The sequence below is a fragment of the Legionella micdadei genome (genome assembly GCF_000953635.1).
Taxonomy (GTDB): Bacteria; Pseudomonadota; Gammaproteobacteria; order Legionellales; family Legionellaceae; genus Tatlockia; species Tatlockia micdadei.
This window is the reverse complement of record NZ_LN614830.1, coordinates 540,344-598,014: the sequence shown is the minus strand read 5'-3', so window position 1 is coordinate 598,014 and position 57,671 is coordinate 540,344. Positions and strand designations below refer to the sequence as shown.

The window sequence follows — 57,671 nt, the reverse complement described above, 5'->3', positions numbered from 1 at the left end:
GTTTACAGCGTGGACTACCAGGGTATCTAATCCTGTTTGCTCCCCACGCTTTCGTGCCTCAGTGTCAGTATTAGGCCAGGTAGCCGCCTTCGCCACTGGTGTTCCTTCCGATCTCTACGCATTTCACCGCTACACCGGAAATTCCACTACCCTCTCCTATACTCAAAGTCTCACAGTCTTATCTGACCACCCTAGGTTGAGCCCAGGAATTTCACAGATAACTTATAAAACCACCTACGCACCCTTTACGCCCAGTAATTCCGATTAACGCTCGCACCCTCCGTATTACCGCGGCTGCTGGCACGGAGTTAGCCGGTGCTTCTTCTGTGGGTAACGTCCAGATAATTAGCTCTTAACCTATCACCCCTCCTCCCCACTGAAAGTGCTTTACAACCCTCAGGCCTTCTTCACACACGCGGCATTGCTGGATCAGGGTTCCCCCCATTGTCCAATATTCCCCACTGCTGCCTCCCGTAGGAGTCTGGGCCGTGTCTCAGTCCCAGTGTGGCTGATCATCCTCTCAGACCAGCTACCGATCGTCGCCTTGGTAGGCCCTTACCCCACCAACTAGCTAATCGGACGCAGGCTAATCTTAAAGCGCCAGGCCTCGCGGTCCCCAGCTTTCCTCCTAAGAGCTCATCCGGTATTAGCATGAGTTTCCCCATGTTATCCCAAACTTTAAGGCATATTCCTACGCGTTACTCACCCGTTCGCCACTCGCCACCCATCTAGTAAACTAGACCGTGCTGCCGTTCGACTTGCATGTGTTAAGCATGCCGCCAGCGTTCAATCTGAGCCAGGATCAAACTCTTCAGTTCAATTCCTGTGCTAGTCTCACTAGCTTCTTTACTTCTTCATTCGGCACTTCATTCACTCAAAGCGCCCACACAGTTTGTCTTCTATCTTCTTAATGAACACACCCCGAAGGCGTGATGCGTATTCTACTCATCCCTATCTCCTTGTCAAACACTTTCTTTAATTTTTTAGAAAAATCTTTTCTTCTAACGAAAGTTCTTCTTCCAAGGGCTTTTTATCCAAACTCAATGATATGACTATATTTATGATAAGCGCTACTAACACAATAGATAGTGCCTGCGAAAAGGTTAAGTCCATTTCTAAAAGTTTGCCTACTGCAGGTTGTAATAGAGGCGCACTCATCATAAGAATCATATTGCATGTCGATAAAGCAGTGGCGCGAATAGTATCGGGCACTGCATCTTTTACCACAGCAAAAGATTGAATATAGCAGGATGAGAAAAAACCCATCAATAATAGTATAGGATACAATTGCCACAATGATAACTCAGGGACATATAATAGTATCGCAAAAAGGGCTGCAGTAAGACCGTTAAAGAATCCCATTAACATTCGTCTTTGCTTCCAACGCTCAATAAGCCAAGCAGTTAAAGGACCACCAATGCCAATGCCGATAAAAATCATTGACATCATGCCGCCAGCTGACTCTAAAGACAGCGGCTGGAATTTTTGCATGCAAAAGGGAACTCCCCATAACGTTACTACTACATTAACGATGGCAAACATTGCAAAACCGTAGTAACCAGCTAGCCAAACTTGCTTATTTGATAAAGTTTGTTTGAGTGCCGAACCCAAAGTTAAATGCTCTCCCTTATTTTTTTGCATAGAGGATGGTTGATTACGAATAACAAGCGTTATGATTATAGTGACTACCAAAGCGCAACAACCCGCTAAAATCATCGTTGCTCGCCAGCTATAATGGGTAATAATCAATGCCATCCCGATTTCTCCCCCCGCTACTCCAAGCATTGCTAGGGTTTCAGAAATCCCAATCAATAAAGCGAAGTACCGTGCTGAAAACCACGAAGAAGTAACATGTAGCATTCCCACAAAACCAAAAGCACTACCCGCCCCCATAATCAATCGGGCGATATAAGCTTGCCAATACGATTGACTGAAAGCCAAAGAAAAAATACCAAGCGAAAGTAAGCACGAAGCAAGAATTAAAATTTTGCGTGGTCCAAAGCGATCATAGGCAAGGCCAACAGGAATTTGCATCAACACATAAGAAATAAAAAAGGCACTAGACAATGCCCCCACTTCCGTACTTGTTAAATGGAAATCTTTTTTCCATTCGGTGGCCATTAATCCAGCCATTGTTTGAAGATAAAATTGAAACAATGCAAAACTGGTTGTTGTTATCCAGTTAAGCCAAGGTAAAAGCTTAGGCATAATACAGATTTCATTTAATCACATGCAGAGTGTGACGTATCTTATGTTTTCATTCTAAAAAATTCAAAAATTTATGGAAAAATGATCGTCTTAACTCATTCAATTTCTGACAATTTAATAAAACAATTATCTTGAAACGCGTGGGGCAGGAATCGGTAGACACTTAATGGAATGCATATTATCTCATTATCCGGCAGGAACACAGTTCTATATACTGACACGCGTATTTAATACCGATGCTAAAAATCTATATGGTAAACGATTAGGATTCGAGCCTATTGAAGAAAAAGAGGTTTCCGATTTGGGCTATGACGCACGGTACTGTGGCTTTAAGCATACAACTACTGTCGCTGAAGTTGAGGCTATTAAAGCACGACAGACTACTTTAGTACCTACAGGAGGGGTAGTAACGCCTTATAATGATTCCATCAGTGAAAGAGAAGAGTCAGCAAGACTAACTATGTAAGTGAAGTGCAACCGTGAGGAATGGCATCTACTGATTGTAACTATTGAAATTATCATCCATGATTTCTTGCAGAAAACCTAGCCATCCCTATTTTTTTTTGTTACTCTTCGCAATTCAACGATGGTGGCTCTATTGGTCCCCTCGCGACGATAGATTGTGAACCCCGTCAGGCCCGGAAGGGAGCAGCGGTAGCAATTGATGCGGGCGCCGGGGTGTGGCTTCTAGAGCTGCCGCCAATTTGTGAACGTCCAATGAGCTATCTGGCACTAGCGCGTAAATGGCGGCCACGTACCTTTTCCCAACTGGTTGGCCAAGAACATATAAATAAGGTTTTAATCAACTCGCTTAACCAACAGCGATTGCATCACGCCTACCTTTTTACTGGTACACGCGGGGTTGGTAAAACCAGCGTTGCCCGGCTTTTAGCTAAAGCATTGAATTGTGAACAAGGGATTAGTGCCGAGCCTTGCTTGCAATGCGATACCTGCCTAGCAATCGAACAAGGTCGCTTTATCGATTTAATTGAAATTGATGGCGCTTCAAGAACTCGCGTGGAAGATACCCGTGAGCTTTTAGAGAATGTCCAATATAGCCCAACGAGCGGACGATTTAAAATTTACTTAATAGACGAAGTGCACATGCTTTCGCAGCATAGTTTCAATGCGTTATTAAAAACGCTGGAAGAACCACCCTCTCATGTGAAATTTTTATTGGCAACTACTGATCCGCAAAAACTGCCTGTCACCGTTCTTTCACGTTGCCTGCAATTCAGCCTCAGGCATTTACCCGCAGAAATGATCAGCCAGCACTTGCAGTATATTCTAAAAGATGAGCAACTAACCTTCGAACTGGAAGCTGTAGAGATCTTAGCTAAAGCAGCGAAAGGAAGTATGCGAGACGCGTTGAGTTTGCTCGATCAGGCTATCGCCAGTACCGATAAACATCTCAAGGCGCAAGAAGTAAAGCTAATTTTAGGCTACACACAACAAGATTACGCAATACAAGTATTACAAGCCTTGGCAAAATTGGATGCACAAGAACTCATTCAGTTGAGTAGGCAAATCGCAAGTGAAGGTGGGCATTTTCGCTACGTATTGGATGAATTACTTGATTATCTCCATCAAATTACAATTGAGCAGACTCTCCCCAGCGATAACCCTTTGATCAGCAGCAAACCTGAAATAAAAACCCTGGCAAATCAATTTAGCCCTGAAGATGTCCAATTATTCTATCAAATTGGTATTAAAGGTACCGACGAAATGTATCTGGCACCGTCTTTAGCAATTGGATTTGAAATGACTTTATTGCGCATGTTGGCATTTAGACCAGCCTCTAAAGTAGATATTCCGCCACTCGCCTATGAGGCAGCAAAAAAATCAGCAGACTCAGCAAACTTCAACAAAACTGAGGAACGCGAATTAACACCTATTGGTTATGAAGAGCAGGCCGAAGAACTTCCTGCTTCATCTTTCAAGCCAGAAAAGCAGCCTATGATTAGCCCCGAGAACAATGATTGGGGAGCTCTATTAGTTCAGTTAAAATTAACTGGATTGGCCTTAACAGCAGCGGAAAATGCAGAATTTGTTACGAAATCAGGCCAAGAAGTCATCCTTCGCGTTGCCAAAGGACATCGTTCTTTATTTACGCCCGCAGTAGTAAACCGTATCGAGCAGGCGCTTGGCATCTATTATGGCGAATTGATTAAAATTAACCTTAGTACTGAAGATTCAATTCACTCATCTCCTGCTCAGCAAAAGCAAATTGCCCAGAATCAACAGCAACAAGAGGCTGAAATAAATTTGCAAAATGATCCTATTTTTCAACAGTTGCGGCAAGAATTTTCAGCTGAATTGGTCAAAAATTCTATTGTCCCTGTTAAAGATGAATTATAATTAACAAGTTAATTAAACGTGAGGTAACTATGGATATTAGTCAAAATCTGGGCAACTTGATGAAAGAGGCGCAAAAAATGCAGCAGCGTATGCAAGAAGCCCAAGAGCAATTAAGTAAATTAGTCGTAGAAGGTGAATCAGGTGGCGGAATGGTTAAGGTTAAAATGAATGGCCGTCACGATGTCGTTGAAATAAAAATTAATCCGACACTTATGGAAGAAGATGTTGAGATGATTGAAGATTTAACTGCAGCAGCCTTTAACGATGCAGTCCGCAAAGTTGAAAAAGCGTCTAAAGAAAAAATCAGTCAGTTGACCGCAGGCCTTAATATTCCAACTGATTTTATGAAGGATCAGGAAGATAAGGAATAAAAGAGCTAATGGATGCTTTAAGCCGTTTGGTGGATGCTTTCCGTTGCCTACCTGGAGTTGGCCCCAAATCTGCGCAGCGTATGGTGTTTCATCTTCTTCAACACCAACGCCAGCGTGGCTTGCATCTAGCCTCATGCCTCGAGCAAGCTATGCTGGCTATTCAGCATTGCAAGCGTTGCAATAATTATACTGAGCTAGATTTGTGCAAACTCTGCCAGGATCCCTCTCGTGATTTATCGACAATTTGTATTGTAGAAAATCCGGCTGATGTCACTGCAATTGAACAAAGCAATGCATTTAACGGCAGTTATTATGTATTAATGGGAAAAATTTCACCTCTTGATGGTCTTGGGCCTGAAGACATTGGCTTGCCTCAATTGCGCGATCTTATCATTCGCGAAGAGATAAAAGAGGTCATTTTAGCCTTAAGCCCTACTGTTGAAGGCCAAACTACAGTTCATTTCATTCATGAACTTTTGCGTGGACACCCATTACGCATTAGTCAGTTAGCACATGGAATTCCCTCTGGGGGGGAGCTGGAATTCTTAGATGCGAATACGATTAGCAGTGCATTACGAAATAGAGCCAAGATTAATGTTTAGTATTAAGCGTTTTAAATACCGCTATATACCCAAGAAACCTGAACATTCTATTTTTACCCTGTTGAAATATGTTGGGTATATTCTTTTTATAAGCCTAACTCTAGTGATGAGTAACGCACACGCTTCGTTTAATAAAAATCTGTGGCCTGAATGGGAAGTGAATAATCCTCTATCAAGAGCGAGTATTGACCACAGTGATTGGCAAGAATTCCTTAATCGTAGAGTCCTAACAAACCAAGAAAATATCAATTTAGTCGATTACAGCCATCTTACAGATGAGGATTACACGTTATTGCAGCGATATATTGAGAAAATGTCGAAAATCGATATCAATAATTATAACCGTAATGAACAATTAGCCTTTTGGATCAATCTTTACAATGCGCTTACTGTGCAAATCATAGCCGATTATTATCCTGTCGGGAGTGTTGAAGAAATCAACATTTCTCCCGGCTTATTTAGCATTGGGCCTTGGGGTAAAAAAGTAGTCACCATTAATGGCGTTTCCTTATCGCTTGATGAAATACAAAATCGCATCATTCGACCCATTTGGAATGATCAACGCACTTTGTATGCAATTAATAATGGCTCTATAGGCGCTGCCAATTTAAGCAAACAAGCTTATCGCGGCTCCACAATTGATGCAGCTCTCAATGAAGCTGCATTTAACTATGTCAACTCTCTTCGAGGCGCACAAGTCATCGAAGGTGCATTGGTTGTATCAAAAATTTATGATTGGTTTAATGAAGATTTTGGCGGCACAAAGAAAGATGTTATTACCCATTTGAAGCAATTCGCTAAAGAGCCATTGAGTAGTCAACTTAAACATATCAATGACATTGATAATTATGTCTATAATTGGCATTTGAATAGTACTGTCTCAAGCGAATAACACAATTCAGCTTACATTCGCTAGACCTCAATGTTAAGGGAAGAACATGCAAAATCACAAACCAGTTGTTTTGATCCTAGGGGCCACAGGCCAAATTGGTCAATTGGTTACAGCAGAACTTGCTAAAAATGACCAGATTATGTTGCGTCCTGCTGCGAGAAAGCAAGAGCAACTCGAAGCTCTGGCCAATCGTTATGGCAATTCCGTCTATATTGATCTTGACCAACCACAGACTTTTGCCCCGGCACTTCAAGGTGCGAATCGACTTTTTTTATTAACCGGTTATTCCGTTTCAATGGTGGCGCAATCTAAAACTATAATTGATGCAGCAAAAAAAGCTGGAGTTGAGTTCATCGTGCATTTAGGTGTTTTTAGCCAAGCTTGGGATTGCTCTACACCTCATTTTGCATGGCATCAACTAATTGAAAGCTATATAAAACATTTGGGATTTAAATGGACATTTCTTCATCCCAATTGCTTCTTTCAAAATCTTACTAACTTTTCTCTTCTAAAGAACAATAAATTTCGCTGGTATACATCAAAGCCCTGTGGCTGGATTGCTTTAGAAGATCTTGCGGAGGCAGCAGCAAAAATCCTTATTGAAGGCCCGGAGAAACATCATGCCAAAGATTACTGGTTCTCAACTGAGTCCTTGGAATTGCAAGAATTAATTAAAATCTTGAGCAATACAACCGGAAAACACATCACAGCCGATCTGCAACCACCCGATCAATTCCTTACCGATCAAAGTACCGATTTGGCCTCATTAGATCCTTACGCTTACAGCGTGGCTGAATCCTTTGCCCAAATTGAAGATGGGCGTATGGCTTTCATCGGAAATGTAAAAGATGACATGCAAATCCTATGTAACCGTAAAGGATTATCCTTTGAGCAGTGGGCAAAACAGCATAAGACAAAACTTATCCAATGTTTAGATTTTGTTGGGAATGGAAACATTAATTGGGGATAAGATTGCTTTGGGCATCACGAGCAACCTCGTTCTCTAATAGGAAAAAGCGCTGATTTCAAAATAGGAAATCAGCGCAAAGCTCAATTAATCGATAGCTAATGAACAGTCAATATCATTTGTTTTCAAATTATCCCACTATGTAGCTGAGGATTTCCGCATAAAAGCAGATTAACTATTGCTACTATCATCCGGAAGGACGCGAGTATGTTTGCCATACACAACTAGCACACGCTGTTTAATTTTCAATTTCAAATCTTCAGATTGCGCTACCGAAACAATTGTACCGTTATTCAGCTTGATCACATACACATAGCCTTGTCCTCCATCAATGTATTCGCTACCTGGAGCTACTCGACTATTATTGGGGCTTTTGCTGTGGAATTTAACAGGTTGCTTTGAAATAATTACTCCGGAAGCAACTTTTTTTAACTTTCCTACTTCTGCAACATCATATTCACTGGGTGTAATGCTTTTACAGGCGCTCAGCAATAAACAAAAAAACAGGCCGAATGACCAAATCAATTTAGGCATCTTTTTCTCCGTGACAGGTTATAGCTTCAGAAGCCTATTCTACAAATTACAATCCATTATTGCTATGAGCAAAATACCCGCATTATGTAATGCTTAAAAAAGAAAATCTATTCAAAATGGTGCATTTGTATTTAGAGAAATACTTTTCATTAAATCGCAAAACCACTATTAACCGGTGTATAATCTTGAATTTTTAAGAAGTTTGAAATTAAAATTTAATGAATGGATACAATTTCGCCTGAGATATTTCGATAATTTTGAAGTTTCTTTGGACCCAAGCCTCAATCATTTAGGATGGAGAATAAATCAATGCTATCGCATCAAAAATACCTGCTGCTTATTGATCATTCCCCTTGGGATAATCAACTTGCTGAGTATTTTGCCAAATTTGATTATAAAATTATTCAATTACAAAGTTTGTCTGAACTGGAAAAAGAAACCGAACAACCTGCCGCTGTACTAATTAACTGGATTCTTTGTAAAGGAGAAATTTCTATCATTGATGAACTGTACCATCGTTACCCTGCCCCTTTAATTGTCATAAGTGACCACAGTGATGAAGAAACCTGCGTTAAAATGTTGGAGGCCGGAGCAGACGATTTTCTAATTAAGCCTCTTCATCCTAGAGAATTGCATGCGCGGATCAGTGCTATCACCCGAAGAGTTCAGCGCTCAACTCAAGAAACAGATCAAGAAAAGGAAGTTTTGCTCTTTGCTGACTGGCGTCTATATCCAGCCTCGCGGCAAGTTTTCAGTAACGCCAATCAAGAATTGCAGCTCAGTGCGGGGGAATATGATTTGCTACTTGCCTTTATACGTCAACCGCAACGTGTTCTAGGTAGAGAATTTTTGCTCCAGGTGACCAAAAATAGCGACCTTAATCCTTTTGACCGACGAATCGATGTACAAATTAGCCGCTTAAGACAAAAAATTGAAACGGATGCCAAAAAACCTGCGCTGATTAAAACGATTCGAAACGGTGGTTATTTATTTACTGCTCGAGTGATTTCAACCAAAGAAAGTGAGACAGGGGAATCATTAGAGCACCTTCAATAGCCTTTCCTTAGCTGGCTGTCACTCTGAAGCTAATCTATTTCTCAATAGGTCTATTTAAAAACAATTTGATCTTATTTTGAATTTAAATTAAAATCTTGGCTGGATTTTAAACAGGATGAAATAAGGAATACGATTATGCAAGCGAGATTCGAGCAGAAAGGAAAAAAAAATAACAAAGGGAAGAGTTTTCTCAATTTTTTTAAGTCCAGGGAAAAAATGAATTCCTTCAAAAACTTGAAGGACTTTCCTGCAGAAACCACCGATGAAAAATTTGATGGGAATGTGCCCGGCACTCCCAACTCCGCGATTGAAATCAAAGATTCTGGATTAGAAGCAGAAAAACTGGATTTATCACCCTCAAAAAAGTCTTCAGAAGCGCTGAATAGTATTGATATTGACTCACTCATTTCGGTGGAAAAAGATCCTGTGCTTTGGCGAGCTACCCTGGTGTATGAAGTCATAGGGGAACAAAATGCTGAATCATTCAAAATTCGTAGCAATTATCCTTGGCATACGGTTCAGAGTCTCTTAACACTTGAGAATACCCGACTACAAATGGAGTTATATCAGGTTAAAGGCCAGCAAATTGTATTACTTAGACAAATTTTTAAAATTTTGGATTTCGGTTACCACAATTATTTAGATGAGACCGAGGACAAATTCGAACAGGCAAAACATTTACCAAAATACTTGCGCTCTTGTATTGAAACAGTAATGTCTGACTCTTTTTTTGATTCAGCTTCATTCATAGGCAGTTTATCGCATGACGACCAAATTAAAAGATATCTAGAAACAAGCAAATTTGTTGATGAACAACAGGAATTTCGTCTGCGTGCAGTGATTCAATTACAGCCTTTGCGTTTTCATCAAGCAGTTGAGTTTAACGATTTATCTTTAAGCGAGGTATTACCTTATTTATGCCCTCACCAAGACCTACCTGAATACGACACTCTACTTGCTAAACTTGAAGAAAGAACGATGAAATCAGGCTTTCTTGTCAAGCGTATCAAAGAGCACATCACGAAACTAAGATTGGCCATAGAAGCTGGAGAGATTCCTGTCGGCTATACAAGTTTACGCTCATTGCTCCCCAACAACGAAGCATTTCGAACGATATTGATGAGAGTACTCAGTGCCGAACTTCATCAAGGGTATTCTTTAGATAAATTTCCTAAATGTACAACTGAAGAACCTGATCTTTTTATTCCGAAAAACAGTACATTAGAAGCAACGCTTACCGATAAAATTGGTGATTTTTCGAGAATATATAAAAAGCTGCATGAAAAAAACACAAGTTCTCGGCTTTTTGAGTCAGCAGCTAAGAGCCTCGCTAGGGAGTTAAAATCAGAATTGCTTCGGGAACGAGGGTACCAACTTGAGTCAGAATCTTCACGTTTAGGTATTTAATAGTCGATTTAATTAGATGGTTTCTCAAGAAACCATCTAATTATAATGCACTCAAATTAACCGATATAGTTTCATAGGATTTTCACGATGCTTTAATGTCGCATTCCCAACAAATTCAGCTTTGATTTCGGGCAATTTGTTGATTGCATCTTCAGATATTAACACACTCGTATTATACGTTTTATTCAACTGCTCTATATGAGCTGCGGAATTAACTACATCCCCGACAATAGTATACTCTAAGCGCCTTTTGGTACCGATAGTACCTGTCACCGCATAACCAAAATGTAATCCAATTCCTAACTTCATGTCCGGTATATTCCCTTTTTTTACTTCCTCTTCCCGGCGTTTTATAATTGTCAGTGCCGCCTTTACTGCATTGGCAACGTCATTACCACTAGATATAGGCGCTCCAAAAACAGCCATAAATCCATCGCCTAGAAATTTATTGATAATACCTTTATTTTCATGAATTATTTCTACGGTATATTGAAAAAAATTATTAAGATACTTAACAACAGTTGATGGATCGTTTTGCTCAGTAAAATGAGTGAAATTTCTTATATCCAAAAACATAATGCATACAGGTATATATTCACTGGCATTTGCATCTTTTGATAATAATTTAGAGACAACTTCTGGAGAAACGTGTTGACCAAAAATACTTTCAATTCTGTCACGTTCCTTTTGTGCATCGAAAGCTTCTTGAAGCCGTTTTTTAATTTGAGAAGTAATAAATCCTGTCACCACACCTCCAATTAACAAAAGGGCCACCCGAGCAGCAAAAGTGTGCCGTTCTATTAAAAAACGATCAATTCCTGAAGTATCGGTAAAATGGAGAATATAATAAGAAACCGTGCCATACTCCAAGGCAGCGACTAACCCCGAAAAACGACATATCCATTCATTTAAAGTCAATGCACAAAGAATAATAAAAAGAAAATAAATCAACACAGGCGGCATTAGGAGTACATAAGCTGGTGTTTGGTAATTTGAAAAAAAAATAATGGCTAGAGTTGGATTACTTACTTCCACAAAAGCATTAAAATACCGCAGCTTGTTTGGCATCATTTTTTTGTGCTTGATGTAATGACAAGCGACCCTGCGCATAAACAAAAAATATAGAGAAACTGTAGCCAAATAACCTGGCAAAATCGCAACTGATGCTTTACCCATGATTTGATGATATTCTTCGGGGGATAAAGTGATGAATACTACCCACATTAAAGACAATATCGCGAAAATACTGGCTAAAATTGTCGTTCTTAACTTTTCGCTTTTTAGTATTTCTGCTTCAAGAGTTGTATGCATTGCTTTACTCTGCAAAACCTATTACTTTCATTTTAGACTAAGGTTATTCGAGAAAGAGGAGAAGACTACATTGAAACAGCCCTTTTTTTCTTATTTACTTTAATCATCTTCACCGTTTTAATTGTATTATCCCCCACCTTCAATATTTCGAACCGAAAATTTTCAATCTGTAGACAACAATCGGGAGGCGGAATATAGCCTAAATGCTCGATAATTAAGCCACTAAGGGTCCGGGGGCCAATCATCGGTAATTGCCAATTTAACAGCCGACTTAAATGGCGAAGAGTAATACTGGCATCAACAATTACCGAACCATCTTCCTGCTGCAAAATATCCTTACTTAAATCAGCGATATCCGTTGTAAATTCTCCTACCACTTCTTCAAGGATATCTTCCATAGTGACCAAACCTAGCAAGTCCCCATATTCATTGACTACAAAACAACTGCGTTTTTTCATTTTACGAAAATTCAAAATTTGCACATTTAAAGGTGTCGCTTCAGGGATGAAATAAGGCGCATCGGCAATTTTTAATAAATTTTCCATATCAAGGCATTCATCCAGTGCCAAACTAAGAACGCTACGCACATGAATCATACCAACCAAATTATCAATTGTGCCACGATAAAGCGGCAGGCGCGTGTGCTGTGCAGTTTCGAGTTGATCAAGTAACTCATGCCAGGGCTGTTCCAAATCAAGGCCGATAATATCGGTTTTGGGAACCATAATATCTTCAACTGTGGCTCGTTCAAGATCAATTAAACTAATCAACATACTTTTATGCTCAACCGGCAAAAGACCTCCTGCCTCATGCACTACAGAGCGTAATTCCTCTCCTGATAACGCTTCTTTTTGTACTTTATCGACTGAGATGCCAAATAGACGCAAAATTCCATTGGTTATCCAGCTAATGATTTGTACGATCGGCGCTAAGAGATTTTGCACCATTTTCAAGGGTAAAGACGAAGCAAATGCCACTTGTTGCGGATAAAGGGCGGCCAATGTTTTAGGGGTCATCTCAGAAAATACTAGAATTATTACGGTTAGCAGAAGTGTTGCGATAGCGACACCGACTTCTCCATATATTCGATGACCAATTAAAGTGGCTACCGTTGAAGCGACAATATTGGCTAACGTGTTACCAATGAGCACCACACTGAGTAATTTATCAGGGCGTGCAAGCATTTGGTTAACACGAATCGCCTGCTTATGGTTCTGCTTGACAAGATAGCGTAAACGATAGCGGTTTAAAGACATCATTCCAATTTCTGAGCCGGCAAAAAAGCCGGATAAGAGGATCAGAAAAATCAGAACGATTATCTGAATCATGAGAGAAAGTTGCACCGCCTATCTCCAAATGTTTAAGCGCTCACGCCGTTAGCGACGCAGGGTAAGTTACTATTTCTTCCTCTTTATTATTGTTAGTTAATTTGGAATTAATTGCTTCCATTAACAAAGCAGCATTCACCGCAATACAAGTTTCTTTTGATTTTCCAGGTTCGGGGTCATTATTAGTAAGCTGATATTTTGCATACCTTTTAGTTGTTGCAATCCCGCTAAAAAATGCATCCCTCACATAGTGATGCAATTCTCTGTCTCGAGTTTCTTCTTCTGAAGTATTACGTGTTTCTGGATTAACATCTCGTAAACATCGCCTTTTTGGGTAAGACAAATAATTATCAGATTCAACATAAGCAGTAATGATATTTTCAAATTTAAGTTTATAAACCTCATGTAAAGCAAGAATCCCTTCAACAACAATTACCTCAACCTCATTTGGATCAATGGTTTCTGTTTCAGGGAGTCTGTCTTTTACTAAAAAAGAGTAGGTCGGTCGTGCTATTGCTTTCCCTGCGATGAGCTGCTTCAAATGCTTATGAAAAAGCTCTAGATCAAAAGCGTCTGGGATATCCATATTCTCAGGATTAGCTACTTTCTCCCTGTCTTGTTTACGTTTGTAGTAATGATCCATTGAAATAACAATCGCTTTACGATTTTGAATGGTAAGCATATCAACAATCTCTTCAGCAATCTCAGTCTTCCCTGAGGCAGAGGCCCCGCCAATCATCACTACCGCCGCTAATGCCATCTCAATCTCACTTTAAATTACATGAATTTGAAAATGGCATGATAGCAAGTCTTGCTTTGTTGTACATAGTAAACATAGAAATAAAATGTCGCTTACTTAAGCTGGTGTCAATTCTACTCTACCCACCATTATGCTATAATGATAGTTTTGCATCTTGAGTAATCACCATGTTTGAGAATCTAACCGAGCGTTTAACCCGCGTATTTAAAAACTTAAGCGGCCAAGGGCGTCTGACTGAAGAAAACATGCAACAAATGCTGCGTGAAGTGCGTATATCATTGCTCGAAGCAGATGTTGCGCTTCCCGTGGTTAAAGACTTTATCGAACAGGTTAAACAAAAAGCCTTAGGGCAGGAAGTTTCTCTAAATTTAAAGGCAGATCAAGCCTTACTTAAGATTATTCATGACGAACTGGTTCATATCCTTGGTGATACCCGCGCTGAATTAGATTTCAAAACACAACCACCAGCAGTCTTCTTAATGGCCGGTTTACAAGGCTCAGGAAAAACCACCTCAGCAGCAAAACTAGCCCGTTATTTAAAAGAAACTGAAAATAAAAAAGTCATGTTGGTGAGTGTCGACGTTTACCGACCTGCCGCTATCGATCAACTTAGGGTATTAGCCAACCAACTTGGTGTGGCCTTTTTTGAAGCAGAAGCGCACGAACAACCTCTCGCTATTGCCCAAAAAGCCTTAGATAACGCTAAAAAACAATACATGGATGTTGTCATTCTGGATACTGCCGGCCGTCTCCACATTGATGCCGAAATGATGGCAGAAATCAAAGCATTGCACCAAGCAGTTAAACCAATAGAAACCCTTTTTGTCGTCGATAGCATGACTGGGCAAGATGCCGTTAATACTGCAAAAGCCTTCCACGAAGCACTACCTTTGACCGGGGTAATTCTCACGAAAACTGATGGCGATGCCCGAGGTGGAGCAGCCCTCTCTGTGCGGCAAATCACCGGAAAGCCTATCAAATTCTTAGGCTCTGGTGAAAAAATCGATGCCTTAGAGCCTTTTCATCCAGACCGAATTGCATCACGAATTTTGGGTATGGGTGACATTTTAACTTTAATTGAAGAAGTTGAGCGTAAAGCCGATAAAGCTGCTAGCGAAAAACTGGCGAAGAAACTTAAAAAGGGAAAAGGGTTTGATTTAGATGACTTTAAACAACAACTAGAGCAGATGAACCAAATGGGCGGCGTCAGCAGTATGCTCAGCAAACTCCCTGGCATGAGCCAATTGCCTCAACAAGCAATGGGGCAAATTAATGACAAAGCAATGGCAAGAACAATAGCAATCATCAACTCCATGACACCCAAAGAAAGACGTATTCCTAAAATCATTGCTGGATCTCGAAAAAAACGCATCGCTTTAGGCTCTGGAACCCAAATCCAAGATGTTAATCGTTTGCTGAAACAATATGAACAAATGCAAAAAATGATGAAAAAATTTACTAAGCCAGGAGGCATGAAACAAATGATGCGGGGGATTGGCGGTTTGACAGGTCTGAAAAATTTCCTTCCTGACGAACGTAAATAATTTAAATTAACCGAACTCTTTGTTCAGAAAATTCGCAAGCATTTAGCGACTTTTCACAACTCAAGGTCGGGTAACTTTCTTGTGTAAATCAAGGTGTTTACTTATTTTTAGTGAGAAATCCTGAAATAATTGAAAAACTGCTTCCAATGCCGGGTTTATTTTCGTAAAATACACGGCATTTTTTACGTAACCACTCTTATAAGTAGAGGAAAGCAATGGTCGTTATACGTTTATCACGGGCTGGCGCAAAAAAGCGTCCTTTTTACAACATGGTCGTGACTGATAGTCGCAAGCGTCGCGATGGTGGCTATATTGAGCGAATTGGCTATTTTAATCCGATCGCACGCGGCCAAGAGGTTCGCTTGCATTTAGAAATGGATAAATTAACTCATTGGCAAAGTCTTGGCGCACAACTGTCTGATCGTGTCAAGGCACTAGTCAAAGAATATAATAAGAAGACTGATACTAAGTAAGCGTGGATAATAGCACTGACTGGGTTGTTATCGGCCGTTTTGGCAGAGCTCACGGGATTAAAGGATATATTACTGTTCATTCCTTTACCGAGCCACGCGATAACATCCTGCGTTATACAGACTGGCATGCCTACATTGATAATCAATGGAGACCCTTTAAAGTACTGCACCTAGAAATCCATGATAAAGTGATTCTTGCGCAAATTGAGGGTTACCGTGAACGTGAGCAAGTAGCCCGTTTAACCAACGTCGAAATTGCTGTTAGTCGTACTCAACTTCCTGCGTTAGAACCAGGAGAGTACTATTGGCATGAACTTATTGGTATGGAAGTTATTAATCACCAGGGGCAAGTATTAGGTAATGTAATTGAAATGCTGCCTACTGGAGCCAATGATGTCCTCGTAGTACAGGGTGAAAAACGCCACTTAATCCCTTATCTGCCTGGACAATTTGTAATCGATGTAAATGCCAGCCGACGGCTTATTACCGTTGACTGGGATATGGATTTTTAGATCAATGTTACATCTTGGCATAATTAGCTTGATGCCTGAAATGTTTGCCAGTCTGAAATATGGCGTTGTCGGACGGGCAATAGAGCAAGGTATTGCAAATATTGATTATTGGAATCCACGGGATTGGGCAGCCCGGCCTTACCGTCAGGTGGATGACAAACCTTACGGTGGTGGTCCAGGAATGGTGATGATGTATGAGCCCTTGCACGCAGCAATCACTCATGCAAAAAGCCAAATGCCAAACTCCTGTAAGACGGTTTATCTCAGCCCGCAAGGAAGAATAATTCGCCAGTCTGATTTCAATCAGGTGGCTAGTAATGAACAATCCTTGCTTTTTATAGCCGGACGCTATGAGGGAATTGATGAGCGGGTAATCCTTCATCATGTTGATGAAGAATGGTCGCTGGGTGATTTTGTTTTGAGTGGCGGTGAATTAGCGGCAATGGTATTTATTGACGCGATTGTGCGACTGCTACCAGGCAGTCTTGGACATGCAGGGTCAGCTGAGCAAGACTCGTTCATGAACGGTCTTTTAGATTGCCCACATTACACCAGGCCAGCAAGTATTAATGGCTTTGATGTTCCGGCTGTGCTGCTAAGTGGCAACCATAAGGATATTGAGCGCTGGCGAAGAAAGCAAATGCTAGGTAAAACCTGGCTTAAACGGCCAGACCTTTTAGAACAAATTGAATTAAGTGATACAGACAAGCAGCTGCTTGTCGAATTTAAATGCGAACACGGCAATTCCTGTTGACAGGAATGCCAATTTAGTAATAGTTCAGGTACCTCTGCTTATGTGTACTCGAACGGTTGGATTTGAATGTTGTTGCGAGAACAATGCAAAAGGGCAGCGCATAGCTGTGCATCAAGCAGTTTAGCTATTTTTCTCGTAAGATACACGCAATACGGCTGTTCGCGAGATAGGGCTGAGCACTGATCCAATTTAAGGAGTGATCCATGACCAACATTATCGACCAATTGAATGCTGAGCAAATGAAAGGCAAAGAGATTCCCGAATTTAATTCAGGCGATACCGTTTTAGTTCAGGTGAAAGTCAAAGAAGGCAACCGTGAACGCTTGCAAGCTTTTGAAGGTGTAGTCATTGCTAAACGTAATCGCGGTTTGAATTCTGCATTCACAGTGCGCAAAATTTCTCATGGCGTTGGGGTTGAACGTGTCTTTCAAACCTACAGCCCAATTGTTGATAGTATAATTGTTAAGCGCCGTGGGGATGTACGCCGTGCCAAACTATACTATCTACGCGACCTAGCTGGCCGTGCTGCACGAATTAAAGAAAAGCTAACTGGCAAAAAAGAAAGTTAATTTCTTACCATGCTCATCGTTACCGCTTTCAATACTCCGACTGGCTGGCTTGAAGTTGAGTACGATGAGCATTACATTCATCGCGCTATTTTTACTGACACACCATCGAAAAACACTAGCGAATTACCAATCACTAAGGTAATTGCCCAAGAACTCAATCATTATTTTCAAAATCCTCACCATCGCTTTCAACTTTCACTAAAACCCCAAGGCACAACCTATCAGCAACGTGTCTGGAATGCGCTGTTAGTGATTCCTGTCGGGCGAACTGTTACCTACGGTGAACTGGCCAAAACCCTGCAATCCAGCCCTCGTGCTATAGGGCAGGCATGCAAAAATAATCCCATCGCTTTATTTATTCCTTGCCATAGAGTCGTGGGAAAGACCGATCCAGGAGGATACATGGGTCGTGCTGATGCTTTGTGCTATAAAACCTTTTTACTCACTCATGAACATGCTGTTCTATAGTTCCTTCTAAAAAACATCTTTGCCCCATCAATCTTTTTTCTAGTGCTATGTTAAAAGAGCATTTAAAGAATTTCATAAGACGAACGACAACCTCTATACAGGACAAAAAATAAAACAGAGAGAAAATAACAACTCCTCCATTCTACCTCTTGCGGCTTGTTTGTGAGACCAAGCATTGGTGGGGGGGTCCTAAATCCCGCGGACACCCCGCGCGATTTAGGCAAAGTTTATGCAGTTAACTTGTAGCAAAGTCTCCCTGAGTAGGTTGGATCACAAACCTACCTACTCGGCTTTGAAGAACAGATAACACTAAAACCCAGGGAGTGTACAATGAAAAAGACTAGTATAGTTGCATTATTGCTGCTATTACCTTTCTCTTCCACATTCGCAAATTGTGATTTAACCCGTTTTCGTTGGGGCTGCGATATCCCACTAAAACCCAATCGCTCAAGTCATGCCCACTCACTGGTTTATTGTGGAGATTCCTACGGGTATGTTACTCAGGCGCAGTATGACACCTTATCCCGCTATCGTAGAGCAAGCGTGAACATGGTATTAAAAATTAATGGCGAATACATCGATAGCCCCTGCATACCTGCTGAACGTTACTAGCGGTGCTAAAATAGCATTTTGAAGCCGCTTGGGTATACAATAGCGCTCAAAAATGCTGCTTTGAACTTCTATGACCAAAAACTTTCTCGAGCTGGACGGCATCCCTATTGAGATTTTAAGAAAGCCTATTAAGAATATTTACTTTCGTATATATCCCCCTGACGGCGATGTCAAAATCAGCGCCCCTCTTAGGCTGCATTTGAATTTAATCCGCAATCAAATCGAAGCTAAACGAACTTGGATTCTGACTCAGCGGGCTAAGTTTAAAACTCAAACACCAAAATTACCAATGACGTTTGAATCAGGTGAACAGCATGAATTTCTTGGTAAAAAATACACCTTGATTATTCATGAAGACATGAAACATTCCAAAATAGTGATTGAAGACGGGTATATCCATTGCTATATAAAATCCCAGCCCACCCCAGCAGACAAACAGAAACTCTTAGAAAACTGGTACCGGCAGCAAATGAAAGAGCACTTACCCTCCTTGATTAGCAAATGGGAATCTCGAATTGGAGTGAAAGCCAATTCCTGGCGAATCAGAGTCATGAGGACGCGATGGGGCTCTTGCAATACACTTAAAAAGCGCATATGGCTTAATTTAAACCTTATCAAAAAACCCTCAGAATGCTTAGAATACGTATTGGTGCATGAACTGATACACCTCTTGGAAGCAAGCCACAATAGGCGTTTTTATACCTTTATGGATCAGTTCCTACCCCAATGGCGTGATATTAAAGTACTGTTAACACAATGAACAATCAACTAGAAAATGATATTTACCAGCAAGGTTTCCATATTATGGATAACTTTCTGGAACAAGGACACTATGAATTGCTGCGTTGTAAAGCAGAGCACATGCACAACCAAGGTGAATTTAAGAGTGCTAAAATTGGCCATCAATTCGGGGCTATGCGCAACTCTGACATTAGAAGGGATGAAATTTGCTGGCTAGACGATGACTTAACGGATCATGCAATTAATGCCTATTTCAGCAAAATTAGGACAATTACCAAAACCCTAAACCAAACTTTATTTTTAGGCTTGGTCGATTTTGAAGCCCATTTCGCCATCTATCAACCAGGTTCTTTCTACAAGAGACATGTCGATCAATTTGCCTCTGCTCAAGAGCGGCGCATATCTTGTGTTTATTATCTTAACGAAGTGTGGCGAGAAGAACACGCGGGTGAATTGAATCTCTATGATAAGGATGGGCGACTCATTACCAGTGTCCTTCCGCTTGGTAATCGCTTCATTTGCTTTAGCAGTGATTTACCCCATGAGGTTTGCGAAACCAAACAAACACGTTACAGCATCGCAGGGTGGCTGAAAACGCGCTCGATGTCAGTCGTTTTCTAAGCCAATCTCCCGATTGAATTATAGCTACTTACGAGACCAGCTTCGTGTATAATGAATCTTTTTTTGCATCATGACCCACTTATGTACGCTTTGGAAATTCATCAATTACGCAAAACGTATGCTAATGGCGTAGAAGCGCTCAAAGGAATCGATTTACTTGTTAAAACCGGCGATTTCTTTGCCTTACTAGGTGCAAATGGCGCAGGCAAATCAACGACCATCGGTTTAATCACTACCCTGCTTACTAAAACTTCGGGCAGCATTAAAATCCATGGTTATGATTTGGATGAAAAACCAGACTTAGCTAAAGCGTGTTTAGGTTTAGTGCCGCAAGAATTCAATCTCAATATTTTCGAAACGTGTGAGCAAACTCTGATAAACCAAGCCGGGTATTACGGTATTTTACGCAAAGAAGCCACCTCTCGCGCAAAAATGCTGCTGGAACAACTTGGATTGTGGGAAAAACGGCGTGAAATTGCGCGTCATTTATCCGGTGGCATGAAACGGCGGTTGATGATAGCACGAGCATTAATTCATCAACCTAAGGTATTGATTCTTGATGAACCCACCGCAGGGGTGGATATCGAAATTCGCCGCACCATGTGGGACTTTTTAACCAGAACCAATGATGAAGGTACGACTATCATCTTGACTACGCATTATCTTGAGGAAGCCGAACAGCTTTGCAAAAATATTGCCATCATTGATCAAGGGGAGTTTGTGGCCAATACCTCCATGAAAAATCTCTTACAAACATTGAGGCATCAAACTTTAATCTTTAGCACAGCCGAGCCGTTTACCCATTTGCCTAACATCAATAGCTTTATTCCCAAAATAATCGATAATAATACTTTTGAATTGCGCATCGATAACCAATACCCTCTCAACGATGTTTTTGCAAAATTAACTCAGCATGGGGTTACCATCCATAGCATGCGCAATAAAACAAATCGTTTAGAGGAACTTTTTTTGGATCTCATTACCCATGGCCGCTAAGCAACAATTTATAGCCCTTTATACCGTAGTTAGGCGAGAATTGGTGAGGATGTTTCGAATCTTTAGCCAAGTTTTCTTACCGCCAGTCATCACCACGGCTCTTTATTTTTTAATTTTTGGCAGCTTAATTGGAAACCGCATCGGCTATATGAACGGCGTGAGTTATTCAGAATTCATTGCGCCAGGGTTAATTATGATGTCAGTGATCTCGAATGCCTATTCTAATGTATCCACTTCCCTGTTTAGCGCCCGCTTTCAAAAAAGTGTTGAAGAAATGCTGGTTAGCCCCATGCATGATGGACTACTCTTGCTGGGTTATGTTTTTGGCGGCGTATTACGTGGTTTAATCGTTGCCATACTGGTTTTCCTTGTTTCCTATTTTTTCGTGAAGATAGAACTTAATCATCTACCAATGACCCTTTTGGTGGTGTTGCTGGTTTCTGCAGTGTTTTCTTTAGCGGGATTTACAAATGCCTTGGTAGCGCGTAATTTTGACGATGTCATGATCATCCCTACCTTTATTCTTACTCCTCTCACTTATTTAGGAGGGGTTTTCTACACAACCAGCATGCTACCAGTATTTTGGCAGAAAATTTCTCATTTAAATCCAATACTTTATATGGTCAATGCACTTCGTCATGCCATGATTGGGCTAAATGAAGTTGATATGTTGACCTCTATGTTTATTATTTGCATAATGTTGATTGTATTAACTGGGCTCAATATGACCCTATTAAAAAAGGGAGTTGGATTGAGAGAATAAAGCAAACATTAATAGGAGGGAGCCGATGAGAAATTCGATTGTTGAGGATTACTTACACCTATTAAAAATTTCAAAGTTTGCCTCATCAAAACAAAAACAACTTGCAGCCGAACTCATTACGCAATTACCCAGAGTAAAGTCAACTGGCGAGGTGCAAGCACTATTTTCCCGCTACAGTAAACTAGCTTCTGAAGAAGATTCATTCTCTTTCAATTTATTTTGCTGCTTTTTTTCGCCATTAGAAGAACTTTCACCCCTTAGGCAACAACGAAGTAGAATTCGAAATTTATCGGAAATGTTAGAAGAGTGGAATACGCTCCTCACACAGCAGGAAGTTCTCAAACATACAGTTTGGAGAAAGCTGATAGGCCTTCCTCCTCAAAATAAATCAGAACCATTAGTCCGTCTCATCTGTGAAATGATTAATACTCCAGATTCCTCAATGAATGGGCGCATGCGTAGCCTTCTTATCCATGCTAATGCGGACAATTTAGAATCAGCATTGGCTACTTTAGCCAAACTTCCGCCTTCAACACCTAAAAATTTACGCAAAGGCGATTTTGGTTCCCCTTCTCCAAGCAGAAAAAATTCTGACCATACTGCTTGTTTAGGCTTATTGGCCAATAATTCTGCAGCTTATGCGCGCGATACTCCCGATTGGATACTCGCTAACAATCTCTTACAGGTTGCATTGCAAATGTATGATGATCTTCATCATGAAGAACTCAAAACGATAGATTCGAAACCTTTCATTGAAGAAGAGGGGCAATCTACTCCCTGCTGTTCGTTAAGCTAATCCATAACCCAAAGAACCATTTTCATGAGTTTAAAACCATGCTATGTTGTGCGGGCTATTCAATAGCTAACCACTTCATCTGCTAATAAAAAGGATATACCAAATGGTTAGATTCGTAATTGCGGCTCTATGCCTAATCAGCCAAGTAACCTTTGCCGAAAATTGCGTGACTAAACGTGAGTTTTTTATCGAAAATGCTTCAACTAAAGTATGGAAAACAACGATTTGCCCCAAGCAAAAGTTGGGGTTTCATGTTCACCAGTATTCGAGAGTTGTCATTCCCGAAGAAACAGGCAGTCTCAAAGTAGTATATCAATCGGGCAAAGAGGAGATCATTAATCTCAAAAGACAGATTCCTCTCTATTTAAGTGTGGCGCAAGGAAAAGAACCTCATCAAGATGAAAACATTGGCAAAGAACCGCTGCATATGACTGTGATTGAATTAAAGAATGGCTAATACCCTGAGTGATGATTTAGACAATCCTTTTTGGCAATTTTCACTCAAAATTTATCAACACGAAAAAGTGAAAGAGGCTTGTCTATCCTTTCAAAATCAAGAAGGGATTAATGTTAATTTACTTTTACTCTGCTGCTGGTTAGCCTATGGGGTAGAAGAAATATCCCAGTTTGAATTTCACCAAGCTTGTTCTCGCATCACCGCTTGGCAACAGCAAGTTACCCATCCTTTACGCCAAATACGTCAATACCTAAAGACAACGCAAGAAACACATTGGGTTAAGAATTTTTACCAACACGTGCTAGTTGATGAAATTAGCTCAGAAGCTTATCAGCAATTTATTCTCTATAATTGTTTCGCTAATAAGCAAAAAAATAAATGCTCAATGAGTGTACCCTCAATGCTTTCTTACCTTGGCTGGCTTTTTGAAAACACGAAAAATATCTCCAATAATAATCTCAAACTAAAAATTCACACCTTCGCCCACTTAATAGAAGACATTGTTGAATAACATTTTGTTCATAATTTGAACTACTGTTCATTTTCCTGTATGATTGGGGGAATTAACTCACTTTTTCATTTACTTTATGAAATTTTTTATAGAGAAAGTAACTTATATCCCTAGCGCTGCTCCAATCATCGCAATCCATTGGCGCGCCAATATCCTCAAAAGCTCAACCTGCGTGGATTATTACCCATGGACTAATTACCCTTATGAGCAAAATTTAGAGCATTTTAAACCCCATTACTTTTATAACAGGGCTGGAATTACTTTGTTTAAAGCGCCTAAAGAAATGACAAAACAAGATATTCTTTCTCATAATACGAATAACTATGAGTCAGATCCTGAAGAGCCTACCCCAAAAACGAGAGCATCTTTGGTTGAGCGACTAGAAAAAGCAGCAGATGAGATTTGCAACCTGAGCGATTCTCGCTACCTCTATTTTATGAAAAATAAAAATACGAGAAAAGTTTTTACCCTGCAAGAAGTTGAAATAATGCAAGGTATTTACAGCAACGATGATTCTGAGACGAAACAAAAAGAGTTTATTGAATACTCTCAAAAACAAAAAATGCATCAGTAAACTATGGCATCCTGAGAGTGTGCTGCTGAGCTATCAGATCGCTCTAAAAATTCAAACATCTACACTTCAATTTTGAGATAAGGGAACTCCTCCTGCAGGATGCTCAATAGGCTGCCAATATCGGCCTTAGAGCGCATGATAAGAATTACCGTATCATCGCCAGCAATTGTTCCTAGGATACCTGATTTACTCCCAGACTGAGGCGAGAACGACACATATTTCCGATCAATAAATGAGCCAAGACTGCTTGCACTCCCTGGATGGGTATGCAGCACAACAATTCCGGAGTCGGAAATCTGCAGGTTAAGTACAAGGGGCAGACTCGGCATAGTCAAATCAACCACCCGGTAAACGCCAGCAACCTTAGCAATTTTCAATTTTTTCAAGCGACGGGATAGAGTTGCTTGCGGAATATCATAACCACGTTCCTTTAACTTATTTTGCAAGTCCACCTGCTCAAGGATCTCCTGGGTTTGCACAATACTAAGAATATGCCCATCAAGCACATTGTCATAAGACATGCTCACTCCCTATAAATGAATTTATAACCATTTTTTTGTAATTATATTCATTTTTGGTTGACAGAGCAAGCCAAAAGCAATATAGTCAAAAAATGGTTAAAAACTGGATATGTAGTCATCATGAATAAAATCATTCTAAGCCTAATCATCTGCTCTGTGCTTTTTATAGCTGCTTGTACCGACAGTAACAAAAAAAATGAAGCGAAAGTCATTCACTTTGCCACCTCGGCTGAGTATCCACCTTTTGAATATGAAGAACATGGGGTTATCAAAGGATTTGACATTGAACTGGCGAAATTAATTGCCAAGGAACTAGGGAAAGAAGCCGTCTTTGATAACATGCAGTTTTCCAGCATCCTACCAGCGCTGACTTCAGGCCAGGCTGATGCAGCAATCTCAACGATTACCATTACCTATGATCGAAAGAAAAACTTCGATTTCACAACTCCCTATTACTTTGAGGGAATGGCTGCTGTTTTCAAAAAAGACTATCCCATTAATTCTCCTTCTCAATTAGCAGGGAAAAAAATAGCAGCACAACTTGGGAGCACTATGGAAATTTGGTTAAAAAAGCATGCACAAGACGAACAAATTGTTCCAATGGATAACAACAATCAAGCGATTGAGGCATTAAAAGCCGGACATATTGATGTTGTCCTAATGGACGGCGCACAGGGAGCCATTTTCAGCCAGAAAAATCCCGGACTTTCCTATGCCATTATTGCCAAAGCTGAAGATGGCTATGGCATTGCACTCCCTAAAAACTCTCTGATGACCGCCAGAATCAATCGCATTTTGAATACGCTCAAAGAAAAAGGGGAAATTGCCAAATTACAGAAAACTTGGTTGGAGGGTATCTAATGGAAGAACTAAGCCAAAATCTCCTGTTTATTGGTCAAGGAGTAGCCTTAACTTTGGAACTGATGTTCGGCGGCATGGTTATTGGCATGCTCCTAGGAACGGGGCTCGCTATATTGCGATATAACGGCATTATGAAACCGCTCATTAATCGATTTGTTTCAATCATGAGAGGTACTCCCCTCATTTTGCAACTCAGCTTTGTCTATTTTGCCCTGCCCGCTTTAATTGGCTTGAAAGCCAATATTTTAGCAGCCGGCATCCTCACCTTTGGCCTTAATAGCTCTGCATACATTGCTGAAATCTTGCGATCAGGAATAGAAAATTTACCCAAAGGCCAATTTGAAGCCGCAAAAACGTTACAAATTCCCAATTTTTATTTGTGGAAAGACATTATTTTACCCCAAGTGATCAAAAATATTTTGCCCGCACTAGTCAACGAAATGATCGCCTTGCTTAAAGAAACAGCATTAATCTCAACTATTGGCGGAATGGATTTAATGCGAAAAGCCCAATCCGTCGCTGCCGAGCAATTCACTTATTTTTTACCCCTTTGTATTGCCGGTTGTTACTACTATGGCTTGGTTTTATTGATCGAACAGTTAGGTAAAAAATTTGAACAAGGAGGCAAAGATGCTACATATTCATGAAGCCAGTAAAAAGTTTGCTTCTATCCAAGTATTAAAGCAAATCAATCTGACAATCGAAGCCCAAACCGTGGTTGGTCTAGCTGGCCCCTCTGGTGGTGGGAAATCAACCTTACTTCGTTGCATCCAAGGATTGGAATCTTTGGATTCAGGCAAAATCCATTGTGAAGGGAAAATGGGCTTTATGTTCCAGGATTTCCAACTTTTCCCTCATATGAACGTTCTGGATAACTTAGTTTATGCCCCTAAATTACAAAACAAAACACTAAATCATGAAGAGTCGGCACAAGAACTTCTAAGTACGTTAGGCATAGCAGAAAAGGCAGCCTCTTATCCCCATCAACTATCCGGCGGCCAAAAACAACGGGTAGCTTTAGCGAGAAGCCTGATGATGAAACCTAATCTGTTGCTATGTGACGAACCTACTTCGGGTCTCGACTTAGCGACGATTGATGATGTCATCAGTTTATTAAATGCCATTAAAACAATGGGAGTGACGATGGTGATAGCCTCACATGATTTAGATTTTTTAAGCAAAATGGCCGATCGCATTGTTGTGCTCAAAGGCGGCCGCTTAGTCGCTGACGTGAGGCCGAAAGAGTTCATTCAACCCGTTCATGAATTAAAGAAATATTATCAGGAGTAAACATGACAGAATCGATTAAAAAAATTGCCCTAGCTTATTCAGGGGGGCTTGATACTTCCGTAATGATTCCTTGGCTGAAAGAAAACCATCAACAAGCAGAAATTATTGCTGTGATTTGTGATCTTGGCCAAAACGAAGATCTTGCTGCAATTAAGGAAAAAGCGATCAAAAGCGGTGCTTCAAAGGCCTATGTGGTGAATGTGCAAGAGGAGTTCGTAAGCAATTACCTTTGGCCACTCGTTAAAGCAGGCGCTCTTTATGAGAACCAATATGTTCTGGGAACCATTTCCAGACCATTGATTGCCCAAAAACTGGTTCAAATTGCGCTGCAAGAAAAAGCAGAAGCGGTTGCCCATGGCGCCACAGGCAAAGGAAATGATCAGGTAAGATTCGAGTACACCGTTAAAGCGCTTGCCCCACAACTTCAGATCATTGCCCCTTGGCGATCCTGGGAAATTAAATCCAGACAGCAAGCCATTGATTATGCAAAAGCTCACGGCATTGAAGTGCCCGTCACACCAAAATCCCCTTATTCAAGGGATCATAATATTTGGTACATCTCTCATGAAGGGGGTGTTTTAGAAGATCCAAGTCAAGAAAAACCAACCGATTTACTGTTAATGACTAAGGAGATTGAAGATACGCCAAATCAACCTGAAATAATCAGCATTGACTTCAAGCAAGGTGTACCTGTTGCTTTAAATACCATTGAAATGAACCCAATTGAACTTTTAGCTGAACTCAATAAAAAAGCGGGTCTTCACGGGATTGGCGTTGCAGATATTGTCGAAAATCGATTAGTGGGGATGAAAATCAGAGGTATTTATGAAGCACCAGGCGCCGCTGTGCTTTATAAAGCGCACCAAATGTTAGAAAGCCTTTGCTTAGATCGGGCAACTCTACATCTAAAACAATCTTTACAACAAACTTATGCCAATTTGGTTTATGAAGGACGATGGTTTTCACAAACCAAAGAAGCATTAGATGCTTTAATCGATGTCACCCAAAAACACATTACTGGAACAGTCAAATTAAAACTGCTTAAGGGCAACATCATTCCTTGTGGCATGCAATCGCCTTTCAGCTTACACAATCCGGCATTGGCAACCTTTGAAGAAGACAGTGTTTATAACCAAAAAGATGCAGAAGGATTTATTAACTTATTTTCTTTGTCTGCCAAAGTATATGGCATGGTGCATAAAGGGGGGGAACATGAGTAATAAAACATGGGGAGGGCGGTTCAAAAAGTCACTCGATCCAAGGGTTGTGAAATTTAACGCCTCTCTTCTTTTTGATCACATCCTCTATCAGCATGATATTGCCGGCAGTAAAGCCCATGCACAGATGCTTGCCCGCCAAGGGTTGATTAAGGAGGAAGAAGCTCAAGCCATTGTCACCGCACTGACTGAAATTGCACACGAAATCGAGCAAGGTCAGCACCCGCTCGATGAATCCTGCGAAGATATTCACATGTTTATCGAGCATTTGCTCGTTAAAAAAATCGGAGATACCGGCAAAAAACTTCATACGGGTCGCAGCCGCAATGATCAAGTCGCTCTTGATTTAAGACTTTTTACACGTGATGCCTCGGCAAAGATAACTGCCTTATTGCAGGAGCTAAATGATACGCTTATCAATTTGGCCAATAAACATGCCAATGATTTGATGCCGGGTTATACCCATCTGCAACAGGCACAACCCGTGTGCTTGGGGCAATTTTTTGCAGCCTACCTTTCCATGTTTCAACGTGATTTAAGCCGCCTGGCCGATTGTCAGGCGCGATTGAATTTTTCTCCATTAGGGGCTGGAGCATTGGCAGGGTCAAGCTTGCCTTTAGACAGAACTTGGGTGGCTCAGACCTTGGGGTTTAGCGGCATTATCGAAAACACACTTGATGCAGTGAGCGACCGGGATTTCGTCATTGAGTTTTGCGCGGTTGCTTCAATCATCATGACGCATCTCTCCCGTTTAGCCGAAGACTTAATTTTATGGGCGACCCAAGAATTTGCTTTTGTCACTTTGGACGATGCCTTTGCAACTGGATCTTCGCTGATGCCAAATAAGAAAAACCCAGATGTTTTGGAACTCATTCGAGGGAAAGCAGGACGGGTCTTTGGGCACCTTATCGGCATATTAACGCTCATGAAAGCCCTCCCTCTTGCCTATAACAAAGACATGCAGGAAGACAAAGAAGGGTTATTCGATACCGTTAATACCTTGACTGCGTGCCTCGAAATCATTTCGCCCTTCTTGGAGAGCTTGCATTTTAATACCGAATGGATGGCAAAAAAAGCAAAAGAGGGCTATTTGGATGCGACCGCTATTTTGGAATCCTTAGTCATCAAAGGTATTCCCTTCAGGGATGCCCATCATCAAGTGGGCATCTGGGTTAGTCAAGCACTTGAAAATAACTGCTCACTTGCTGAGATTTTGACGGAGAAAAAAAATGGCTTTCCTGATGTTAGCTGATGGCACGCTTTTTAAAGGAGAGGCTATTGGCGCCCCTTCTTATGCATTAGGTGAAATGGTATTTAATACTTCTCACACAGGCTACCAAGAGATTCTGACTGATCCCTCGTATCATGGCCAAATCATTACCTTCACTGTGCCCCATATCGGCAATGTCGGCGTGAATAAAGATGACAATGAGTCCAGTAAAATACACGCTGCTGGTGCAGTATTTAGGGATTTTTCAGAGCACTTCAGTAACTGGCGCGCCCAAGATAGCCTCAACAATTTCCTACTTAAGCATAATCTTGTTGCCTTAAGTGGTGTTGACACACGGGCACTTACCTTACATTTGCGCGAAAAAGGGAGTCAAAATGCCTGCTTAGTCACATCTGAGGCAATAACAACTGAGAAGGCACTCGAACTCGCACGAAATTGTACCCGCATGAAAGGTGCTAATTTAGCCGCTTTGGTCTCCACTAAAGAACCTTATCTTTACCATGATCCACAAAACAGCAAAGCGCATATCATTGTAGTGGATTGTGGCGTAAAGCAGGGGATTTTAAAGTCTTTAGCCCAGTATCCCGTTAAAATTTCGGTAGTCCCAGAATCGATCCATTTTGCTGAAATTAAAGCCCTTTCACCCGATGGCGTGCTTCTTTCGAATGGTCCAGGTGATCCCGAAAGCTGTAATTCCGTAATTCAATTAACTACGCAACTTTTGCAGCAGCAGATACCTGTGTTTGGTATTTGTCTTGGCCACCAAATATTAGCACTTGCTGCGGGAGCAAAAACGAAAAAAATGAAATTTGGCCATCATGGGTCGAATCATCCAATTAAGTGTTGCAAAACAGGGGCTGTATTCATTAGTTCACAAAATCATGGCTTTGTCGTCGATGAGGTTTCTTTGCCTGATCACCTAGAGATTACCCACACATCCTTATTTGATGGAACAATTGCTGGTATTCGCCACCGTCAAGCACCTGCATTTTCATTTCAGGGTCATCCAGAAGCAAACCCAGGCCCTAACGAACTTAAGCTCCTATTTAACCAGTTCATCCATGAGGTGCAATATGCCCAAAAATACTAAAATTAAAAACATCCTGGTCATCGGTTCAGGACCTATCAACATTGGCCAGGCTTGCGAATTTGATTATTCCGGTACCCAAGCCCTAAAAGCACTGCATGAAGAAGGTTATCGCGTTATTTTAGTTAATTCGAATCCTGCTACAATCATGACCGATTCCGAACTAGCTGATGTAACCTACATCGAACCCATTACCAGCGATTACATTACTGCAGTGATCGAAAAAGAACGCCCAGATGCGCTCATTGCGACTTTGGGAGGCCAAACCTCACTCAATTGCGCCCTAGAACTTCATAAGAAAGGTATTTTAGCCAAGTATCAAGTTGAACTGATCGGTGCTTCTATTGACGCGATCACCCTCGCCGAAGACAGAACCCTCTTTCATAGAAAAATGCATGAGATATGTTTGGATGTGCCGCAAAGTTATACCGCCAATACATTGGAATCAGCCATTGATATTATGGAGCAAATAGGCTTACCTCTCATTGTTAGGTCTTCCTTTACCTTAGGGGGGGCGGGGGCTGCTTTAGTTCACACTAAAGAAGAGGCCATTGCGATTTTTAAGCAGGCGTTTACCCAACCTCAAGAAATTTCCATCGATGAAGCCCTGATTGGTTGGAAAGAATTTGAACTGGAAGTTGTTCGTGATAAAAACGATAACTGCATCGTTGTTTGCGGAGTAGAAAATTTTGATCCTCTAGGCATTCACACTGGAGATTCGATTACTGTCGCGCCTATTCAAACATTAACTGATGATGAATACCAAACCATGCGCGATGCAGCCTTTACTGTGTTGCGTGCTGTCGGTGTTGATACAGGCGGAAGTAATGTTCAATTCGCTGTCAATCCGCAAAATGGTAGAATGGTCGTTATTGAAATGAATCCCCGTGTTTCACGGTCATCTGCTCTTGTTTCCAAGGCAACAGGCTTTCCCATTGCCAAAATTGCAGCCAAACTTGCTGTTGGCTATACTCTCGATGAACTGCGAAACGAAATCACCTCAGGATTATTGCCTGCTTCATTTGAGCCGAGCATCGATTATACCGTCGTTAAAATTCCCCGTTTCCATGACGAGAAATTTAATGCCCAAGAATTATCGCGTGGCCCGCAAATGCGCTCGGTTGGTGAGGTCATGGCGATCGGTTCGACTTTTGCCGAGAGCCTACAAAATGCCATTTTAAGTCTTGAAATCAACAGCTTTGGCTTTGACCCTTTAGAAACGTTAGACGATACGACATTAAAACTGGAATTAAAACGGCATACCCCTAAGCATCTTTGGTGTCTTGCAGAAAGTTTCCGTCGAGGCTTTACGGTGGAGGAAGTCCATGCTGCTTCTTTTATCGATCCTTGGTTTTTACATCAAATCAAGTCGCTGGTTTGCGCCGAGCAAAATCTCGTTGGCAAAACCCTTTATGATCTCGATCAATCAGCCTTATTGAAATTGAAAAAACAAGGCTTTTCCGATCAACACATCGCCAAAATGACTCAAACCACCGAAAAAGCAGTGCGCCAATATCGGCAAGAACTGGCGATACATCCGGTTTATAAATGCGTAGATAGTTGTGCGGGTGAATTTAAAACCGAAACGGCTTATTTATACGGCACCTACCAAGATTATTGCGAATCCAAAGTAAGCGATAAAGAAAAAATCATGATCATCGGTAGTGGGCCTAATCGTATCGGTCAGGGGATTGAGTTTGATTATGTTTGTGTTAAAGCAATTCAAGCATTTGTTGCTGCGGGCTTCGAAACAATCATGGTTAACTGCAACCCTGAAACGGTGTCTACTGATTATGACGTTGCCGATAAGCTTTATTTTATCCCACTTACTTATGAAAAAGTTTTGGATTTAATTGACAAAGAGCAGCCTTCTGCGATTGCCTTACAGTTTGGCGGGCAAACCCCATTAAATTTACTTGAAGCACTTCATCAAGTAGGAGTGCCATTGTTGGGCTTAACAAGTGATATTGTCACAATCACTGAAGATCGAGACAAATTTAGTGCTTTAGTACACAACTTAGGTTTGAAGCAACCTAAAAATAGAGCAATCCACAGCCTTGCTGAACTTGAATCAACTTTAGAGGATCTGCAGTTCCCTTTAATTATTCGCCCTTCTTTTGTTCTTGGAGGACGCGGTATGGAAGTAGTGAATAATAAAGAAATGTTACAAGAAAAGCTCGATGCACTGTTTAAAACCACTGCGCATGCTGTCTTACTTGAAGAATTTCTTGCAGGTGCTATTGAAGTGGATGTTGATGCAGTTTCAGATGGTGACGAAGTGTTTATTCCAGCAATACTCGAACATATTGAAGCTGCTGGAGTCCATTCGGGAGATTCAGCTTGTATCACGCCACCTTATCGACTCTCCCAGGCAATGATTAATGTGATTCATCAACAAACGAAAGAACTCGCACGTGCACTTAAAATCAAAGGGCTGATGAATGTTCAGTATGCTGTAAAAGGCTCGGACGTCTTTCTAATCGAAGTCAATCCCAGAGCCTCAAGAACCACCCCTTTTATTTGCAAAGTAACAGGAATTCCTTTAGTGGAAGTTGCAGTTCGTTGCATGCTTGGCCATTCACTCGAAGCTCAACAATGCTTAAGTCCGGTCAACTTGCCTTATTATTGCGTGAAAGAAGCAGTCTTGCCTTTCCGTAAATTCCACACCTCATCACCCGTCTTAAGCCCAGAAATGAAAGGCACAGGCGAAGTGATGGGAATTGGCAGCACACCCTATGAAGCCTATTTGAAAGCTCAAATTGCAGCTGGCCATGACTTTAGTCTCGGGCAATCGAATAGCGTATTGGTCTCAGGCCTTACCGCTGATGATGAATTGCTGACTGCTTTAAAGCAAGCAGGTTTTGCAGTGCATGAGGAATTGGAGGACTCAAAAATTCCTGATTTTGTTATTGCAATTGACGGCTCGCAAGCCAATTTATCCTATGCTTTGCAACATAATCTTCCTTATATCACTACCCGGGAAGCCGCAGTCATGCTGTTACGAAGCTTAATTCATTGTAAAAAAACTTCACCGCTTATCATGCCGCTGCAATCTCTCTATAAGCAAGTTAAACATCCCAGCAAAACAAGGCATGTTTTAACTGGATTAGAGTTAAGCAGTGAAGAAATAATGGCAATCCTCAAGCTGGCAAAACAACTCAAACAAAATCCAGACCATTTTAGCCATATGCTCGCAGGAAAAAGCCTTACAATGATTTTTGAAAAACCTTCTTTTCGAACGCGCTTGAGCTTCACTCGCGCAATACAAAGCTTGGGTGGTCATGCAATTGAGAGTGTAAACAACACGAGAAAATCAGAGGAGCCTTGCGATTTAATACGTGTGATAAATGGCTACTGTGACTTCGTCATGGTAAGAACTCATGATGATGAGATATTGCGAGAAATGGCCACCTACGCCACTGTTCCCATTATCAATGGGTTATCCGCCTTATATCATCCTTGCCAGATACTTGCTGATTTTCTCACACTTTTAGAACAGTTTGGCCATTTACAAGGACTTACATTGGCATACATTGGCGATGGGAATAATATTTTGCATACACTTTTGGAGCTTGCGCCATTATTAGGTATAACAATAAATTATTGCTGTCCCCCCAATCATCAGCCTGATTCTAAAGTTGTTGCCCATTCATCAGAAAAACACAAGCTACTGATCAATCACTATGATACACCTCAAGCCGCTGTTCATCATGCACACGCTGTTTATACCGATGTCTGGACAAGTATGGGATTTGAGCAGCAGCGTGCGGAAGAAGATTTCACTGGTTTTCAGGTGAATGAAGCTTTGATGGCCTATGCGAAGCCAGAGGCAATCTTTATGCATTGCATGCCTATGGAGCGAGGAAAAGAAGTATCGGAAGCATTACCCGATGCCCCTGCTTCAGCCATTTTTGCTCAGAGTGAAAATAGGTTGCATGTGCAAAAGGCGCTTTTGCTTTTCTTGCAAGAGAACAAATAAATGGCCTACCTCCTCCCCAATCCTGGGGAGGTATCATTATCCGAATCCTCAATGAAATTGCTCAGTGGTTTTTTTCTTACATGGCCTTCTTTTAGAGCTAATTTTGCCTCTTCGAGTAAAGGATCATTTCCTACAGCATGAAGGATTTCTTCACCGCCATCATGCGAGTTATCTTTACCGGAGATAATATTATCACTCGTTGCTTGGAAGGCTAAATGACCATATGCAATCAAATTAATGCTGTCTGGAATAAACGCCAGTCCAGGAATAGCGCACACCTCTTCATCCGGGTAAGGCGGGTCACCACACATCTCCTTAATTTTAGCAATTAACTCTTTGTAAAAATCTTCGCAATAATTCAGGTCAATACCAAAAATATGAATATCAGGCATGCCATGCGTATGGCAACCAAACAGGTATTTTTTCATAATTTCACGGGTATCATTAAAATTAAGGAACAAAACATCATTATCAGAATACAACCCCTCTCGTTGTACTACTTTCATGAGTCTTAAGACATCAGTTGCATAAACTGTATCACGCACCTTCTTGGTCTCTGTTAGCCGGTGTATGACCTTTTTTGCAAAACCAATCAAAAATTCATCGTCAAATTTTTCTTCTAAACACTCTTCAATAATTTTTATTTTAATGCCATGCTCCTTTAATAAGGCAATTTTATCGGCAGTTCTTTCTGCACAAGCTTGATTGACAAAAAAAGTTAACTCATCTTTAGGTCTAACTTCTCTTTGAAAAACCAACCGATTGACGATTTTATCAGGGAGAAGACCGTCAGGATGAATCCATATTTTTGAATGTTTAGTAAGATTAATGGGCATATTCATTCCAACAAAAATGGAAATTTTGCTAAAACCTGCCTTGTAATATTAGACTATCCCCTGATGTGTTGCATATCAAACTTAAGTTCAAGCTCAGAGTTGAGACAGGCTGCAGTGTTTAGCGTATAGACTAATTTTTTAATTTCATTCTTTCGCAGAGTCTGCTAGTATTTTTTCGCAAAATATAACTGGAGAAACAAATTATGGCCATTATTAATGGTAATCGTTCTACTAAGAAAGAAAAAATTAAAGCTGAAATCAGTGTTGATATTCTAAAACAAATCGAACAATATTGCGCCTGGGCAAAAATTGATGATGTCGGTTATTTTATAGAAGAAGCGGCCTACTTTGTTTTTGCTAAAGACAAAGAGTGGAAGCAACACCAAAAATCGTTAAAAAAAGCGGCGAAAGAAACAGCTTAGTGATTTGTGGTTGTTTTAAGGCTCATGGCGTAGCATTTGTTCGATCAGCATCATGTCTTCAACAATGAAAATGGGAAATGGATTTTGTTTTTTCAATTCTAAGGAATACAGGGATCTCTGCTTATTCGGCCCTAACTAATGCTCAAGCTGGAGCCAAATTTTTAAATACCAACCGCGCACTGCCCGCGCTCACAAAGCACTAATTCCAATCAATGTTCGATCAAGAGCTATTCTGGTATATCTGCGAAAATTCACTCAAAAACGGAATACCGACTAGCTCTTTATTAGAGCAAAAATCTGCTCAAAATGTATCGATTAAATGGGATTGCCTATTGATTTCACATAGACAATTCCCCTATAATGGATAAATTTTAGACCTTTCAGATAATTTTTAGACTTGTCATTAAAGGGACAGTAACGCCTCAGGGATGAACTATGATTTTCTTGTCTCGGGAGCGCAAATGCCAAAACCAATAAACCTGACAGATATTTTTTCACTCTTACAACAAGATCCCGTTGAAGAAAAAAACCATTTCTTATTTCTACTGGGAACAGATACTGTTTTCACGCCGCGTCCTACCATTTCGCTCGTGGATCCTGTTGCAAAAAAATCCTATGAACGTGGTGAAACCCTTTCTTACGCTGCTCAAGCAGTCGTTTCACTATTGGGCGAGCAAGAACAAGCAGAAGTTGGTGCAAAAAATGACCCTTTATCTTACTGTTCCCCATCTGTCGACGTCGTCAATGGCCCAACGACATTAGGATCCGAAGTTGGTGAGCGTATTGCCTTAGGGGTTTATTTAGCATTACGCGCTGTAGCCAACGGTAAAGAAACATTGGAAATTCCTTGTCATAGCCGCGGTGCCGTTGAAGCAACCATGGTGATGAGTGAATTAAAGCGTATCAAAAAAGCATTGCAAGAGGAACCGCATAAACCGCTACATGAAATTCTTTGGGCTGCGCCCGCTACAGAAGGGGATAACACGTACATTGCGGAAGCAATGAGGAAGTTTTTTAAACCGTCAGAAAATGAAACTTTCGAGTCGCGTCAAAAATTATTAGAAAGACTCAATAACTTAAAAGTAAATCCTTTTTTAATTGACCCGGTCCCGGGAGGCAGTAAATTTGGACTGAAAAGACTTCGCTGGCATAGTCCAAGATTTTATGAAGAACCTGATTGCAATAATTATGTCTTACTTCTCTGCCGAGATGAGAGAACCTGCTGTTTCACTCCTATCGTACCAAAAGGGATGCAACCTTTGATCATCCCTGGCCATCACGGGACAGCGAGTGGTAATCGCTATAACCAGCAAGGTGTCGAAGTCCCTGGCACAATTGAAAAACGTAACACGACGGGAGTACAAGACCTCGTGTTATATAAATTATTTTATTTCTTCAATCAATGCACCAACGGTCGATTTAACTCAGATCGATGCCATGTACTCAATCTCGAGCATGAATCTCTTGATCGGGTTGTTAACGATTTTCTTCAGGCCGATGAGAAAGGCCGTTGCAAACAATTATTAGATAAATACTTAGAGATTCGTGAGAACAATGATGCTTACCGCTATTTCACCCAAGGTTCTTACGCATGGCTGGGGGCACAATACGCGGTAGACAAACAAAGGTTTGTTCATTTCCGCGGCCATAACCATCAACGCATGGAAGATGTTGCGCCCACTCTGCATGAAGATTTTATCAATCAAGAGCATGCGTTGCTCTACCTGCGCAACTATATCCAATTTGATGAACTCGCTAAAGCCCCAATGCATGTAATGGTCGGTGCCGTTACAACTGCGCTTAAAGAAACTATCGACAAAATGTTAGAGTCGACGGAAATGCTCACTTTCAGTGATAATGACGCAGAAATAGAAGAAATGGCATCAAGGACTGCTACAAAAGCAGAAACATTAAAAATTTTGCGGCTTCTACAAAATGAAGGAGGGCGTAAGATTTTCTTTAGCGGCCTATCGATACTCATAGACACGATTAGTCAAAAATATTTACGAAACAATCTTAGTATTGAGGAAGACAAGGCATTAAGAGAAGTCATAGAGCAACCATTTCGCCTATTAAAATCGGCAAAAGAAGCCGCGGCGGCACGAGAAGAAGCCTTTCCGGTGCAATACAAGCAGATTCTTGACCAATGTGATGACATGATCCAGGAAGGCGCTAAACGCACCATTGAAGCGCATTACAATTCCACTATCCAACAAGCTGATGCTTTAAGGGCACAAATAGGGCACCGATTAGCTCCAGCAGAACATTTCACAGTTGTTTTCCAGGGCTTTGTTGAGAACCTAACCAAGGGTGATAATATTCCTGAAAAACTCGCATTAATTCAACGTCAATTAAGAGAAGTGAAACCAGTTAGTATAGAAGGGATTCAAGGTGCTATAAATGACGCTATTTCATCCTTAGGTGAGTTACAAGAAGAAGAACTTCTAACCTTAAAAGCATTCATTGCAAGCAAACAAGCAGAGTTCTTACAACCGTGCTTTGATGCGCATCTAACTTCCGCAAACGATTACCTGATCAATCTCGAGCGTCTCTATAAACTAGCGCGTACTTTGCGAAACGATTATCCTTCATTGCAAAACTTAGTCTCTGATAAAAGAATAGAGGTCGTACCAGACCAACTTCATTTCCGAGAGCTCGCACTTATCGAAGCGGGAGGAGCATTACTCAAAGCATTGGTTGACGAAAGGAAAATTGATTTACGCCAGCAACCTGATTGCATAAGTCAAGAATTCTTCATGCTAATTAAACAAGAAGCCGTTAAATTCGGTGCTTCATTACCAGAAGTTGAAGATTTACGAGAGCAATTAACCGCACAATTAAGACAAATCGCTAAGCTTGAAGAAACCATTGTAGGGAATCATAGAGCAGCTGAAGAAACCAGGCAGTCGATCGAAAACCTAAGAGCCAAACTCCTAGAAGCGTCATCCGCACTCGAAGGAAAAAATATTGAAATGGGCCTTCAACTCCAGACAATCGAATCCTTGCAACGGCAAGTTACAAGCCATGCCGCCCAAATCGAAAGAATAAGAGTAGAGACTGCAGCTCAAATTGAACGGGCTGGGCAAAATGAGGCTGGCAATCGCCAAACAGTGAAGGCCTTGTTGTCTAAAGAAGAAAAAAGCAAAGCTTTGCTAATTGATGACAAACTACTTCCACCCACTTATGAGTATCTGGATCATCTGTTAACACAGGCTCGAAAGCATAGACCTGAATTACCAAACAACTTCGATAACCCTCTTCCCTACCCATCGCAAGATAATTTTTCATCGGCCGCGGAGAAAGAAGCGTACTATCTCATCGCTGATAAATATAATTTTGTCTTTGGATTGAAGACGCTATTGGAGGATACTGAAAACTATCCTCTCCCAAGCGACAGAGTGAATAATTTCAGCGAAGCACTTCAGAAAGAAAATAAATTAACTATTCACCGTGATGAAAAGTTGACCCGATACTTGAAAACTTGTTTTGCAGTATTAGGCATTATCGCTACTGGAATAATACCCGGAATAGCAGCTTTAGCAATTTATTCCTTAGTCAGCCAAAAAAGGAATCCTTTATTTTTTAACCATTACACTCGCGGAGAAGAGTATATTGCAGGATGTGAACGAGAATTGGATATAGCCAGTCCCAGTGCTTAATTAGGCTGGTTTGTTCCGAATGATACCGTCCAGTAACTAAATTCTAATTCGAAGCGTGATTAGCCCTCGTGGGGACAGCAGTAACCCGTGTTTCTATGTTTAGATTCCTGGGTTACGGCTGCGCCGTACCCAGCCTAATTCATTTTGTGAACCCCTTTTTCTCTGTGCTGGACAAAAATTCATGAGGCTATCTCCACCTGAGGCTTTGGTATCAATTGGTAAATGATCTGTTTAAATAATTTTGTTTTAAAAGGTGTTGTAATCAGGTCTCTAATTAAATCGAGCCCATAACGAAAGAATGAAAACTGTGGACGTTTTTGTTTTCGGACTGTTTTAAGAGGGATAGCCTTTTTATCAGCGCGCCACTCGCCAACTTTATGTGCCCAAGCAAAGCCAACGGCGAGGAATGCAATAATTTTTTCAATGCGTTTTATTTGGGTGACATGAGTATCTTCAAATCTGAAACCTCGTCCTTTTAGTGCTTGGAACAGGCATTCAATTTCCCAGCGGCGAAGATAACATGCAATAGCATTTTTGGGATTTCGGTTAGTTATGATAATCATCAGCTCGTCACGTGAGTTCTTACTTCCAGCTAAGTAAAGAGGCTGACCAAAGAGATGAACACGTATATCAAAAATCTGTTGTTGATAAGGTGCCAAATGATTGAATAGTTGTGCTGAGGTTTTAAACTTCTTTCGCCCAATACAAACATCCATGTTGCCTTTTATTCGCATATAAAACGGAATATTTTCGTCAAGTAACCAGGCAATCAGCGTTTTATTGGGAAACTCCCGATCGGCAAGAATACCTTGAATAGAATCATTGCCAAATGTTTTAATAAACCTTGAGATCAATTCAATTTGCTCTTTGCCTGTGGTATTCCCTGCTTTTCTCAGTAATTTCCAAAAAATGGGTATAGCAATGCCTTCATAGCAAATTGAGAGCATAAATATATTGATCTTAGCTTTACCAAAATACCAGTTCGTGCGATCAATGCTCAAATATAATCTATCTTCTGGTGTAAAAAATAGATGAAAAAGCCAGCGAGCTATCTGAGTAAAATCAAAAGAAAAACCAGAGAAAAATCGATAAATCCGCTTATAACGCGATTCAATTTCCGTTGCTGCAGGCATACTAACTGCTATTTCCCTAAAATTGATCGTTCGGCATATAAATAACCCAATAAGGGCTTGTGCAAAAAAATCAATCCGTGACTTGTGCCAATTTAACCGCTGCTTTAATATTTAACGCAACTCGCTGATTTCTTTCATGTATACCTCCATTTCGCGAATCGAAGTATACTTATTTCCTTTTAAATCAGCGAGTTACTTTTCCATTCCATAACTAATCAGCATGTTCACTTTAGCTTTTTGTCCAGCACAGAGCCCCTTTTTGTCCATTTTTAAAGCCTTAATAATGTCTTAATTTTTTTCAGGTAAAATGCGCAAATTATTTTCAATTTGTAGGAGTATTTTCAATGCAATCCAGTCAAGAAACAAGACAAATGATAGAGCAAGACAAAACCTCAACCGTAGTTTCTGAGGAAGTTAGTTATTCATTCTCAGAAGCCGGTGATGGCATGGATGAATCCCCAGCGATTGATGAAATTAAGTCTGTCTCTCCAGAAGCGGATGAGGAACGTGTTGAAGGTAAAAAAAGTTTAGCTGAAGATCACGTCATTCAAGAAATGATTGCTACTGAACGGTCATATAACGAAGCGTTAGGATTCCTAAATTCTGTTTTGTCACGTCCTGATCTAGTCAATGACATTCCCGTATTAGTGGAATTTAAAGAAATTGTTCCTCAATTAAAAATTATATCAGACAAGCTCCTTGAAAACGTTGAAAAAGCTGTTTTATTCGAAGCTGATCCAGTCGAGATCAGGAAATTAAGAGAGCAACGAACCCAATTATTAAAAGCCTTTTTTAGTCTTTATCCTAAGTGTTGCAGCCTTTATACCGCTTTTGCTAAAGAAGACGCAACCAACCCTAAGCTTTTTCAGGACATTAAACAATACGTGACTCTTAACAATTCGCTCCATCTTGATTTAGCTTCCTTTCTTATTCAGCCGTTTCAACGAGGTCCTCGTTACTCAATGCTGATAGCTTCAGCTATTTCTTCAACCAAAGGACTGTCCTCAGATCAAATTGAAGATCTTTCCCACCTCCTAAAAACCGTTCGGGAGAAACTATTGGTTGCAAATTCTTCAATGCCTTCTACGGTGGTAAAACCTTATGAGGTTGGGGATTTGGTGCTCCGCCCACTCTATCGATATTTCACACAAGCTTCGGAATCTGTGACACCAGCACCTGTTTCTCCCAAGAAAGAGGAAAAATCAAGACCTGCTTCTTCCGTACCAGTGAGTGAATCTTTAGAACAAATTAATTCGGGCTCAGCTGACACTGCGAATGTTGGTTCAGATATAGAAGCAGCAAAATCTGCTGAGACCGCTGTGGCTAAACCAGAGAGCCGTCGGTACCATTTCGGTGATTATACCCGAAGTTTTTTAGGTTCCATTTGGTCAAAACCCGCACCTCAGCCTGCGCAATCTTCCCATACAGATAGTGCAGAAAAAGAATTAGAAGAAACAGATGATCTCGATGAAAACTTTGTCGTAGTCGATAAACCTAACAATGGCATCCCAATGTAGCCATCTAGGATGGGCTCGCAGGACTCTGCGAGCCTTTAACTCCTCTTTATTAAGGCGCTTACAATATTATCATGAAGAAATTGACAGCCTTAAACATCGAAACCCTTGTCCTAGTTGCAGTTTGGAATCCGCCCTTTATTTTTCAAGGATTCTTTAAAATCACTGAGCTCCATGGCGAGAATAGCGTACTTTTTTTCTTCAGGTGTCAATCCAATCACCGAGAACAAATGGATATCCTCCATCATGATTTTTCACCTTATGATTATGAACTGACTCATTTATATAGTGAACTCAATCTAATTCCACTGGACATGCTCGATGATGCACAGGAGCAGGCTTTGTACTTATTGAAATATGCTTTGCATAAAACCTTAGAAGAAATGATATCGAGCAGAAAATTGCATTTTGCCTCCATTGATGATGTCGCCATGCAAGCGATGATTAAAAAAATTAAACCATTTTTAAATGGCGAAATCGCTTTGCCAGACGATGAGCATATTGGGTTTGCGGTCGCTATGGATTTTTGCCCAATAGAACAGACTGGGCATTTAGCCGCTTTGACTTTGCTTAGACAATTAGAACGTCAATAAATTAGGGTGTCTTTTGGCAATTACTAACATCCCTTAGAATTTCCAGTGATAGACTATTGTCAATAAGTAAGTTAAGTTAATCATAAATTCCATTCTGAATATCTTATGATTACTGCGTACTTGAGTGAAGAAACTCTGAAAGCCTATGAGATTAAGGAAGATAATCTTTCTTTATTGAGAGACGCAATCTGGATTGATCTACTCCGGCCGACTCGAGCAGAAGAGTTATTGTTAGAAAAACAATTAGCCATAAGTATACCCACCCGGGAAGAAATGACCGAAATTGAACTATCTAGCCGTCTTTATAAGCAGAAAGAGGCATTATTTATGACTGCTTCGATGATTGCCCAATCAGCGTCTCCCGATCCTCAGCATGATGTGGTTACTTTTATATTCACTAGAAAACAGCTCATTACTATACGCTATATTGAACCTCAGGCATTTAAATTGTTTATCTCCCAGCTGCACAGTGTCGATTTTGTTCCAAACCGTGCCGCCACTGTGCTTATAGAATTACTTGAGGCGACTATTGATCGATTGGCCGATATTTTAGAAGTGATTGGCCATCGCCTCGAAGAATACTCCAAACATATCTTCAGACCTGATTTAGCCGTTCAGGGCAGCGAAAAACCCAACTATCAGAATTTAATTCAAAAAATTGGCGCCAACGCGGATTTAAATACTTATGCACGCGAATGTTTGGTTACATTTAGCCGTTTAATTCCCTTTTTTGGTCAGTCAGTAGGCACTGAGCTAGATACCGAGGAACATGCACGGCTTGGAACTTTAAGCAAAGATATAGGTGCCTTGAGCGACCATGCAAGTTTCATTTCAAGCAAAGTCAATTTTCTTCTTGATGCCACTTTAGGGATGATTAATATTGAACAAAACGCCATTATTAAAATATTTTCAGTTGCAGCTGTTATCTTTCTCCCTCCCACTCTCATCGCAAGTATCTACGGAATGAATTTTCGTTTTATACCTGAGCTTAACTATAAGTGGGGTTATTTCTTTGCCATTGGACTCATGATTTTATCGGCATTAATCCCATACAAGTATTTTAAGCGGAAAAAGTGGCTATAAGGCTAACTTGCTGCTGGAGGCACTGGCCCACCGACACCAAATAGGCTTAGTATTAATAAAACTAGGAAAACGACAATAAATAAAAAGAATAAAACTTTAGCAATATCGACAGCAGTTGAGGCAACGCCTCTGAACCCGAATATCCCTGCAACGATTGCAACAACTAAAAAAATCAGAGCCCATGTTAACATGATTAAACTCCCTTTATTCAATTAAACGGCATCCCTATTTAAATAGTAGGCATGAACAACACTTTTGTAAAATTCTTTTGCTCAGTTTTTCTTAGTAAAACCCAGCGCCTTAAGCCGATCTTCTATCGCAGGGTGAGTGGAAAATGCATTATTAAATGATTTCACTGGATCAATACTGGAAGGGTCAAATAGATAGGAGGATTGCCTTATCTGCTCATGCGCCGTATTCCCATATTCTTGGATATACTGTTCTGCATGAAGTTGATTATCTTCCGAGATTTTTAGTAAAGCGCGTGCCATTGGCTCATTATCCCTCATTAGCTCAACAGCCCCTGAATCGGCCATGTATTCACGCGTGCGGCTTAAAAAGAGCGCTAACACAACGGTAATTAGAGGCAGTAAGTAACGCAATAAAATAATGACTAAGGCGAATTGATTTTGGTCTCGCTTATTATTGCTGTTATCTCGGCCAAACACGAAAGAATAAAACAAAATATCGACAACAATAAGCAAAATATTAGAAAGTACGGCTACCATGAGAGTAAGCTTAATATCATGATGACGAATATGGCTTAATTCATGCGCCATAACAGCCTGCATCTCGGCACGATCCAACTTTTCCATTAAACCCCGCGTTATAGCAACCATTGCCGATTTTTCGCTATAACCACTTGCAAAAGCATTCATATAATTTGCTTCGATAAGGTAAACTTTGGGCATGTATCTTAAACCTGCCGCCACTTTCATCTCTTCAACAACGTTATATAATTGCTTTTCTCGGAGATCCCTTGCGTTTTCTGGGGTAATTTCATGCGAATCGGTGCCTAACAACATAATTTTGTCATACATTGCATAGGTAATGAGTAACGAAATGACGGCGAAGCTAAACATAAGCATCGTTGCATAAGGCGTCGCCTTTAAGGTGACTAAAGCAAGGAATGATTGTTCAATCGATATTTGTGGGTACATTTCTTCTAAAACAATGGTATCCACGATGAGACCAACTATAGTGTAGATGATAAGAAAGAGCGCAATAACCCACCGGGTTTTGCGTTCATTTCGTCGTAATTGTAAACGCCAATCGCCCACGGAGGCATGGTAGTCGGATAAAGGCATAAATGAACTCAAAATTTAACAGTGTAATCTTCACGTGCCTTAATTTGCTCTTCAGGCAGTGACCAATATTCGAATGCTTTATCCAATTTATCGCGGAAAAAATTCACGACGATGGATTCAAAGAATGATTTTTTCTTAGCTTCATAGCGCTCCACACTGTCGTTGTATGCCTGTTTCGCATAAGCGAGCTTATTCTCCGTATTTACTATTTCTTCCTGCAATTGCAAAACGTTTTGGTTGGCTTTGAGATCAGGGTATTGCTCAAACACAACATTTAAATGGGAGGCAATTTGTGAGATACCATTTTCGGCATCCATCCGAGCTTTTTCATCTCCCGCAGCTTTTGCGGTTTGAGCTTGATTTCGCAGCGCCACAACATCTTTCAGAGTGGTCTGCTCATAATCCATGTACTTTTTAACAGTCTCTATCAACGATTCGAAAACTTTGTACCGCCGGTCCAACTGAATATCAATTTGTCTTTTGTTGTTATTAATGGTTTCAATCAAACCAATTAGGCTGTTAAAAATGCCAACAACCCAAAATACTAAAAGCGCAGCTATGATTAGAATCGCAATCAGAAAGGTACGCATCATTCCATCCTTTTTAATTTTATCCTCAATAAGTTATAGTCCTAAAAGTGGAAAAAAATCAAATTGGTTGGAATAAGTCCAGTGCTCTCCATCTAGCAAAGCAACAACTAGGAAGTAACCTCTTGAAAAATCTTTAGCCGTGGTTGCCGCTTAAGCGTCAACCTAGCTGCTTGTGTGAAGCAACCTAATCAATTTTAATTTTTTCAATTGGTGGCCATAAATGATAAAAATGGTGAACCGGGCCAAAACCTTTGCCTATTTTCTCATCTTTTGCAGCGCCAATCGCACGGGAAATGTAAGCTTTAGCCATTTGACATGCCTCAAAAACATCAAATCCAAGAGCCAAACATGAAGCTATAGCTGCCGAGAGAGTGCATCCTGTGCCATGCGTATTTTTAGATTGAATTCTTAAGCTTTCCAACCAATACTTATCACCATATTTATTAAGGAACAGATCATTCGAATAGTGATCTTTTAAATGGCCGCCTTTTAACAAAACATTCTCTGTTCCCAATGCTAACAGCTGTTGCGCCATCTCAGACATATCTGGCGAACTCATTGCTCCTAGTAAAGCCTCAGCCTCAGGTAAATTGGGCGTAATTATTGTCGTTTGGGGTATAAGGCACATTTTCAAAGCATCTAATGCATCTGGATTCAATAGAGGATCACCACTCTTAGCAACGGTCACAGGATCTAGCACAATAGGAATCCCTTGAGCATATTTGCCAATAAAATTAGCTACAAGTTCAACTATTTCTCTTTTAAACAACATGCCAATTTTAATGCTGTCCGGCCTTATATCGTCAAAGATTGCATGTAATTGCTCATTAATTGCCTGCAATGGCAGTTCATAGCAGGATCTCACACCTTGGGTATTTTGCACAGGTAAGGCCGTTAACACTGTCATCCCATAACATCCAAAAGCGGAGAACGTTTTCAGATCAGCTTGAATACCGGCTCCTCCAGAACCATCAAATCCTGCAATCGATAACGCTTTGTGTCGCATACTCATTTCATTTCCTTGTCAAGCATCACACGCATATTCGCCCATTTTCTCAACAGGTAGAACAAATTGGTTAAATAAATCCCAATCCGGTTTAAATAAGCGATCCACAAATACCTGCCTGAAACTGCCTGGCTCTTGGGTTTGCTGATACGCTGTTTGGCCACACAAACCAAAATAAGCCGTCGCAAGCAGGGATGCATTATACTTGCTTTCACACGTTGCAGCAAAAGCAGCGATGACAGCGGTTAATGTACAACCCATTCCAGTGACTAAAGGCATCAATGGTGAACCAAAAGGAAGATTCATTTCTTCTGAACTATTAGTCACCAAATCAATGGGCCCACTGACGACAATCACTTTGTGCAAGGAAGAAGCGAGTGTTTTTGCTGCAGCGGCTGCCTGATTCACACTTCGAGATGCTTCTACTCCTTTCGTTTCACCCGCTTCATCAACCAAAGCCAAAATTTCACTCGCATTACCGCGAATAATATCAGCATAAGCAAGGAATGATTTTGCAGCCTCAGTGCGTAACTGACTTGCTCCAGCACCCACAGGATCTAGGATAACCGTTTTTTTTTGAAACCTTGCGACCGTTGCTGCTCGCTGTGCTCGTTCACAGAAACGCTCATCAAGGGTTCCGATGTTGATGTAAACGGCTTGACTAATGTTCACAAGCTCCTCGACTTCCTCGAGAGATTGAGTCATTAATGGGGCTGCGCCTAACGCTAATAAACTATTGGCCATCAAATCCATGGTTACAAAATTAGTTAGGCACAAAACCAAAGGCTTGCTTTGACGTAAATTTGCCATGGATATCTTAAGTTCTTTAATCAGATTGTGCATTATTTCTCCCAACATCAGTGTGCATCGAAGAATCAATTAATTGGCGTAAATGAGTCGTCATGAGGCTAGGATCAGGGGCATCATGCAATTGGCCAATAACCGCAACGCCTTTCGCACCGGTCATCATCACCTCATGGATGTTGTATTGATTTATACCACCAATCGCAATGACCGGATGCAATGAATTTTTAACCAAAGAGTTTAACCCTTTTAATCCCCAAATTGTACGAATATTTGCTTTATTGATTGTTGGGAAAACTGCGCTAGCAGCAACATAATCTACTCTGCTGGCATTAGCTCTGATTAAGTCATCTTCTGTTTCAATGGACAAACCTAGCCATTTGTCAGCCCCTAAGCGTTGACGAGCATGGACTGGGCAGCCATCGGATTGCCCTAAATGTACTCCATGTGCACCGACCTCTAAAGCAAGGTCAACATTATCGTTAATGATTAGTGGGACTTGGTAACTATCTAACAACACTTTAAGTTGCAGGGCATAATCCAATAAGAATTCGGGTGAAGCCCCTTTCTCGCGGAGTTGAATACTTGTAACCCCAGCCTCGACACATTCTTTAATAAACCGTAGATAATTATCAATAGGCCGGCCTTGCCGATGGGTTACTAGCATAAGTTTGTAAAATGGTGTAGTCATCGTTTTTCAACAAAAATAAATGTGGCCTAGCACTGGGTTTATACTCTGATTCTGAGATGTAACAACCTTGTTACATAAGAGTGATATAATAGCGCTGAAATGAGTTATTTCTAAATAGTATTGCCTATGAACACAAAAAGAAATCATATTCTAATCATCGATGACGACAAGGAAATTTGTTTATTGATAAGCGACTATTTAACACAACATGGCTATAAGACAACTTATGCCCATAATGGGAATCACTTAGCACCTTTGTTGCGCGAAAATAATTTTGATTTGATTATTCTTGATATCATGCTTCCCGGGCCAGACGGTTTGAGTTTATGTAAAACCATTCGCCAAACTTATGATATTCCCATTTTTATGTTAAGTGCTGCAGACAGTACAGCCGATCGTGTTGCCGGATTGGAGCTGGGCGCTGATGATTACATTACTAAGCCGTTTAGTGCACGTGAATTATTAGCTCGCGTAAAAGCGCAATTAAGGCGCACCAATGGTGAATTGCCAACAAGTAAACGGTTGAGTCCCATGACAAGATTACGCTTTGCGAATTGGCAATTAGATAGGGAAACACATTGCCTTATTGATGAGGATGAAATTGCAATCGCATTAAGCCAGCGCGAATACGATTTGTTACTCATCTTCTTAGAACATCCAGGACGCATCTTAAGCCGTGACCAACTGACCGATTTATTATATGACAGGGATTGTGATCCGATGGATCGTACCATTGATGTCTTAATCGGCCGTTTGCGTAAAAAAATCGAACTGGATCCGCGCAACCCTGACTTGTTAAAAACAATTAGAGGCGGCGGTTACCAATTACAAGCCCAAGTAAGTTCATCATGAGCAAGTTGACCTCTTCTGCCAAAAAAACCTATGCCATGCTGATCACGGGCAATATCCTTGTTTTATTGGCCTCCATTATCCTGATGCAATACTTCATCTTCATTGCGTTAAGGCCCGCTATACCGCCTAATACAGTACCGGCAATCATCAAACTGGTTCATCGGCTACAATCGAAGCCTGAATCCAATTGGCCACGGATATTGCAGAAACAAAAAATTCCCTGGTCAAAAATGACCTTATCAGAAACTCCACTTTATCAAGATAATGCCTTATTAAATTTACAACCTCCTATCGTTTTTGATTTATTGAAACAACATAAACAATTGCAACTTTCCGTTTTTATTAAAGAAAAAGCTTGGCTTAATTTCAGCCTTATCCCCCCCCAACACAACCACATGAGTTTGCGAATAGCGTTGGCTGTTGCCCTTTTAGGATTATTATTCATGTTTTTTTTAATTAATTATTGGGCAGTGAAAAACCTCAATCAACCAATCCAGACTTTAATACAAAGCCTTAAATACAACGAAAGCCAGGAAAATTGGCTCCCTATCCCTGTAACTGGGAACAGTGATCAACGCATGCTCTTTACCCAAATTAATGCCTTACAAATGAAAATGAGCAAACTCCTACAAAACCGCACTCAAGTGGTCACAGCTATTTCCCATGATCTACGTACCCCTCTAACCCGGTTGAAATTACGGATGGAATACCTTAGTGAAAATGAACATTTCGAAAAAATGATGCGAGATATCAATGACATGGAAATGATGATTCGAGAAACCTTAGATTATTTCAAAGAAGCTCATGATGAGGAAAAAAAGCAACGTTTCGATCTGGTTGCAATGTTGCAATCTCTCTGTGAAGACACCGCAGATTTGAAATTTGATGTGCTATTTGAATCAAATGCAAATAAACTGATTTTTTTTGGCTCTCTTAATCTGCTAAAACGCGCTTTTTCTAATTTGATCAATAATGCCGTCTATTACGGGAAACATGCCCAAGTCACTCTTGATAAAAAAGCAAACCATGTCGAGATTTCCATAGAGGATAAAGGTACGGGCTTAAAGGACAATGAAATTGAGCGCGTTTTTCTTCCTTTTTACCGAGGCGAAACATCCCGTTCACGAGAGACAGGTGGTGCCGGGTTAGGATTAACCATTGCCAAAGAGATTATCCAACTTCACCAGGGAAAAATTACCTTGTCCAATCGGGTGGAAGGAGGTTTAAAAGTTTTAGTAATTTTGCCGTTGGATATGATAAAGAATTAAACTATACAATAACTGGCTCCAATACTCTCAAGCACCAATTGTAAAGGGGCATCAAGTATTTTATGATTTTATGAAAATAATTTTAAGAAATGGACTTTCCTATGTTAAAAAAAGCTTCGTGGCTAGCACTGTTTTCCTTTAGTTGCCTGTTAAAAACCCACGCTGCCCCCCCGCTCCCTTCGAGTTATATGCCGGTTGTTGATAAAGAGAGTTTTCAAACTGTTCTAGAGCGCATGTCCAATGCCAAACAAGGTATCAACGATAAGCAACAAACCCTCCTCAATCAACGCTATGATTTGCGCAACACACCGTCAAAAGACACTATGACAACCGGAAAACCCATTCAAGAGGGTGTTCGCGTCAAACTCCCTGCTGGTGTCACGTGGGATGATTTAGCCAAAATGACACCGGAGCAAATTAAAGAAAAGGGCTTATTTCCCCAGGGATTCCTTCCATTACCCCACCCCAATCATGCCGAAGGCGGGATGCTTTTTCCAAAGTTTGCTATTGATGAAATTAACAAACAAGAAGGGCGTGATCTGACTCGTTTTGATCTGGATTTTGACATTCCCGATCATTTTTTGCCTCCCTACCCAGCCCCCATTTACTTGACTACGCGTCCCGATCTGGGTGACGTATCCCAAGGCAAGTTAGTGACTATTGAGAACTATTTTGAACTATTCAATGGCATCCTTAATCCTAAACAGCTGGAAGGCTTAAGGCTACTTGTTACACCATTCCCGCAACAGCAATTCAACCAAACAGCAGATCGCCGCACAGTAAAACCTAGCCGTGGCGTTGCCTGTTTTGACTGTCACGCAAATGGCCATACAAATAAGGCAACTCATTTAGTCGGTGATATACGGCCTCAGGAATTCCGCCATCGCATCAATACCCCCACTTTAAGGGGTGTTAATATTCAACGTTTATTCGGTTCTCAACGTGCGCTTAAAACGGTGGAAGATTTTACTGAGTTTGAACAACGCGCCGCCTATTTTGACGGAGACCCCGTCATCGCCACCAAAAAAGGAGTGAACATTCTTGAGCGTGGCAGCCAAGTTCATTTCATGGCCGAATTCCAAGAAATATTGGATTTCCCACCCGCACCTAAATTAAAGTGGGATGGAAAATTAGATCCCGCCAAAGCCACTCCAGCCGAGTTAAGGGGACAAGAGTTGTTCTTCGGTAAAGCCCAATGTGCAACTTGTCACACACCACCTTACTATACAGACAACACGATGCATAATTTACAAACAGAACGCTTCTTTAATCCACAAATGATAAATGGGCTTAAAGCAGTGGGTGATGGTCCAATCAAAACCTTCCCCTTGCGCGGAATTAAAGATTCTCCGCCTTATTTGCATGACGGCCGTCTATTGACCTTGGAAGATACTGTTGAGTTTTTCAATTTGGTTCTTGGGCTTCAGCTCAACTCACAAGAAAAACAAGATCTAACCGCGTTCATGAAGGCATTGTAAATTAATGTAGATCCTGTAGGTCAGACTTTAAACTGGCCCACAGGGTTAATATTACCTAGTCAACAAAGGTTGTAAAAAATGCCCGGTATAAGAAGCCTTTTCCTTAGCCACCATTTCAGGTGTACCCGTGGCGATGATTTTCCCTCCTTTACTACCCCCTTCAGGCCCCAAATCGATAATCCAATCTGCAGTTTTAATCACATCTAAATTATGCTCAATTATGATAATGGTATTACCCTGTTCTCTTAAACGAAAGAGAACTCCAAGCAATTGTTTTGTATCATGAAAATGTAATCCCGTAGTCGGCTCATCAAGAATATATAAAGTATTCCCTGTATCGCGTTTGGATAATTCCCGAGCTAGCTTAATACGCTGGGCTTCCCCTCCCGATAATGTGGTAGCGCTTTGGCCAAGACGAATATAAGACAATCCAACATCGATCAAAGTTTGGCATTTTCTTGCGATGGCAGGAATAGCATCAAAGAAATCTCGTGCATCCTCAACCGTCATGTCAAGAACTTCATGAATATTTTTGCCCTTATACTCAATTTCAAGCGTTTCGCGATTATATCGCTTCCCCTTACAAACATCACAAGACACATAAATATCTGGCAAAAAGTGCATTTCGACTTTGATTAATCCATCTCCCTGACAAGCTTCACAACGCCCTCCACGCACATTAAAACTAAAACGGCCTGGTTGGTAACCACGGGCACGGGCTTCAGGCGTTCCCGAAAATAATTCACGAACCGGGGTAAAAATGCCTGTATACGTTGCAGGGTTTGACCGTGGTGTGCGGCCAATCGGGCTTTGATCAATATCAATCACCTTATCACATAACTCTAAACCCTGAATTTCTCTCACCGTACCTATTGTGAGAAGACTTGCACGATTTAATTTGTTTGCAGCAAGGGGATACAAAGTATCATTAATTAAACTGGACTTCCCAGAACCTGAAACACCTGTCACGCAGGTGATTAATCCCAGTGGAATGCTTACCTCAACATCTTTGAGATTGTTACAGTTAACTCCTACCAGATGGAGCATTTTTGACTTATCAACTGAAACTCTAGACGCCGGAACCTCAATGGATTTTTTTCTGGATAGATATTGGCCAGTTAAAGAAGTTTCATTCGCCATAACCTCTTTTGGGGAACCACAAGCAACTACTTTACCACCATGAACCCCCGCACCAGGGCCAATATCAAGCACGTAATCAGCAGAAAGAATCGCATCTTCATCATGTTCTACCACAATAACCGTGTTACCTAAATTACGCAGATGCAGCAAGGTGTTTAGTAACCGTTCATTATCACGCTGATGTAGCCCAATAGAAGGTTCGTCTAAAATGTACATCACCCCTACTAAGCCAGAACCAATTTGGCTAGCTAAGCGAATGCGCTGCGCTTCTCCCCCAGAAAGGGTTTCCGCGCTGCGAGCAAGGGATAGGTAGTCCAGACCCACGTTAACCAAAAATCCTAAGCGCTCCACAATCTCTTTATTAATTTTTGCGGCGATTTCACCGCGATACCCTGTCAGCTCGAGGGTGCTAAAGAATTCATGGGCTTTTTCAATGGAATATGAAGTAATTTCGGGCAAATTTTTATTGTCAATGAACACATGGCGGGCTTCTTCGCGCAAACGAGCTCCATGGCATAACTGGCAAGGCCGTGAAGATAAGTATTTAGCTAACTCCTCACGTATTAGCGAAGAATCGGACTCCCGGTACCGACGTTGCATGTTAGGAATTACCCCTTCAAAAGGATGGTTTTTGACCATGTAATCCCCATGGGCTCTTTGGTAATGAAATTCAATAACTTCTTTTCCACTTCCATAAAGCACGATGTCTTGGATTGCTTCAGGTAAATCGCAGAAAGGCGTTTCAATGTTGAAATCATAATGGCGTGCTAACGATTCCAGCATAGGATAATAATAAGTCGTTTTTCTATCCCAACCACGAATGGCTCCCTCAGCCAAACTCGCTGTTTTGTCATGAACCACGCGCTCAGGATCAAAAAATTGATCGACTCCTAGCCCATCACAAGAAGGGCAAGCACCCACGGGGTTATTAAAGGAAAAAAGTCGCGGCTCCAATTCACTCAAACTGTAGCCGCACTCTGGGCAAGCAAATTTAGAAGAGAAAACCATTTCCGGGAATTCGCCATCCACAGACGCAACAATTGCCAATCCCTCTGCACGATTAAGCGCGTTCTCAAACGATTCACTTAATCGTTGAGTTAGATCTGCCCGCACTTTAAAACGATCTATAACAACCTCAATAGTATGTTTTTGGCGTAGGGTTAACTTAGGTGGATCATCTAATTCATATAATTCGCCATCAATACGAGCGCGCACATACCCCTGTGCTTGTAATTGCTGGAGTAGCTGCACATGCTCACCCTTCCGCTCGCGCACCACAGGAGCCAAAATCATCGCTTTGCTCCCTTCCGGCATAGCTAAAACTTGGTCTACCATTTGACTAATCGTTTGCGCATGCAAACTGATGCCATGGATCGGACAACGGGGTTCCCCCACTCGCGCAAAGAGCAAACGTAAATAGTCATAAATTTCTGTGATTGTCCCTACAGTTGAACGGGGATTGTGTGAGGTCGCTTTTTGTTCAATAGAAATAGCGGGGGATAGACCCTCAATTGAATCCACATCAGGCTTTTCCATCATGGATAAAAACTGGCGTGCATAAGCAGAGAGTGATTCCACATAACGACGCTGACCTTCGGCATACAACGTGTCGAAAGCTAAGGAGGATTTACCGGATCCAGAAAGTCCGGTAATCACGATTAATTGATTGCGGGGCAATTCCACATCAATGTTTTTAAGATTGTGCGTTCTTGCTCCACGAATACTGATGGAATCCATAGATAATTTGGTTTAAAAAAAAGACAAATTATAGCTACAAATGGTATTAAAGCAAACGCAAATGATATTGCTTTAAATTTAGTTTAGCGAATAGTAATTTGCATAGTAAGCCATGATACCTATCATGGCTTAGTCGAGTAGAGAAGCTTACGGAGAAGGAGGCCGAACATCCTCTTCTTTTTCTGCTGTGTAGTACTCATAAGTACTCATGCGAACTTCTTTAGAAATTCTATCGATATGTGCTAGTTTTTCGATTTCATTTTGCTCAGTGAAATAGACTAACCAATTAGCTTCGTTTTGGTCTACTTCAGTGATAAATAAGTTTATAGAGCCGCTATATATCTGATTATAAGTTTCTTCATACTCTTCATAGTATTTAGTTAAAGCCTCTTTAATTTCTCTCTGAATCTGCTTTTGCTTTTCAAAATCCACCCTTAATTTTTGGGTTGAAAAAACTTTAAACTGGATGATTAAATCCATGATAAACCTCTAGAAAGACAATTTTGCATGAATAATATCCACATTGACTCATATTGTAAAATATAAAATTAAATTTTATGCAGATAGTTAAAACATTTTTCCTATGCCTCTAAATTCTAAAAATGTTATACTGCTTTTCATGTTCATCAATTAAAGCTTGCTATGCGACCCTTTTTAAATTTTTTTATCAGCTCAGTATTGCTTTTCTGCGTTGGTTTAGCCCACGCTGATAATAACTTTAAAGAATTTGAACAACAAATCAGTGATTCTGTGATTACTGCCAAAATTACCGCCAAATTTACTAAAAATCCCGATCTTAATCCGTTAAAAATTTCAGTATCCACTAAAGACGGTATCGTAACTTTAAAAGGAAATGTTAAAGATAAACAAACTTTCGTTGATGCGCTAAAGCTTGTTAAAGTGACCAAAGGAGTAAAAGCGGTTGAAGCGGATGAGTTAGAGATTAAACAAGTGAATACCGCGATCACGGATACTTATATTACAGCCAAAGTAGAGGCTGCTGTGTTAAAAGCTAAAGTTTTCGATGATGAGTCGATACCGCTTGTAGGAATTAATGCGAGCACCACGAATGGCACAGTAACTTTGTCTGGAAAGGTGAAACAGGATAAATCCATCGTTGCCATTATAAAGCGAGTCAATGCTGTACGTGGCGTTAAGAAAATCATCTCTAAACTGCAGGTAAGCAAGGATGCTTAATGAATCTACTAACCCGTTTTAAATTGTTTCTTTGGACTTTTGGCCACTTTAAAGTCCCATTAATTGGCCATTTACGGCCAAAGCTCATTAGCATCGACGATAAACGGGTCATTGTAAAACTCCCCCTTGGCCGACGCAGTAAAAATCATCTTAACTCCATGTATTTCGGGGCCCTTGCTGTAGGCGCGGATCTTGCGGGCGGCTTGCATGGCTTTTATTATGCCAACCAGCTTAAACTAAAAATATCTCTCGTTTTTAAATCATTTCAAGCACAATTCCTTCATCGTCCTGAATCAGACGTCTATTTTATTTGTGATGGGGGGAAAGAGGTGAAAGCAATGATTGAAGAATCAGAAAAAACAGGCCAACGCATCAATAACCCATTAAAAATTAAAGCATTTACCCATTATCCAGAAAATCCGGAGGAAGTTGCCGATTTTATTTTAGAATTATCCGTTAAAGTTTTAGCGAGTTAGCAGATTTACCAAATAGGGCCGTTCCTGGCAGGAGCTGAGTCTATTACGAATTTTTACCAACGGATAACTTGCTAACCCTACTCATGAAGAGTACACAAAATGAAGAAGCATTCAAGTTACGCTAATTTTCCCTGTTTTTTTCTTATCTTTCTCTATGTTTTGCTTTTTTACCTTATCTTTTCTTATCAGCGGCTTGTTGATTTCACACCCTTCTATACCTCTGCTAAGTTGCTTCTTGCTGGCAAAAATCCCTATCCCATTCAACTCGTGATGTCTGTCAATTTAAACCCCCCTTTTTTCATTTGGCTTTTTAGTCCTCTAGCCCATACTAGCTATCGGGCTGCATTGATTATTTGGTCAATGCTTTCATTCGGCTTAGGGTTAATAGCCGCCCGCATTGTTTTTTACTATGCCTTTTCGACTGAGATGTGGAAGAAATATTGGCTGTATTTCTATCTCCTTTATTTTTCTTTTTTCCCCATTTTAATGGATACGTCGATAGCGCAAGTTGGTGCAATCCTAATTTTTCTCATTATGCTTGGTTATCATTTTTATCTGACAAATCGCTGCTACCAAGCCGGTATTGCCTGGGGAATTATTATTGCCTTAAAGTTATTCCCAGCTTTATTGTTCTTCTATGTTTTAAAACAAGGACGCAGACGAGTTTTTATAACGATGCTTGCGACTTTTCTCATAGCTTGTTTAATTCCTGTCCTGTTCTATGGCCCAACAATTTATGTCCAATACCATTCCATGTTAACTCGCGTACTTTGGTTTGGTGATAGCTGGAATGCATCGCTTTATGGTTTCCTGTTTCGTCTTCTTATTGATACTCATTCGAATTCACACAACTTGATTCCAATAGAATTACTCCATTTAGCCCTCTCTTCCATTTTACTGATTATCTATCTTAAAGTACTTGGACCATCCACAGAAGACGGGGCTCATCGAGTAAACCATCAACCTTTTTGCTTGACATTGGTAATGATGTTATTGTTAAGCCCGTTTGGATGGTTGTATTATTTTTCGATATTAATTTTTCCTTTGTCCGTCACTTTCGCTACCGTTTTCAATAAAAAAAAGTCTTCCCCTCTGCCTTTCATTTTATGGACGGCATGCTTTTTTCTCATTAATTTTCCTCAAGCTTATGTCCTCAATAAAGAGATGCATCATTTTGCCGAACGTATTAGCTTATATTCATTTTGCTTTTATGGGTTAACCATTCTGCTTTATTTCCTAATAAGCAATCGGCAAATTCAGGGAAACCATGAGTTAAACATTAAAACCCTTTGGGAAGATGAGCAAAAACGCCGCTCTTTTATAGCCATTCTTATTTTCTATTTATTTGGTTTAATCGTGCCGCTTAATAGCTTGTTGCTCAATTTATCGTTACCTGCACAAAAGGAGACTACGTTGCTAAAACAAGTTGAAAAACAAACATCATTAATTAAATAAATGTCCAATTTTGATAATGGAATAGTTTGATAAATGAATAATCGCCATTTTAAAATCAC

General features: G+C 40.7%; 57 protein-coding genes, 1 rRNA gene, 1 other RNA gene and 2 pseudogenes (2 of these 61 running past the window's edge). 44 read left to right on the top strand and 17 right to left on the bottom strand.

The annotated features are described in order from the left end of the window. Together LMI_RS02750 and LMI_RS02745 are read right to left on the bottom strand one after the other, a co-directional pair. Positions 1-818: ribosomal RNA gene (locus LMI_RS02750) — 16S ribosomal RNA — on the bottom strand; it reaches 726 nt to the left of the window's first position. Between the two features lie 157 nt (positions 819-975). Further along, the gene (locus tag LMI_RS02745) at positions 976-2,208 is read right to left on the bottom strand and encodes an MFS transporter (RefSeq protein WP_045098436.1); all 1,233 of its coding nucleotides are present in this window, start codon (positions 2,206-2,208) and stop codon (positions 976-978) included. 166 nt (positions 2,209-2,374) lie between these two features. On the opposite strand from LMI_RS02745, the gene LMI_RS02740 reads away from it, so the two are divergent. The 7 genes from LMI_RS02740 (at position 2,375) to LMI_RS02715 (ending at position 7,401) form a co-directional block, all read left to right on the top strand. Continuing rightward, positions 2,375-2,674, top strand: coding sequence for a hypothetical protein (locus tag LMI_RS02740; protein WP_045098435.1), 300 nt, complete (start codon positions 2,375-2,377; stop codon positions 2,672-2,674). Positions 2,675-2,804: 130 nt separating this feature from the next. Continuing rightward, positions 2,805-2,901: signal recognition particle sRNA small type (ffs, locus tag LMI_RS15045), an RNA gene on the top strand. A gap of 24 nt (positions 2,902-2,925) precedes the next feature. Next, positions 2,926-4,566, top strand: a complete 1,641-nt coding sequence (gene dnaX, locus LMI_RS02735; RefSeq protein ID WP_045098434.1) for a DNA polymerase III subunit gamma/tau — start codon at positions 2,926-2,928, stop codon at positions 4,564-4,566. A gap of 29 nt (positions 4,567-4,595) precedes the next feature. Beyond that, positions 4,596-4,937, top strand: a complete 342-nt coding sequence (locus LMI_RS02730; protein WP_045098433.1) for a YbaB/EbfC family nucleoid-associated protein — start codon at positions 4,596-4,598, stop codon at positions 4,935-4,937. Between the two features lie 8 nt (positions 4,938-4,945). Further along, positions 4,946-5,539 carry a recombination mediator RecR gene (gene recR / locus LMI_RS02725; protein WP_045098432.1) on the top strand — a complete coding sequence of 198 codons (594 nt, stop codon included), beginning with the start codon at positions 4,946-4,948 and terminating at the stop codon, positions 5,537-5,539. Positions 5,540-5,645: 106 nt separating this feature from the next. Continuing rightward, positions 5,646-6,431, top strand: coding sequence for a DUF547 domain-containing protein (locus tag LMI_RS02720; RefSeq protein ID WP_045100524.1), 786 nt, complete (start codon positions 5,646-5,648; stop codon positions 6,429-6,431). A gap of 46 nt (positions 6,432-6,477) precedes the next feature. Further along, on the top strand, positions 6,478-7,401 hold the full coding sequence (locus tag LMI_RS02715; RefSeq protein WP_045098431.1) for an NmrA family NAD(P)-binding protein: 924 nt from the start codon (positions 6,478-6,480) through the stop codon (positions 7,399-7,401). A 168-nt stretch (positions 7,402-7,569) separates the two neighbouring features. On the opposite strand, the gene LMI_RS02710 is transcribed toward LMI_RS02715, so the two are convergent. Continuing rightward, on the bottom strand, positions 7,570-7,932 hold the full coding sequence (locus LMI_RS02710; protein ID WP_045098430.1) for a hypothetical protein: 363 nt from the start codon (positions 7,930-7,932) through the stop codon (positions 7,570-7,572). A 309-nt stretch (positions 7,933-8,241) separates the two neighbouring features. Here LMI_RS02710 and LMI_RS02705 point away from each other — a divergent pair, with 309 nt between their 5' ends. Both LMI_RS02705 and LMI_RS02700 read left to right on the top strand, forming a co-directional pair. Next, positions 8,242-8,988, top strand: a complete 747-nt coding sequence (locus LMI_RS02705) for a response regulator transcription factor (RefSeq protein WP_045098429.1) — start codon at positions 8,242-8,244, stop codon at positions 8,986-8,988. Between the two features lie 216 nt (positions 8,989-9,204). Further along, positions 9,205-10,395 carry a hypothetical protein gene (locus LMI_RS02700; RefSeq protein WP_143001014.1) on the top strand — a complete coding sequence of 397 codons (1,191 nt, stop codon included), beginning with the start codon at positions 9,205-9,207 and terminating at the stop codon, positions 10,393-10,395. Positions 10,396-10,446: 51 nt separating this feature from the next. On the opposite strand, the gene LMI_RS02695 is transcribed toward LMI_RS02700, so the two are convergent. The 3 genes from LMI_RS02695 to LMI_RS02685 all read right to left on the bottom strand — a co-directional run bounded on the left by LMI_RS02695 (position 10,447) and on the right by LMI_RS02685 (position 13,794). Next, the gene (locus tag LMI_RS02695) at positions 10,447-11,706 is read right to left on the bottom strand and encodes an adenylate/guanylate cyclase domain-containing protein (protein ID WP_045098427.1); all 1,260 of its coding nucleotides are present in this window, start codon (positions 11,704-11,706) and stop codon (positions 10,447-10,449) included. A gap of 65 nt (positions 11,707-11,771) precedes the next feature. Continuing rightward, entirely contained in the window at positions 11,772-13,034 is a 1,263-nt protein-coding gene (locus LMI_RS02690; protein ID WP_161939860.1) for an HlyC/CorC family transporter, read from the bottom strand. Between the two features lie 40 nt (positions 13,035-13,074). Then, positions 13,075-13,794 carry a uridine kinase family protein gene (locus LMI_RS02685; RefSeq protein ID WP_045098425.1) on the bottom strand — a complete coding sequence of 240 codons (720 nt, stop codon included), beginning with the start codon at positions 13,792-13,794 and terminating at the stop codon, positions 13,075-13,077. A 167-nt stretch (positions 13,795-13,961) separates the two neighbouring features. On the opposite strand from LMI_RS02685, the gene ffh reads away from it, so the two are divergent. The 15 genes from ffh to LMI_RS02610 all read left to right on the top strand — a co-directional run bounded on the left by ffh (position 13,962) and on the right by LMI_RS02610 (position 24,185). Next, on the top strand, positions 13,962-15,338 hold the full coding sequence (gene ffh / locus LMI_RS02680; protein WP_045098424.1) for a signal recognition particle protein: 1,377 nt from the start codon (positions 13,962-13,964) through the stop codon (positions 15,336-15,338). A 215-nt stretch (positions 15,339-15,553) separates the two neighbouring features. Then, a complete protein-coding gene (gene rpsP, locus LMI_RS02675) occupies positions 15,554-15,811 on the top strand; it encodes a 30S ribosomal protein S16 (protein WP_045098423.1) in 258 nt (85 codons plus the stop codon). Between the two features lie 2 nt (positions 15,812-15,813). Beyond that, positions 15,814-16,323 carry a ribosome maturation factor RimM gene (gene rimM, locus LMI_RS02670; RefSeq protein ID WP_045098422.1) on the top strand — a complete coding sequence of 170 codons (510 nt, stop codon included), beginning with the start codon at positions 15,814-15,816 and terminating at the stop codon, positions 16,321-16,323. 4 nt (positions 16,324-16,327) lie between these two features. After that, positions 16,328-17,077 (top strand): tRNA (guanosine(37)-N1)-methyltransferase TrmD, encoded by a 750-nt coding sequence (gene trmD / locus LMI_RS02665; RefSeq protein WP_045098421.1) that lies wholly within the window; start codon positions 16,328-16,330, stop codon positions 17,075-17,077. Between the two features lie 203 nt (positions 17,078-17,280). After that, a complete protein-coding gene (gene rplS, locus LMI_RS02660; RefSeq protein ID WP_045098420.1) occupies positions 17,281-17,646 on the top strand; it encodes a 50S ribosomal protein L19 in 366 nt (121 codons plus the stop codon). Between the two features lie 9 nt (positions 17,647-17,655). Next, complete coding sequence (locus tag LMI_RS02655) at positions 17,656-18,114, top strand: methylated-DNA--[protein]-cysteine S-methyltransferase (RefSeq protein ID WP_045098419.1); 459 nt, start codon at positions 17,656-17,658, stop codon at positions 18,112-18,114. A 330-nt stretch (positions 18,115-18,444) separates the two neighbouring features. Next, on the top strand, positions 18,445-18,726 hold the full coding sequence (locus LMI_RS02650; RefSeq protein ID WP_045098418.1) for a hypothetical protein: 282 nt from the start codon (positions 18,445-18,447) through the stop codon (positions 18,724-18,726). A 70-nt stretch (positions 18,727-18,796) separates the two neighbouring features. Then, entirely contained in the window at positions 18,797-19,486 is a 690-nt protein-coding gene (locus LMI_RS02645) for a M48 family metallopeptidase (protein WP_045098417.1), read from the top strand. A 44-nt stretch (positions 19,487-19,530) separates the two neighbouring features. Next, complete coding sequence (locus tag LMI_RS02640; RefSeq protein ID WP_349267100.1) at positions 19,531-20,088, top strand: 2OG-Fe(II) oxygenase; 558 nt, start codon at positions 19,531-19,533, stop codon at positions 20,086-20,088. An 81-nt stretch (positions 20,089-20,169) separates the two neighbouring features. Then, a complete protein-coding gene (locus LMI_RS02635) occupies positions 20,170-21,084 on the top strand; it encodes an ABC transporter ATP-binding protein (RefSeq protein WP_045100523.1) in 915 nt (304 codons plus the stop codon). Further along, entirely contained in the window at positions 21,074-21,847 is a 774-nt protein-coding gene (locus tag LMI_RS02630) for an ABC transporter permease (protein WP_045098415.1), read from the top strand. Before LMI_RS02635 ends, LMI_RS02630 begins: the two co-directional genes overlap by 11 nt. 25 nt (positions 21,848-21,872) lie before the next feature. Next, on the top strand, positions 21,873-22,643 hold the full coding sequence (locus LMI_RS02625) for a hypothetical protein (protein WP_045098414.1): 771 nt from the start codon (positions 21,873-21,875) through the stop codon (positions 22,641-22,643). A gap of 103 nt (positions 22,644-22,746) precedes the next feature. Then, positions 22,747-23,100, top strand: coding sequence for a cupin domain-containing protein (locus tag LMI_RS02620; protein WP_045098413.1), 354 nt, complete (start codon positions 22,747-22,749; stop codon positions 23,098-23,100). Next, the gene (locus LMI_RS14750; RefSeq protein WP_052679423.1) at positions 23,093-23,611 is read left to right on the top strand and encodes a TIGR02444 family protein; all 519 of its coding nucleotides are present in this window, start codon (positions 23,093-23,095) and stop codon (positions 23,609-23,611) included. Before LMI_RS02620 ends, LMI_RS14750 begins: the two co-directional genes overlap by 8 nt. A 76-nt stretch (positions 23,612-23,687) precedes the next feature. Then, positions 23,688-24,185 (top strand): hypothetical protein, encoded by a 498-nt coding sequence (locus LMI_RS02610; protein ID WP_045098412.1) that lies wholly within the window; start codon positions 23,688-23,690, stop codon positions 24,183-24,185. Between the two features lie 59 nt (positions 24,186-24,244). Here LMI_RS02610 and LMI_RS02605 read toward each other — a convergent pair whose 3' ends face one another. Then, a complete protein-coding gene (locus tag LMI_RS02605; RefSeq protein WP_045098411.1) occupies positions 24,245-24,706 on the bottom strand; it encodes an arginine repressor in 462 nt (153 codons plus the stop codon). Positions 24,707-24,826: 120 nt separating this feature from the next. Between LMI_RS02605 and LMI_RS02600 the strand changes: the two genes are divergently transcribed. From LMI_RS02600 to argF, 8 genes and pseudogenes are all read left to right on the top strand, one after another. Next, complete coding sequence (locus LMI_RS02600) at positions 24,827-25,567, top strand: substrate-binding periplasmic protein (RefSeq protein ID WP_045098410.1); 741 nt, start codon at positions 24,827-24,829, stop codon at positions 25,565-25,567. Further along, entirely contained in the window at positions 25,567-26,214 is a 648-nt protein-coding gene (locus tag LMI_RS02595; RefSeq protein WP_045098409.1) for an amino acid ABC transporter permease, read from the top strand. The genes LMI_RS02600 and LMI_RS02595 overlap by 1 nt, the downstream gene beginning before the upstream one ends. Further along, the gene (locus LMI_RS02590; RefSeq protein ID WP_045098408.1) at positions 26,198-26,857 is read left to right on the top strand and encodes an amino acid ABC transporter ATP-binding protein; all 660 of its coding nucleotides are present in this window, start codon (positions 26,198-26,200) and stop codon (positions 26,855-26,857) included. The genes LMI_RS02595 and LMI_RS02590 overlap by 17 nt, the downstream gene beginning before the upstream one ends. A gap of 2 nt (positions 26,858-26,859) precedes the next feature. Continuing rightward, positions 26,860-28,077, top strand: a complete 1,218-nt coding sequence (locus tag LMI_RS02585; protein WP_045098407.1) for an argininosuccinate synthase — start codon at positions 26,860-26,862, stop codon at positions 28,075-28,077. Continuing rightward, complete coding sequence (argH, locus tag LMI_RS02580; RefSeq protein WP_045098406.1) at positions 28,070-29,326, top strand: argininosuccinate lyase; 1,257 nt, start codon at positions 28,070-28,072, stop codon at positions 29,324-29,326. Before LMI_RS02585 ends, argH begins: the two co-directional genes overlap by 8 nt. After that, positions 29,304-30,395, top strand: a complete 1,092-nt coding sequence (carA, locus tag LMI_RS02575; protein WP_045098405.1) for a glutamine-hydrolyzing carbamoyl-phosphate synthase small subunit — start codon at positions 29,304-29,306, stop codon at positions 30,393-30,395. The genes argH and carA overlap by 23 nt, the downstream gene beginning before the upstream one ends. Continuing rightward, positions 30,367-33,213 (top strand): annotated as a pseudogene (gene carB / locus LMI_RS15565) (carbamoyl-phosphate synthase large subunit); the annotation flags it as partial. The gene carA and the pseudogene carB, both read left to right, overlap by 29 nt. Positions 33,214-33,474: 261 nt before the next feature. Next, positions 33,475-34,371, top strand: a pseudogene (argF, locus tag LMI_RS15850) (ornithine carbamoyltransferase); the annotation flags it as partial. Positions 34,372-34,376: 5 nt separating this feature from the next. Here the strand turns inward: argF and LMI_RS02565 are convergent. Further along, positions 34,377-35,207 (bottom strand): hypothetical protein, encoded by an 831-nt coding sequence (locus LMI_RS02565; protein ID WP_052679421.1) that lies wholly within the window; start codon positions 35,205-35,207, stop codon positions 34,377-34,379. Positions 35,208-35,410: 203 nt separating this feature from the next. Between LMI_RS02565 and LMI_RS02560 the strand changes: the two genes are divergently transcribed. Next, the gene (locus LMI_RS02560) at positions 35,411-35,629 is read left to right on the top strand and encodes a hypothetical protein (protein ID WP_045098404.1); all 219 of its coding nucleotides are present in this window, start codon (positions 35,411-35,413) and stop codon (positions 35,627-35,629) included. Positions 35,630-36,090: 461 nt separating this feature from the next. Next, positions 36,091-39,288, top strand: a complete 3,198-nt coding sequence (locus LMI_RS02555) for a hypothetical protein (RefSeq protein WP_143001013.1) — start codon at positions 36,091-36,093, stop codon at positions 39,286-39,288. Between the two features lie 179 nt (positions 39,289-39,467). On the opposite strand, the gene LMI_RS02550 is transcribed toward LMI_RS02555, so the two are convergent. Continuing rightward, complete coding sequence (locus LMI_RS02550; protein WP_256324297.1) at positions 39,468-40,433, bottom strand: IS4 family transposase; 966 nt, start codon at positions 40,431-40,433, stop codon at positions 39,468-39,470. A 332-nt stretch (positions 40,434-40,765) separates the two neighbouring features. Between LMI_RS02550 and LMI_RS02545 the strand changes: the two genes are divergently transcribed. From LMI_RS02545 to LMI_RS02535, 3 genes are all read left to right on the top strand, one after another. Continuing rightward, a complete protein-coding gene (locus LMI_RS02545) occupies positions 40,766-41,938 on the top strand; it encodes a RhoGEF domain-containing protein (protein WP_045098401.1) in 1,173 nt (390 codons plus the stop codon). 71 nt (positions 41,939-42,009) lie between these two features. After that, positions 42,010-42,528, top strand: coding sequence for a hypothetical protein (locus LMI_RS02540; RefSeq protein ID WP_045098400.1), 519 nt, complete (start codon positions 42,010-42,012; stop codon positions 42,526-42,528). Positions 42,529-42,633: 105 nt separating this feature from the next. Continuing rightward, on the top strand, positions 42,634-43,611 hold the full coding sequence (locus LMI_RS02535) for a magnesium transporter CorA family protein (RefSeq protein ID WP_045098399.1): 978 nt from the start codon (positions 42,634-42,636) through the stop codon (positions 43,609-43,611). Positions 43,612-43,613: 2 nt separating this feature from the next. On the opposite strand, the gene LMI_RS02530 is transcribed toward LMI_RS02535, so the two are convergent. From LMI_RS02530 to thiE, 6 genes are all read right to left on the bottom strand, one after another. Beyond that, complete coding sequence (locus LMI_RS02530) at positions 43,614-43,802, bottom strand: DUF1328 domain-containing protein (RefSeq protein ID WP_045098398.1); 189 nt, start codon at positions 43,800-43,802, stop codon at positions 43,614-43,616. 81 nt (positions 43,803-43,883) lie between these two features. Continuing rightward, entirely contained in the window at positions 43,884-44,918 is a 1,035-nt protein-coding gene (gene htpX / locus LMI_RS02525) for a zinc metalloprotease HtpX (protein ID WP_045098397.1), read from the bottom strand. A gap of 8 nt (positions 44,919-44,926) precedes the next feature. Further along, positions 44,927-45,508, bottom strand: a complete 582-nt coding sequence (locus LMI_RS02520; RefSeq protein ID WP_045098396.1) for a LemA family protein — start codon at positions 45,506-45,508, stop codon at positions 44,927-44,929. A 184-nt stretch (positions 45,509-45,692) separates the two neighbouring features. After that, complete coding sequence (thiD, locus tag LMI_RS02515; RefSeq protein ID WP_349267099.1) at positions 45,693-46,520, bottom strand: bifunctional hydroxymethylpyrimidine kinase/phosphomethylpyrimidine kinase; 828 nt, start codon at positions 46,518-46,520, stop codon at positions 45,693-45,695. Between the two features lie 12 nt (positions 46,521-46,532). Beyond that, positions 46,533-47,357: a hydroxyethylthiazole kinase gene (gene thiM, locus LMI_RS02510; protein ID WP_231852209.1), complete on the bottom strand. Its 825-nt coding sequence runs from the start codon at positions 47,355-47,357 to the stop codon at positions 46,533-46,535. Then, positions 47,341-48,009, bottom strand: coding sequence for a thiamine phosphate synthase (gene thiE, locus LMI_RS02505; RefSeq protein ID WP_045098395.1), 669 nt, complete (start codon positions 48,007-48,009; stop codon positions 47,341-47,343). Before thiE ends, thiM begins: the two co-directional genes overlap by 17 nt. 126 nt (positions 48,010-48,135) lie before the next feature. On the opposite strand from thiE, the gene LMI_RS02500 reads away from it, so the two are divergent. From LMI_RS02500 to LMI_RS02490, 3 genes are all read left to right on the top strand, one after another. Further along, positions 48,136-48,861, top strand: coding sequence for a response regulator transcription factor (locus tag LMI_RS02500; protein WP_045098394.1), 726 nt, complete (start codon positions 48,136-48,138; stop codon positions 48,859-48,861). After that, the gene (locus LMI_RS02495; protein WP_045098393.1) at positions 48,858-50,129 is read left to right on the top strand and encodes a sensor histidine kinase; all 1,272 of its coding nucleotides are present in this window, start codon (positions 48,858-48,860) and stop codon (positions 50,127-50,129) included. The genes LMI_RS02500 and LMI_RS02495 overlap by 4 nt, the downstream gene beginning before the upstream one ends. Positions 50,130-50,230: 101 nt before the next feature. Then, positions 50,231-51,607 carry a cytochrome b6 gene (locus LMI_RS02490; RefSeq protein WP_045098392.1) on the top strand — a complete coding sequence of 459 codons (1,377 nt, stop codon included), beginning with the start codon at positions 50,231-50,233 and terminating at the stop codon, positions 51,605-51,607. A gap of 51 nt (positions 51,608-51,658) precedes the next feature. On the opposite strand, the gene uvrA is transcribed toward LMI_RS02490, so the two are convergent. After that, a complete protein-coding gene (uvrA, locus tag LMI_RS02485) occupies positions 51,659-54,484 on the bottom strand; it encodes an excinuclease ABC subunit UvrA (RefSeq protein ID WP_045098391.1) in 2,826 nt (941 codons plus the stop codon). 147 nt (positions 54,485-54,631) lie between these two features. Further along, positions 54,632-54,964: a hypothetical protein gene (locus tag LMI_RS02480; protein WP_045098390.1), complete on the bottom strand. Its 333-nt coding sequence runs from the start codon at positions 54,962-54,964 to the stop codon at positions 54,632-54,634. A 162-nt stretch (positions 54,965-55,126) separates the two neighbouring features. Between LMI_RS02480 and LMI_RS02475 the strand changes: the two genes are divergently transcribed. The 4 genes from LMI_RS02475 to LMI_RS02460 all read left to right on the top strand — a co-directional run. After that, complete coding sequence (locus LMI_RS02475) at positions 55,127-55,681, top strand: BON domain-containing protein (RefSeq protein ID WP_045098389.1); 555 nt, start codon at positions 55,127-55,129, stop codon at positions 55,679-55,681. After that, positions 55,681-56,157: a PaaI family thioesterase gene (locus tag LMI_RS02470; RefSeq protein WP_045098388.1), complete on the top strand. Its 477-nt coding sequence runs from the start codon at positions 55,681-55,683 to the stop codon at positions 56,155-56,157. Before LMI_RS02475 ends, LMI_RS02470 begins: the two co-directional genes overlap by 1 nt. A gap of 99 nt (positions 56,158-56,256) precedes the next feature. Then, positions 56,257-57,612 (top strand): glycosyltransferase family 87 protein, encoded by a 1,356-nt coding sequence (locus LMI_RS02465; RefSeq protein WP_052679419.1) that lies wholly within the window; start codon positions 56,257-56,259, stop codon positions 57,610-57,612. Between the two features lie 33 nt (positions 57,613-57,645). Continuing rightward, a protein-coding gene (locus tag LMI_RS02460; RefSeq protein WP_045098387.1) for a glycosyltransferase family 87 protein crosses the window boundary here: on the top strand, positions 57,646-57,671 show its beginning. 1,246 nt of this gene lie beyond the right edge of the window; the window shows 26 of its 1,272 coding nt (coding positions 1-26); its start codon is at positions 57,646-57,648; its stop codon lies off the right edge, out of view.

Coding starts and splice junctions, on each gene's coding strand:
- LMI_RS02745 (WP_045098436.1), bottom strand. CDS start 2,208: ATGCCTAAGCTTTTACCTTGGCTTAACTGGATAACAACAACCAGTTTT.
- LMI_RS02740 (WP_045098435.1), top strand. CDS start 2,375: ATGGAATGCATATTATCTCATTATCCGGCAGGAACACAGTTCTATATA.
- dnaX (WP_045098434.1), top strand. CDS start 2,926: ATGAGCTATCTGGCACTAGCGCGTAAATGGCGGCCACGTACCTTTTCC.
- LMI_RS02730 (WP_045098433.1), top strand. CDS start 4,596: ATGGATATTAGTCAAAATCTGGGCAACTTGATGAAAGAGGCGCAAAAA.
- recR (WP_045098432.1), top strand. CDS start 4,946: ATGGATGCTTTAAGCCGTTTGGTGGATGCTTTCCGTTGCCTACCTGGA.
- LMI_RS02720 (WP_045100524.1), top strand. CDS start 5,646: ATGAGTAACGCACACGCTTCGTTTAATAAAAATCTGTGGCCTGAATGG.
- LMI_RS02715 (WP_045098431.1), top strand. CDS start 6,478: ATGCAAAATCACAAACCAGTTGTTTTGATCCTAGGGGCCACAGGCCAA.
- LMI_RS02710 (WP_045098430.1), bottom strand. CDS start 7,932: ATGCCTAAATTGATTTGGTCATTCGGCCTGTTTTTTTGTTTATTGCTG.
- LMI_RS02705 (WP_045098429.1), top strand. CDS start 8,242: ATGCTATCGCATCAAAAATACCTGCTGCTTATTGATCATTCCCCTTGG.
- LMI_RS02700 (WP_143001014.1), top strand. CDS start 9,205: ATGAATTCCTTCAAAAACTTGAAGGACTTTCCTGCAGAAACCACCGAT.
- LMI_RS02695 (WP_045098427.1), bottom strand. CDS start 11,706: ATGCATACAACTCTTGAAGCAGAAATACTAAAAAGCGAAAAGTTAAGA.
- LMI_RS02690 (WP_161939860.1), bottom strand. CDS start 13,034: ATGATTCAGATAATCGTTCTGATTTTTCTGATCCTCTTATCCGGCTTT.
- LMI_RS02685 (WP_045098425.1), bottom strand. CDS start 13,794: ATGGCATTAGCGGCGGTAGTGATGATTGGCGGGGCCTCTGCCTCAGGG.
- ffh (WP_045098424.1), top strand. CDS start 13,962: ATGTTTGAGAATCTAACCGAGCGTTTAACCCGCGTATTTAAAAACTTA.
- rpsP (WP_045098423.1), top strand. CDS start 15,554: ATGGTCGTTATACGTTTATCACGGGCTGGCGCAAAAAAGCGTCCTTTT.
- trmD (WP_045098421.1), top strand. CDS start 16,328: ATGTTACATCTTGGCATAATTAGCTTGATGCCTGAAATGTTTGCCAGT.
- rplS (WP_045098420.1), top strand. CDS start 17,281: ATGACCAACATTATCGACCAATTGAATGCTGAGCAAATGAAAGGCAAA.
- LMI_RS02655 (WP_045098419.1), top strand. CDS start 17,656: ATGCTCATCGTTACCGCTTTCAATACTCCGACTGGCTGGCTTGAAGTT.
- LMI_RS02650 (WP_045098418.1), top strand. CDS start 18,445: ATGAAAAAGACTAGTATAGTTGCATTATTGCTGCTATTACCTTTCTCT.
- LMI_RS02645 (WP_045098417.1), top strand. CDS start 18,797: ATGACCAAAAACTTTCTCGAGCTGGACGGCATCCCTATTGAGATTTTA.
- LMI_RS02640 (WP_349267100.1), top strand. CDS start 19,531: ATGGATAACTTTCTGGAACAAGGACACTATGAATTGCTGCGTTGTAAA.
- LMI_RS02635 (WP_045100523.1), top strand. CDS start 20,170: ATGTACGCTTTGGAAATTCATCAATTACGCAAAACGTATGCTAATGGC.
- LMI_RS02630 (WP_045098415.1), top strand. CDS start 21,074: ATGGCCGCTAAGCAACAATTTATAGCCCTTTATACCGTAGTTAGGCGA.
- LMI_RS02625 (WP_045098414.1), top strand. CDS start 21,873: ATGAGAAATTCGATTGTTGAGGATTACTTACACCTATTAAAAATTTCA.
- LMI_RS02620 (WP_045098413.1), top strand. CDS start 22,747: ATGGTTAGATTCGTAATTGCGGCTCTATGCCTAATCAGCCAAGTAACC.
- LMI_RS14750 (WP_052679423.1), top strand. CDS start 23,093: ATGGCTAATACCCTGAGTGATGATTTAGACAATCCTTTTTGGCAATTT.
- LMI_RS02610 (WP_045098412.1), top strand. CDS start 23,688: ATGAAATTTTTTATAGAGAAAGTAACTTATATCCCTAGCGCTGCTCCA.
- LMI_RS02605 (WP_045098411.1), bottom strand. CDS start 24,706: ATGTCTTATGACAATGTGCTTGATGGGCATATTCTTAGTATTGTGCAA.
- LMI_RS02600 (WP_045098410.1), top strand. CDS start 24,827: ATGAATAAAATCATTCTAAGCCTAATCATCTGCTCTGTGCTTTTTATA.
- LMI_RS02595 (WP_045098409.1), top strand. CDS start 25,567: ATGGAAGAACTAAGCCAAAATCTCCTGTTTATTGGTCAAGGAGTAGCC.
- LMI_RS02590 (WP_045098408.1), top strand. CDS start 26,198: ATGCTACATATTCATGAAGCCAGTAAAAAGTTTGCTTCTATCCAAGTA.
- LMI_RS02585 (WP_045098407.1), top strand. CDS start 26,860: ATGACAGAATCGATTAAAAAAATTGCCCTAGCTTATTCAGGGGGGCTT.
- argH (WP_045098406.1), top strand. CDS start 28,070: ATGAGTAATAAAACATGGGGAGGGCGGTTCAAAAAGTCACTCGATCCA.
- carA (WP_045098405.1), top strand. CDS start 29,304: ATGGCTTTCCTGATGTTAGCTGATGGCACGCTTTTTAAAGGAGAGGCT.
- LMI_RS02565 (WP_052679421.1), bottom strand. CDS start 35,207: ATGCCCATTAATCTTACTAAACATTCAAAAATATGGATTCATCCTGAC.
- LMI_RS02560 (WP_045098404.1), top strand. CDS start 35,411: ATGGCCATTATTAATGGTAATCGTTCTACTAAGAAAGAAAAAATTAAA.
- LMI_RS02555 (WP_143001013.1), top strand. CDS start 36,091: ATGCCAAAACCAATAAACCTGACAGATATTTTTTCACTCTTACAACAA.
- LMI_RS02545 (WP_045098401.1), top strand. CDS start 40,766: ATGCAATCCAGTCAAGAAACAAGACAAATGATAGAGCAAGACAAAACC.
- LMI_RS02540 (WP_045098400.1), top strand. CDS start 42,010: ATGAAGAAATTGACAGCCTTAAACATCGAAACCCTTGTCCTAGTTGCA.
- LMI_RS02535 (WP_045098399.1), top strand. CDS start 42,634: ATGATTACTGCGTACTTGAGTGAAGAAACTCTGAAAGCCTATGAGATT.
- LMI_RS02530 (WP_045098398.1), bottom strand. CDS start 43,802: ATGTTAACATGGGCTCTGATTTTTTTAGTTGTTGCAATCGTTGCAGGG.
- htpX (WP_045098397.1), bottom strand. CDS start 44,918: ATGCCTTTATCCGACTACCATGCCTCCGTGGGCGATTGGCGTTTACAA.
- LMI_RS02520 (WP_045098396.1), bottom strand. CDS start 45,508: ATGCGTACCTTTCTGATTGCGATTCTAATCATAGCTGCGCTTTTAGTA.
- thiD (WP_349267099.1), bottom strand. CDS start 46,520: ATGAGTATGCGACACAAAGCGTTATCGATTGCAGGATTTGATGGTTCT.
- thiM (WP_231852209.1), bottom strand. CDS start 47,357: ATGCACAATCTGATTAAAGAACTTAAGATATCCATGGCAAATTTACGT.
- thiE (WP_045098395.1), bottom strand. CDS start 48,009: ATGACTACACCATTTTACAAACTTATGCTAGTAACCCATCGGCAAGGC.
- LMI_RS02500 (WP_045098394.1), top strand. CDS start 48,136: ATGAACACAAAAAGAAATCATATTCTAATCATCGATGACGACAAGGAA.
- LMI_RS02495 (WP_045098393.1), top strand. CDS start 48,858: ATGAGCAAGTTGACCTCTTCTGCCAAAAAAACCTATGCCATGCTGATC.
- LMI_RS02490 (WP_045098392.1), top strand. CDS start 50,231: ATGTTAAAAAAAGCTTCGTGGCTAGCACTGTTTTCCTTTAGTTGCCTG.
- uvrA (WP_045098391.1), bottom strand. CDS start 54,484: ATGGATTCCATCAGTATTCGTGGAGCAAGAACGCACAATCTTAAAAAC.
- LMI_RS02480 (WP_045098390.1), bottom strand. CDS start 54,964: ATGGATTTAATCATCCAGTTTAAAGTTTTTTCAACCCAAAAATTAAGG.
- LMI_RS02475 (WP_045098389.1), top strand. CDS start 55,127: ATGCGACCCTTTTTAAATTTTTTTATCAGCTCAGTATTGCTTTTCTGC.
- LMI_RS02470 (WP_045098388.1), top strand. CDS start 55,681: ATGAATCTACTAACCCGTTTTAAATTGTTTCTTTGGACTTTTGGCCAC.
- LMI_RS02465 (WP_052679419.1), top strand. CDS start 56,257: ATGAAGAAGCATTCAAGTTACGCTAATTTTCCCTGTTTTTTTCTTATC.